This is a genomic window from Anaerotignum faecicola (genome assembly GCA_024460105.1).
In the GTDB taxonomy this organism is placed as follows: domain Bacteria; phylum Bacillota; class Clostridia; order Lachnospirales; family Anaerotignaceae; genus JANFXS01.
This window is the reverse complement of sequence record JANFXS010000002.1, coordinates 57672-115342: the sequence shown is the minus strand read 5'-3', so window position 1 is coordinate 115342 and position 57671 is coordinate 57672. Positions and strand designations below refer to the sequence as shown.

Annotated in this window: 52 protein-coding genes and 2 pseudogenes (2 of these 54 cut by a window edge); 51 read left to right on the top strand and 3 right to left on the bottom strand. The window is 38.6% G+C overall.

All coding sequences use genetic code 11. The features are described from left to right. The 43 genes and pseudogenes from NE664_03165 to NE664_02955 form a co-directional block, all read left to right on the top strand. Positions 1-426: the 3' portion of an ABC transporter substrate-binding protein gene (locus NE664_03165; GenBank protein MCQ4725661.1), read on the top strand. Its footprint begins 6 nt before the window's first position; 426 of the gene's 432 nt are visible here — the last part of the coding sequence; its start codon lies beyond the left edge, outside the window; its stop codon occupies positions 424-426. Between the two features lie 252 nt (positions 427-678). Next, the gene (locus NE664_03160) at positions 679-1848 is read left to right on the top strand and encodes an ABC transporter substrate-binding protein (GenBank protein ID MCQ4725660.1); all 1170 of its coding nucleotides are present in this window, start codon (positions 679-681) and stop codon (positions 1846-1848) included. A 20-nt stretch (positions 1849-1868) separates the two neighbouring features. After that, positions 1869-2867, top strand: a complete 999-nt coding sequence (locus NE664_03155) for an iron ABC transporter permease (GenBank protein ID MCQ4725659.1) — start codon at positions 1869-1871, stop codon at positions 2865-2867. After that, positions 2860-3666: an ABC transporter ATP-binding protein gene (locus NE664_03150; protein MCQ4725658.1), complete on the top strand. Its 807-nt coding sequence runs from the start codon at positions 2860-2862 to the stop codon at positions 3664-3666. Before NE664_03155 ends, NE664_03150 begins: the two co-directional genes overlap by 8 nt. 26 nt (positions 3667-3692) lie before the next feature. Next, entirely contained in the window at positions 3693-4454 is a 762-nt protein-coding gene (locus NE664_03145; GenBank protein ID MCQ4725657.1) for a nitrogenase iron protein NifH, read from the top strand. After that, positions 4438-5724, top strand: coding sequence for a nitrogenase component 1 (locus tag NE664_03140; protein MCQ4725656.1), 1287 nt, complete (start codon positions 4438-4440; stop codon positions 5722-5724). Before NE664_03145 ends, NE664_03140 begins: the two co-directional genes overlap by 17 nt. A gap of 4 nt (positions 5725-5728) precedes the next feature. Continuing rightward, a complete protein-coding gene (locus NE664_03135) occupies positions 5729-6907 on the top strand; it encodes a nitrogenase component 1 (GenBank protein ID MCQ4725655.1) in 1179 nt (392 codons plus the stop codon). A 563-nt stretch (positions 6908-7470) separates the two neighbouring features. Beyond that, on the top strand, positions 7471-8088 hold the full coding sequence (locus NE664_03130; protein MCQ4725654.1) for a TetR/AcrR family transcriptional regulator: 618 nt from the start codon (positions 7471-7473) through the stop codon (positions 8086-8088). A 70-nt stretch (positions 8089-8158) separates the two neighbouring features. Continuing rightward, positions 8159-9937, top strand: a complete 1779-nt coding sequence (locus NE664_03125) for an ABC transporter ATP-binding protein/permease (GenBank protein MCQ4725653.1) — start codon at positions 8159-8161, stop codon at positions 9935-9937. Then, entirely contained in the window at positions 9934-11667 is a 1734-nt protein-coding gene (locus tag NE664_03120) for an ABC transporter ATP-binding protein/permease (protein ID MCQ4725652.1), read from the top strand. Before NE664_03125 ends, NE664_03120 begins: the two co-directional genes overlap by 4 nt. 584 nt (positions 11668-12251) lie before the next feature. Beyond that, positions 12252-12680 carry a sigma-70 family RNA polymerase sigma factor gene (locus tag NE664_03115; GenBank protein ID MCQ4725651.1) on the top strand — a complete coding sequence of 143 codons (429 nt, stop codon included), beginning with the start codon at positions 12252-12254 and terminating at the stop codon, positions 12678-12680. Positions 12681-13332: 652 nt separating this feature from the next. Further along, positions 13333-13677 (top strand): hypothetical protein, encoded by a 345-nt coding sequence (locus NE664_03110; GenBank protein MCQ4725650.1) that lies wholly within the window; start codon positions 13333-13335, stop codon positions 13675-13677. After that, positions 13562-15085, top strand: coding sequence for a recombinase family protein (locus NE664_03105; protein ID MCQ4725649.1), 1524 nt, complete (start codon positions 13562-13564; stop codon positions 15083-15085). The genes NE664_03110 and NE664_03105 overlap by 116 nt, the downstream gene beginning before the upstream one ends. A gap of 49 nt (positions 15086-15134) precedes the next feature. Beyond that, positions 15135-15998 carry a zinc ribbon domain-containing protein gene (locus NE664_03100; GenBank protein ID MCQ4725648.1) on the top strand — a complete coding sequence of 288 codons (864 nt, stop codon included), beginning with the start codon at positions 15135-15137 and terminating at the stop codon, positions 15996-15998. Positions 15999-16017: 19 nt separating this feature from the next. Continuing rightward, the gene (locus tag NE664_03095) at positions 16018-17658 is read left to right on the top strand and encodes a recombinase family protein (protein ID MCQ4725647.1); all 1641 of its coding nucleotides are present in this window, start codon (positions 16018-16020) and stop codon (positions 17656-17658) included. Continuing rightward, entirely contained in the window at positions 17651-19225 is a 1575-nt protein-coding gene (locus tag NE664_03090; GenBank protein MCQ4725646.1) for a recombinase family protein, read from the top strand. Before NE664_03095 ends, NE664_03090 begins: the two co-directional genes overlap by 8 nt. Positions 19226-19326: 101 nt before the next feature. Beyond that, complete coding sequence (locus NE664_03085) at positions 19327-19554, top strand: hypothetical protein (GenBank protein ID MCQ4725645.1); 228 nt, start codon at positions 19327-19329, stop codon at positions 19552-19554. Between the two features lie 12 nt (positions 19555-19566). Next, on the top strand, positions 19567-19770 hold the full coding sequence (locus tag NE664_03080) for a hypothetical protein (protein ID MCQ4725644.1): 204 nt from the start codon (positions 19567-19569) through the stop codon (positions 19768-19770). 24 nt (positions 19771-19794) lie between these two features. Continuing rightward, positions 19795-20175, top strand: coding sequence for a Fic family protein (locus NE664_03075; GenBank protein ID MCQ4725643.1), 381 nt, complete (start codon positions 19795-19797; stop codon positions 20173-20175). A gap of 646 nt (positions 20176-20821) precedes the next feature. Beyond that, positions 20822-21193 carry a DUF3846 domain-containing protein gene (locus NE664_03070; GenBank protein ID MCQ4725642.1) on the top strand — a complete coding sequence of 124 codons (372 nt, stop codon included), beginning with the start codon at positions 20822-20824 and terminating at the stop codon, positions 21191-21193. Between the two features lie 15 nt (positions 21194-21208). Further along, complete coding sequence (locus NE664_03065; GenBank protein ID MCQ4725641.1) at positions 21209-21535, top strand: hypothetical protein; 327 nt, start codon at positions 21209-21211, stop codon at positions 21533-21535. A gap of 9 nt (positions 21536-21544) precedes the next feature. Next, positions 21545-22066, top strand: coding sequence for a hypothetical protein (locus tag NE664_03060; protein ID MCQ4725640.1), 522 nt, complete (start codon positions 21545-21547; stop codon positions 22064-22066). A gap of 244 nt (positions 22067-22310) precedes the next feature. After that, positions 22311-22628, top strand: coding sequence for a hypothetical protein (locus NE664_03055; protein ID MCQ4725639.1), 318 nt, complete (start codon positions 22311-22313; stop codon positions 22626-22628). Positions 22629-22823: 195 nt separating this feature from the next. Then, positions 22824-23201, top strand: a pseudogene (locus NE664_03050) (DUF4268 domain-containing protein). 204 nt (positions 23202-23405) lie between these two features. Then, entirely contained in the window at positions 23406-23600 is a 195-nt protein-coding gene (locus NE664_03045) for a helix-turn-helix domain-containing protein (GenBank protein ID MCQ4725638.1), read from the top strand. Positions 23601-23656: 56 nt separating this feature from the next. Next, the gene (locus NE664_03040; GenBank protein MCQ4725637.1) at positions 23657-23965 is read left to right on the top strand and encodes a type I restriction-modification system subunit M N-terminal domain-containing protein; all 309 of its coding nucleotides are present in this window, start codon (positions 23657-23659) and stop codon (positions 23963-23965) included. 35 nt (positions 23966-24000) lie between these two features. Next, positions 24001-26340, top strand: coding sequence for an SAM-dependent methyltransferase (locus NE664_03035; GenBank protein ID MCQ4725636.1), 2340 nt, complete (start codon positions 24001-24003; stop codon positions 26338-26340). Next, positions 26334-27455: a restriction endonuclease subunit S gene (locus NE664_03030; protein MCQ4725635.1), complete on the top strand. Its 1122-nt coding sequence runs from the start codon at positions 26334-26336 to the stop codon at positions 27453-27455. Before NE664_03035 ends, NE664_03030 begins: the two co-directional genes overlap by 7 nt. Before the next feature lie 37 nt (positions 27456-27492). Further along, positions 27493-30603: an HsdR family type I site-specific deoxyribonuclease gene (locus tag NE664_03025; GenBank protein MCQ4725634.1), complete on the top strand. Its 3111-nt coding sequence runs from the start codon at positions 27493-27495 to the stop codon at positions 30601-30603. Further along, positions 30596-31360, top strand: a complete 765-nt coding sequence (locus NE664_03020) for a M48 family metallopeptidase (protein ID MCQ4725633.1) — start codon at positions 30596-30598, stop codon at positions 31358-31360. Before NE664_03025 ends, NE664_03020 begins: the two co-directional genes overlap by 8 nt. Further along, positions 31326-32909 carry a hypothetical protein gene (locus tag NE664_03015; GenBank protein ID MCQ4725632.1) on the top strand — a complete coding sequence of 528 codons (1584 nt, stop codon included), beginning with the start codon at positions 31326-31328 and terminating at the stop codon, positions 32907-32909. Before NE664_03020 ends, NE664_03015 begins: the two co-directional genes overlap by 35 nt. A 383-nt stretch (positions 32910-33292) precedes the next feature. Next, the gene (locus tag NE664_03010) at positions 33293-33796 is read left to right on the top strand and encodes a sigma-70 family RNA polymerase sigma factor (GenBank protein ID MCQ4725631.1); all 504 of its coding nucleotides are present in this window, start codon (positions 33293-33295) and stop codon (positions 33794-33796) included. Positions 33797-33886: 90 nt separating this feature from the next. Further along, a complete protein-coding gene (locus NE664_03005) occupies positions 33887-34108 on the top strand; it encodes a hypothetical protein (protein ID MCQ4725630.1) in 222 nt (73 codons plus the stop codon). Beyond that, a complete protein-coding gene (locus tag NE664_03000) occupies positions 34086-34436 on the top strand; it encodes an rRNA biogenesis protein rrp5 (protein ID MCQ4725629.1) in 351 nt (116 codons plus the stop codon). Before NE664_03005 ends, NE664_03000 begins: the two co-directional genes overlap by 23 nt. Next, on the top strand, positions 34429-35565 hold the full coding sequence (locus NE664_02995; protein MCQ4725628.1) for a DUF2800 domain-containing protein: 1137 nt from the start codon (positions 34429-34431) through the stop codon (positions 35563-35565). Before NE664_03000 ends, NE664_02995 begins: the two co-directional genes overlap by 8 nt. A gap of 4 nt (positions 35566-35569) precedes the next feature. Further along, on the top strand, positions 35570-36118 hold the full coding sequence (locus tag NE664_02990) for a DUF2815 family protein (protein MCQ4725627.1): 549 nt from the start codon (positions 35570-35572) through the stop codon (positions 36116-36118). A gap of 76 nt (positions 36119-36194) precedes the next feature. Next, positions 36195-36386, top strand: a complete 192-nt coding sequence (locus tag NE664_02985) for a hypothetical protein (GenBank protein MCQ4725626.1) — start codon at positions 36195-36197, stop codon at positions 36384-36386. Between the two features lie 57 nt (positions 36387-36443). Beyond that, positions 36444-38381: pseudogene (locus NE664_02980) on the top strand (DNA polymerase). A 141-nt stretch (positions 38382-38522) separates the two neighbouring features. Then, the gene (locus tag NE664_02975; protein ID MCQ4725625.1) at positions 38523-38876 is read left to right on the top strand and encodes a hypothetical protein; all 354 of its coding nucleotides are present in this window, start codon (positions 38523-38525) and stop codon (positions 38874-38876) included. A gap of 67 nt (positions 38877-38943) precedes the next feature. Beyond that, entirely contained in the window at positions 38944-39489 is a 546-nt protein-coding gene (locus NE664_02970; GenBank protein ID MCQ4725624.1) for a hypothetical protein, read from the top strand. Continuing rightward, complete coding sequence (locus NE664_02965) at positions 39489-40019, top strand: recombinase family protein (protein ID MCQ4725623.1); 531 nt, start codon at positions 39489-39491, stop codon at positions 40017-40019. Before NE664_02970 ends, NE664_02965 begins: the two co-directional genes overlap by 1 nt. Positions 40020-40244: 225 nt before the next feature. Further along, positions 40245-40616 (top strand): hypothetical protein, encoded by a 372-nt coding sequence (locus tag NE664_02960; protein ID MCQ4725622.1) that lies wholly within the window; start codon positions 40245-40247, stop codon positions 40614-40616. A 279-nt stretch (positions 40617-40895) separates the two neighbouring features. After that, positions 40896-42413 (top strand): putative DNA binding domain-containing protein, encoded by a 1518-nt coding sequence (locus tag NE664_02955; GenBank protein MCQ4725621.1) that lies wholly within the window; start codon positions 40896-40898, stop codon positions 42411-42413. A gap of 1724 nt (positions 42414-44137) precedes the next feature. On the opposite strand, the gene NE664_02950 is transcribed toward NE664_02955, so the two are convergent. Beyond that, a complete protein-coding gene (locus tag NE664_02950; protein ID MCQ4725620.1) occupies positions 44138-45313 on the bottom strand; it encodes a PucR family transcriptional regulator ligand-binding domain-containing protein in 1176 nt (391 codons plus the stop codon). 184 nt (positions 45314-45497) lie between these two features. Here NE664_02950 and NE664_02945 point away from each other — a divergent pair, with 184 nt between their 5' ends. From NE664_02945 to NE664_02910, 8 genes are all read left to right on the top strand, one after another. Continuing rightward, complete coding sequence (locus NE664_02945; protein ID MCQ4725619.1) at positions 45498-46691, top strand: M20 family metallopeptidase; 1194 nt, start codon at positions 45498-45500, stop codon at positions 46689-46691. Positions 46692-46723: 32 nt separating this feature from the next. After that, complete coding sequence (locus NE664_02940) at positions 46724-48001, top strand: DUF362 domain-containing protein (GenBank protein ID MCQ4725618.1); 1278 nt, start codon at positions 46724-46726, stop codon at positions 47999-48001. Between the two features lie 284 nt (positions 48002-48285). After that, positions 48286-49467, top strand: coding sequence for a PucR family transcriptional regulator ligand-binding domain-containing protein (locus NE664_02935; protein ID MCQ4725617.1), 1182 nt, complete (start codon positions 48286-48288; stop codon positions 49465-49467). A 140-nt stretch (positions 49468-49607) separates the two neighbouring features. Further along, a complete protein-coding gene (locus tag NE664_02930) occupies positions 49608-50627 on the top strand; it encodes a succinylglutamate desuccinylase/aspartoacylase family protein (GenBank protein ID MCQ4725616.1) in 1020 nt (339 codons plus the stop codon). 331 nt (positions 50628-50958) lie between these two features. Further along, complete coding sequence (locus NE664_02925) at positions 50959-52134, top strand: DUF819 family protein (GenBank protein ID MCQ4725615.1); 1176 nt, start codon at positions 50959-50961, stop codon at positions 52132-52134. 110 nt (positions 52135-52244) lie between these two features. After that, positions 52245-52622 carry a hypothetical protein gene (locus NE664_02920; GenBank protein ID MCQ4725614.1) on the top strand — a complete coding sequence of 126 codons (378 nt, stop codon included), beginning with the start codon at positions 52245-52247 and terminating at the stop codon, positions 52620-52622. Between the two features lie 16 nt (positions 52623-52638). After that, a complete protein-coding gene (locus NE664_02915) occupies positions 52639-53685 on the top strand; it encodes a hypothetical protein (GenBank protein ID MCQ4725613.1) in 1047 nt (348 codons plus the stop codon). 929 nt (positions 53686-54614) lie between these two features. Next, positions 54615-55148, top strand: coding sequence for a methylated-DNA--[protein]-cysteine S-methyltransferase (locus NE664_02910; protein ID MCQ4725612.1), 534 nt, complete (start codon positions 54615-54617; stop codon positions 55146-55148). A gap of 440 nt (positions 55149-55588) precedes the next feature. Here NE664_02910 and NE664_02905 read toward each other — a convergent pair whose 3' ends face one another. Continuing rightward, complete coding sequence (locus NE664_02905; GenBank protein MCQ4725611.1) at positions 55589-56770, bottom strand: CoA transferase; 1182 nt, start codon at positions 56768-56770, stop codon at positions 55589-55591. Positions 56771-56792: 22 nt separating this feature from the next. Then, positions 56793-57671, bottom strand: partial view of a thiolase family protein gene (locus NE664_02900; GenBank protein ID MCQ4725610.1) — the 3' portion only. Its footprint extends 300 nt past the window's final position; the window shows 879 of its 1179 coding nt (coding positions 301-1179); the start codon falls outside the window, past its right edge — the gene reads right to left on this strand; its stop codon occupies positions 56793-56795.

The following is a 57671-nucleotide window of genomic DNA, read 5'->3' as shown; positions in this document are numbered from 1 at the left end:
AAGACCTTTGGGACGGATACAGAAAATGGAAATGCTGCAAAAGCTTTGGAATATGGTGTTCAGGTACAAGAAGAAATCGTTGAGGTTGTAAATAAAATTATCCAAGAGGATAAACCAAATGTGCTTTATTTGTATGGTCACAGTGAAGATGAAATTAGGGCAAGTGGTCAAGACTTTTATGGTGGTTTTTGGATTGAATCTTCTGGAGGAATTAATGTTGCATATGAAATAATTGGTCAATTTGTTGTGAACATAGAACAAATATATAAATGGAATCCGAATGTCATATTAATTACTGCTATGACAGAAACAACAGCAGAAGATATTTTAAATAATTATATAGAAGGTAAGGATTGGAGTCAATTTGAAGCTGTTAAAAACGGAAAAAAGTTTATGTGTTTTCCATTGGTTTCCACATTCAAGTGACACTACTTTGATGGCGAAGTGAATAGCTCAAATACTTCATCCAGATTGGTTTACATATAGTATGTCAGATGAAATTAAACTTTATTATGAAAACTTTTATGGCTATAAATTAACGCAGTAGCAAATAGAAGGGATACTCACTTCAAATCCTTAAACGAGGAAAGGTGCTTTTTGGAGATTAGAAGTGACTGTATATTTTTTATTTGTTAGCTGTGAAATAATAATTATTATTTTAAGATAGGAGAGTGTTCTATGAAGAAAAAAATATTAATGTTACTTACTATTTGTACATTAGGATTAAGTTGTGCAGGGTGTAGTATATCAGATACATCAGAAACTGAAAGTCTAGAAACAACTTCGCAGTCATCTCAAGAAACTGGAGAAAAAGATGATTATATAGAAGTTGTAGATCAAAACAATATGACTGCAAAAGTACCTAAAGATGTATCTAGAGTAATTTTAACAGCATTACCTTTACCAAGTATTTATGCAATTACGGGAGCGCCTATTGAAAACTTAGTAGGAATGCATCCTGGTTCAGCAAGTGCCATAGAAAATTCTGTAATGAAGTCTATGTATCCTGATTTAGTGAATGTACCTAGCAACTTTATAGATGGTCTTGATATAAACATAGAAGAAATGATGAAACTTGACCCGGATGTTGTTATGTATTGGGCTGAATATACAAATCAATATGATGTAATGACAGAAGCTGGAATTACTGCAGTTGGTGTAAAAACGCAGGCTGGAGGAGATGCTCTTAAAACAATGGAAAGTTGGCTTGAAATCATGGGTACTATGTTTGGTACAGACAGCGACAATGGAAATGCCGCAAAAGTTTTGGATTATGGTAAAAAAGTTCAAGATGAAATAGCTGAGGTAGTAAAAACAATACCAGAAGAAGAAAAGCCAAAAGTTCTTTATTTATATAACCATAGCGCAGACGAAATAAGCGTAAGCGGAAATGGATTTTATGGAGGCTTTTGGATTGAATCTGCTGGGGGAGTAAATGCTGCTGCTGAAATACAAGGACATTCTATTGTAAATATGGAGCAAATTTATGAGTGGAATCCAGATATAATCCTTATTACAACATTTACAGAAACAATGCCTGAAGATTTATTAAATAATACTATAGAAGGTCAGGATTGGAGTGAAGTTGCTGCTGTTAAAAACGGAAAAGTTTATAAAGAACCTTTAGGTACATATCGCTGGTTTCCACCTTCAGGTGACGCACCTTTGATGGCAAAATGGATGGCACAGACTCTTCATCCAGATTTATTTACGTATGATATGACGCAGGAAATAATTTCATATTATGACGAGTTTTATCAATATAGCCTTACATTAGAACAAGCAGAGGGAATTCTTAAAGCAAATCCTGAGGCAGCGAAAGGAGCATCTTTTGGCGGTTCAAAATAATTAAAAGGGGTTTTGTATAAATGAAGTTTCAAAAACAAATGAGAATTTGTATGATACTTTTTGTGGTGCTTATATCAACTGTGATTATAGCCCTTTGTGCAGGAAGATACACTATGAATTTAAATGATATATCTAATGCAATTTTTCAAAAAGGGTTAAATTCTCAGATGGATACAGTTGTTTGGAATATTCGCTTACCTCGTATTATTATGTCTGTATTAATAGGTGCCGGATTATCAGTATCCGGCGTCTGTTTACAGGCTATGTTTGGGAATCCGTTGGTAAGTGCTCACACATTAGGCGTATCCTATAGTGCAGGCTTTGGTGCAGCTTTAGGAATCTTGATATTTAATAACTTTTTATATATTCAAGTATTAGCCACAATTATGGGCTTTTTAGGAATGTTTATAACATATCGAATGAGTAGGAAAAATGGTCAAAGTAGTATACTAATGTTGGTACTTTCTGGTGTCATTGTTGGTGCAGTATTTGAGGCATTAACATCCCTTATAAAATTTGTTGCAGATCCAGAACAAAAACTTCCGGCTATAACATATTGGCTTATGGGCAGTATGGCAGGCACTTCATGGTTTGATATTTTGAAAGCAGCACCATTTGTGGTGGTTTCTATAGCTATATTATGGATGTTAAGATGGCGTTTAAATGTTATTTCTTTAAGTGAAGATGAGGCGATTTCTTTGGGAATTAACATTAGGCAAACAAGGATTCTTATAATTATTACAACAACAGTAATTGCTTCTGTGGCAGTTTCTTTTTGTGGTGTAATTGCATTTGTAGGATTAGCTGTGCCGCATTTAATGAGAATGTTATGCGGAAACGACCATAGGGTTTTGTTAACTGCCAATTTTTTAGGCGGAGGGATATTTTTACTGGTTATTGATACTTTGGCAAGAAGTGCTACAGCTACCGAAATACCTCTTTCTATTTTAACTGCAGTAGTAGGTGCGCCTATATTTGCCTTACTTTTGCATAAAACTGGGGGTGTATGGGATGATTAAAGTCGAAAATGTAGCTTTTGCATATGAAAATGATAATTTTCTTTTTAAAAATTTATCTTTTGATGTCCAAAAAGGTGAAACATTATCTATTTTAGGCGCAAACGGAATAGGAAAGACAACATTTTTAAGATGTATGCTTGGGTTTTTAAAAGTAGAAAAAGGCGATATAACCATAGATGGTAAAAATACAAAAAAAATGAGTACCACTGACTTTTGGAAACTTGTAAGTTATGTTCCACAGGCAAAACAACTAATTTTTGGATATAGTGTTTTAAACATGGTTGTTATGGGACGATCTCAATACGTTTCTTTTGGACATGTACCTAATAAAAAGGACTTTGAAATTGCTCAAAATATTCTTGTGGATATGGGAATGGAAGACTTAATGGAACGCTCTTGCAATAAATTGTCTGGAGGTCAACTTCAAATGGTATTAATTGCAAGAGCGTTGGCTAAAGAGCCTAAGGTTCTTATATTGGATGAACCTGAATCAAACCTTGATATGAAAAATCAATTAAAGGTTTTAGATATTTTAGACAAACTATCACATAAACAAAATTTGGCAGTTATTATTAATACGCATTTTCCGGCAAATGCATTAAGATGCAGTGATAAAACATTAATGCTTAAAGCAGGTGGATATTTATTTGGAAATACACAAGAAATAATCACACAGGAGAATATCAAGGAGTTTTTTGATATATCTGCAAAAGTTGTTCATGTTCAAGAAGACCTTAAAAAATATTATGGAATTATTCCTATGGATATTAATGCTGCACAGCAAAAATTAATTGTGTAATAAAGTATGAAAAAGGAGAAATGAATGTGATAAAAATTGCGATTTATGGTAAAGGCGGAATAGGTAAGTCAACTACGACTTCAAATCTTTCAGCAGCTTTTAGCTTAATGGGATATCGCGTGCTTCAAGTTGGATGTGATCCTAAAGCAGATTCTACAAAAAATTTAGCAGGATATAAGATACCTTCAGTACTTGATCAGCTGAGAAGTAAATCAAACGATATATCTAAAGATGATATTGTTTTTTCTGGATATGGTAATACTTTTTGTGTTGAAGCAGGAGGACCAACTCCAGGAATAGGCTGTGCAGGTAGAGGTATTATAACAGCTTTTGAAAAAATGGAAGAGCTTGGGGTTTATGAGACCTATAAACCAGATATTGTGCTTTATGATGTACTTGGTGATGTTGTCTGTGGTGGTTTTGCAATGCCTATTCGTGGAGGATATGCCGACTATGTATTTATAGTTACATCAGGCGAGTCGATGGCTCTTTATGCTGCAAGTAATATTGCTTATGCTATTAAAAATTTTGGTACAAGAAATTATGCTAAGCTTGGTGGCATAATTTTAAATGAAAGAAATGTTGAAAATGAATACGAACTTACTGAAAAAGTTGCCAATGAAATTGAAAGTAATATTGTTGCACAAATCCCTAGAGATGATACTGTTCAAAAGGCAGAAGCGCTTACTAAAACTGTAATAGAAGCTTTTCCAGATTCGCAAATGGCTCAAAGTTATATAAATTTAGCAAAGAAAGTTCTGGAGGTATGTCATGAGCAAAAATTGTGATTGTTTTAACAAAACATTAAGTTATTCATCTCCAGCACATGGTGGTTGGGGTATGGTAAGAGTAGGGATGTCTGTTCCTGAAAGTTTTCAAATATTCTTTTCACCACCAGCTTGCGGGCGTCATGGTGCTGTAAGTGCAGTTTTACATAAATTCAGAAATAGATTAGCATATTATTTTTTAGATGAAAAAGATGTGGTTTCCGGCGGATATGAACAACAAATTTTTGAAGTAGTAGATGTAGTTTTAAAAAGATTAGAAAAAAAACCAAAGGCTATGCTTTTATTTGTAACATGTATAGATGATTTAATGGGAACTGATTTGGAGGCATTGACCTTAAAATTAAAGGAAAGATTTTCATATATAGATTTTGTATTTTGTCATATGAACCCAATAAGAGATGATAGTAAATTGCCACCGGCACAAAATATTCAACATCAGATTTATAGGTTGCTTAAAAAGAAAAACTTTAGTAATGATTCTATTAATTGCATAGGTAATCTTCTGCCGATAGATGAAGAATGTGAAATTTATACTGTACTTAAATATATGGGTATAAACAACGTAAATCACATTATGAAATGTAATAATTACAATGATTTTCAGGATATGGCATATTCAAGATATAACTTTTTAATAGAACCAAATGGTTTGGCTGCTGTAAATATGATGGAAAAAGATTTAGGTATTGTTTATGAGGATATGTGTGTAAGTTTTGATTTAGACATTATTGATAAACAATATAGAAGAATGATAGAGCTTTTTTCAGAAAAGATTAGTGAAAAAAATAGACTTGAGATTAATGCAATATTGTCAGATATGAGGTTACAGGCACAGCAGGAGATTGAAAAAACAAAGCAATTAATTGGTGATTTGCCTATTTATATAGATTTATCAGCTGTTATGCGTCCTTATCAGTTGGCTTGGTTTTTATATAAAAATAAATTTAATATAAAAGGAATTTTCTCTGAAAAACCATCTCAGGCAGAAACTGAAGCTTGGAACAATATTATTAATAATTGTCCTAATATAAAAATTATGACACCGCAAAATCCAAAAACTATGTTACGTAGTGACGAGATAGAGAATGCGTTATCTATAGGTTTTGAAGCAGCATATATTACCCAAAGTAAATATGTTTTGGATTTATTTAATGATGAAGGCATGTTTGGATATTATGGGGTTATAAAACTTATGAAAACGATAAGAAATTGCTATGAAAATCCTGTTGGACTTAAAGAGTTGATTGAAAGCTATGGATTGGTGGTGTAGTTCATTGAAATATTTAAGAATGTATCTTCCTCCTTTTGCACCAGATTACTCAGGTGTATGTTCAACTCTGTTTGAGTTAAGGGGTATTGTCGTAATACATGATGCTGGCGGTTGTACAGGAAATTACACAGGTTATGATGAACCAAGATGGTATGGGTCAAAAAGCGCTATTTTTTGCTCTAAGCTGAGAGAAATGGACGCAGTTTTAGGATTAGATAATGATTTGATTGAAAAAATTAAAAATGCTTGCACACCTGAAACTAAATTTGCTGCCGTTTTAGGTAGCCCTGTACCTATGTTGATTGGAAGTGATATGAATGGAATAGCTACAGAACTGGAAAGTCAGATAAATATACCTTGTATAGGTTTGGATACAAATGGTTTTAATCTGTACAATAAAGGTATCTCTATGGCTGAAAAAGCACTTGCAGAAATTTTTGTTAAAGATACAAATATAAAAGTGCAAAATGGTGTTAATATATTAGGAATGACACCTATTGATTTTGGATTAAATGAAAATGCCAATGACTTAAAAGAAATGCTGAAGCATTGGGGATATAACATAGTTGCATGCTTTAGTATGGGTGTTAAACTTGATGATATTGCAAATGCAGCAAAAGCCAAAGTTAATATTGTGGTTTCTCAAGGTGGTATGGCTCTGGCAAAGATTATGGAAACAAAATACAAAATACCTTATGTTGCCGGTATTCCAATGGGAGATGTTGGTGCAGAAGTTTTCAAAAAAGCTGTTGATAATGCTATTGAAAATAATAAAAGTTTTGTTTTTGGAAAAGATGATTATAAAATACAGACTAAAGATGTAGTTGGAAAAAATATTATTTTTATAGGTGAACAAATTCAAGGCAATTCATGGCGTGGAGCATATAATAAAATTCATCCACATGATAATGTACAGGTTGGATGTATTTTTGGTAAAGATACCAGCATATCCATTGATTATGATTTAGATATTTCTAATGAAAATGATATTATAAATCTTCTTAGTAATGAAGAATATGATATTATAATTGCTGATCCACTTATCAAACAACTTATACCTAAAGAAAAACTAAATAACATTAAGTTTATTTCTTTTCCGCACGTTGCAGTTTCTAGTAAAATTTATTGGGATAATATTCCACTTTTTATTGGTGATAATATGAATAAATATTTATTAGATTGATTGTAATTAGAAAAAAGGTAATAAAAATGTTAGGAAGTATCTGAAAATACTTCAATATTCATTATTTAAAAATCAATATTAATAAAAACAAAAAATGATGATATTACTTATTATTTCAAGTATCAATGCGTGAAACTGTTTAGTTCATTGGTATGTGAAGCTTTTTTTGTAAATATATGGTGAAAGGTTTTCCTATGATAAAATTTAATTTATAGGAGGACCTTTTATTTTTGCGAAAAAGAGAAGAAACTTATATATTATGTACAAATATCAAAAAAGCAAAACGATATTCATAAATTTTAGGAAGAATATGAAACTCTGATAGGCAAAGATGTCCAAGATATTCCAATAGATACTAGAGAGCTGTTAATCTGTTTACACATATTATCAGATCTTTTTATTTTAAATGGGTATTTTAAAGTAAATTTAAGTAAGATGTAGTACCTGTACCATATTAATTAGTTTAAAACGTTTACGTATTTCAAATAATGTACACTTGACAAATAAAATGACTAATTTTATAATATAACTGTGTTATATAACAATGTTATATGGAGGTCAGTATGGCAGAGCAAAGCTTAACAACGTTAGAATGTATTCATCTTGAGGCTAAAAAGGAATTTTCGCAGAAAGGTTATCGTTCTGCATCCTTACGAAATATTCTTAAATCTGTAGGGCTGACAACGGGTGCTTTTTATGGGTATTATAAAAGCAAAGAGGAACTCTTTGAAGCTCTTGTGGGTAAACACTATGATTATTTGATTAATCGTTTTAAAGAAGCCCAGAAGGAATTTGCAAATCTTCCGTATGAACAGCAACCGAAAGTTATGAGCGATATTTCCGGGATGTGTATGTTTGATATGCTACATTATGCCTATCAGAATCTGGAAGAATGTAAATTGCTTCTCTGCTGTTCAGAAGGCACACGATTTGCTAATTTCATTGATGAGATGGTTGAGATTGAGATGAATGGCACGCAGGCGTATAAAAACGTCTTAGCAAAATTAGGTCATCCTTCTCCGCCAATAGATCCAACCTTAGAACATATTTTGATTACGGGGATGTTTCATACGTTTTTTGAATTGATTATTCATGAAATGCCCCTTGTCAATGCAGAAAATTATGTTGAACAGATGAGAGCGTTTTATACAGCTGGTTGGATGAAAATTATGGGGCAGTAGAGCCCTATAATTTATACACATAAGTTAGTTAATGCTAACTTAAAGCATAAAATGTAAAGGAGGAGTTTACTTGAAAAAACAATCTAACTTGTCACGTCTGCTTGAAATTGCAGGAAAATACAAATATTTGACCTATGCTTCATGGATACTATCTGCCATTAGTGCCTTGCTCGCATTGGTTCCATATTATTTTATATGGGCAATGATGAAGGAAATATTGCAGATTGCACCCAATTTTAGTGCCGCTAAGGATGTTACACATAATGGGTGGATGGCGGTATTGTTTGCGGTTATATCGATGCTAATATATATTTCCGGTCTTATGTGCTCTCATTTGGGTGCTTTTCGCATAGCAACAAATCTGCGTTTGCAGACAATGAAACATATCGTAAAACTTCCATTGGGAGCTGTGGAGAGGGTTGGAAGTGGGAAACTTCGAAAGATTGTGAACGAATCCAGCGCTGCAACAGAAACTTATCTTGCACACCAGCTTCCAGATCGAGCAAATGCGATTGCTACACCTTGCGGATTGCTTTTTTTGCTTATGATATTTGATTGGAGGCTTGGTCTTTTAAGTCTTTTACCAGTAGTTCTTGGATTCTCCATTATGATGACTATGACAGGCAAAGAAATGCAGCAAAAAATGAAAGAATATCAAAATGCACTGGATGATATGTCCAATGAAGCAGTTGAGTATGTTCGAGGAATTCCGGTTGTTAAGACTTTTGGTCAAACTATTTATTCATTTCGAAAGTTCAAGGACTCCATTGATCGCTATAAAGTATGGGTTATTGCTTATACAAAGCAGCTTCGTATGCCAATGATGCTTTATACAGCAGCTGTTAATGGGGTATTTGTTTTCCTGATTGCTGGTGCATTATTATTTACGCAGGAGCATACTTCTATGGAATTTCTTCTGAATTTAATCTTTTATATTATTATTACCCCCGTTATATCTGTAACTTTAACACGCATTATGTTCCAAAGTGAAAACGCCATGATTGTGGATGATGCTTTACAAAGAATTGACAGCATTATGACTTTAAAACCTCTGGAGGAAACAAACCATCCGCTACATCCAGAAGATGGATCTGTATCACTGGAAAATGTGCACTTCAGTTATGATGGAAAACAAGAGGCTTTGAAAGGGATTACGCTTTGCATTCCATCTGGACAAAAAGTTGCTTTTGTAGGACCTTCTGGTGGTGGTAAGACTACACTTGCGAATATTATTTCTCGTTTCTTTGACCCTGATTGCGGAAGTGTAAAAATTGGTGGTGTGGATATCCGAGATATTTCCAAAGAAGAGTTAATGAATACGATTTCTTTTGTATTTCAAAACAATCATTTGATAAAAGCTTCTATTTTAGAAAATGTTCGTTTAGGCAAACCAAATGCGACACGACAGGAAGTTATGACAGCACTGAAAAATGCACAATGCCAAGATATTCTGGAAAAATTGCCTAATAGTGTAGATACCATAATTGGCACAAAAGGAATTTATCTTTCTGGTGGAGAACAACAACGAATTGCAATTGCTCGTGTTATGCTAAAAAATACGCCAATTGTTATTTTAGATGAAGCCACAGCATTTACAGATCCTGATAATGAGTTTCGTGTGCAGGCAGCGCTTTCTAAACTCACGCAAGGGAAAACGGTTCTTATGATTGCGCATAGATTATCTTCTGTAGTTGGAGTAGATCAGATTTATGTGATAAAAGATGGGCAAATTGTTGAAAGTGGCTCTAGCTATGAATTGCAAAATAAGGATGGTCTCTTTGCCAAAATGTTGGAAGAATATCAGTCTTCTGTTCAATGGAAGGTACAAAAGGAGGTATTGAAATCGTGATTAAATATTTGCAGAAAAAATATGCTCTTTCTGAAACGGGGGCAAAAGATCTGATAAAAGGATGCATTGCATGTGTTATGCAAAATATTTCTTTCATGTTTCCCGTTGGATTGCTTTATAGCCTTATAAGTGATTTGATCAATGGAGGTGTACCTGAAAATAGGATTTCTTTTTACATCATTGGTTGTGTACTATGCATAGGAATTATTTTGGTAACAACATACTTCCAATACAATGCAACATACTTTGCGACTTATATTGAAAGTGGTATACGCAGGGTTACCTTGGCAGAAAAATTACGAAAGATACCAATGTCCTTTTTTGGAAAAAAAGATTTGGCGGATCTTACTAGTACAATTATGGCAGACTGCACTTTTTTGGAACAGAGTTTTTCGCACTTTATTCCAGAATTGGTTGGATCAATTATTTCTACAGTATTGATTTTGATAAGCTTATTCTTCTACGATTGGCGAATGGCTTTGGCTGCACTTTGGGTAGCACCAGTGGCATTTGCCATTGTAGGGTTTTCTGCTAAAATTCAAGAAGGATTTAATCAAAAGTCTATGGATGCAAAAATGTCCTGTGCAGATGGAATTCAAGAATGCATCGAAACAGTTCAGGACCTGAAAGCTAATAATGCAGAGGAAGAATATTTGAAAGGTCTTGAAAAGAAAATACGCTATGTGGAACATCGCTCTATTTTAAACGAATTTGGGTTAGCTGCATTTGTGGTATCAGCCTCTCTCATTTTAAAACTTGGAATTGTTACCGTAGCTCTTGTTGGATCTATATTGTTAGTGGAAGGCAGTTTGGATGTATTAACATTCTTTTTATTTCTGTTGGTTATTTCCAGAATGTATGATCCATTACAAGGTGCATTGCAGAATTTGGCAGCTGTTATTTCTACCCGTACAAATATTGCACGCATGAATGAAATTTTGGATCATCCAATGCAGCAGGGCGAGACATTACTTTCCAATAAAGGATATGATATTTCCTTTGAACATGTCCAATTTTCGTATAATTCAGGGGAAACTGTCCTGAGGGATGTTACTTTTACGGCAAAGCAAGGAGAAGTAACTGCACTGGTAGGACCCTCTGGAGGAGGAAAAACGACAGTATCTCGTTTGGCAGCTCGTTTTTGGGATGTTACCTCTGGTAAGATTACAGTTGGAGGCATGGATATTTCAAAAGTCGATCCAGAAGCATTATTTTCTTTATACTCAATTGTATTTCAGGAAGTAACATTGTTTAATAATACGATTATGGAAAATATACGTATAGGCAATCAGAATGCCACAGACGCGGAAGTTCTGGTTGCTGCACATCTTGCAAATGTTGATGAGTTCGTTGAAAGATTGCCTGATAAATGGAATACCTATATTGGAGAAAATGGATGTGAACTTTCTGGCGGTGAACGCCAACGAATTTCCATAGCGCGAGCTTTTTTGAAAAATGCACCAATTATTTTGCTGGATGAAGCTACAGCATCTTTGGATGTAGAAAATGAAACCTTGATTCAAACAGCGCTATCGAGACTGATTGAAAATAAGACTGTTTTAGTGATTGCACATAGAATGCGTACAGTGGCAAGTGCTGATAAAATTGTAGTTTTGTCGGGAGGAAAGGTAGCTGAAGAAGGACCACCTGATATGTTAATGAAAGAAAACGGTATTTATGCCCATATGGTAAATAAGCAGAAAGAAAGTCAAAATTGGACACTATTATAATGCTGATTCAAATTCTGTCGGAGAGAAGTGATGAACTACATATAAGAAATGAAAGACCTAATGGCGCCCAACTTTATAAAAAAGCGACATGTGAAAAAGTGATAGGTAATTGGATTTAATGAAAGGTATCAATTAAAAAACGATAGAGTAAAACATAAAAAATGAGCGTGAGGATAATTTACTGACGCTCGTTTTTATTAAAAAACATACAATAGGTTTTAATTATAATATACCTGACTTTAAATAGTAAATTTATCAGCCTTTATAGAATAATACATAAAATAATAAGGAGTGTAATGATATGAAAGAACTTTAAAAGACAACTATTGTAAATTTATCGAGCATTCTAACTTTAGCCAATATTCTTTAATTTGTGTTAATAAAATTCACGAATGTCTTTGCATAGAGTATTATATACAACAAACATTATTTTTTCTTTTAAAGATTACATACCAAATAGTTAAACAAAAAAGCAAATCTCAGTTTGAGGTTTGCTTTTTTTGTTATGTAAACAGGTGCCGTTCACCCCCAACCTCTGATTTAAATTTGCCGCTAAAAAACAAATTTGAATCGGAGGAATGACTATGTGTAAAAAATCTGAAAAGCAATACTTTGTTCAAGTTGGAAACAGGCAGGTGGAAGTAAATCAGGAGGTATATCTGGAAATATATAAAGATTACTTATATGAAAAAAATCAAGAAAGAAAAAGAAGAAGGAACAATATTATAAGTTTTGACGCAATGAACGAAGAAAAAGATGATGTTTATGATTTTGTTCCCGATCCACGTTCCAATACAGAGGAAGAAGCGATACATAAAGTTACAATGCATAAGATAAAAGAGATTTTGAAAGAGATAGATAAAGACAATATTATATTGCTGAAATATCTCCACGAGTATTCAGAAAGTGAAATAGCGTCTGTATTAGGTATTTCCCAAGCCGCAGTAAGCAAAAAAAATACAGAAAGTAATGGAGATTCTCAGGTCTTTCGTATTATAAGACCATGCAAGTGATTTTGAAAATAGGGAGATAAATTTTGTTCAAATAATACATAAAAAATAAATAAATCCAGAATGCAAAATTGTGCAATAGGGCAAAAAGAAAAAAGTTTTGCGATTTTGGTTATAAAAACCCTTCGTAGTGACCTGATATATGAAGGGTTTTTTATTTTCACCTTTCTGTGTTCTTTGAAAACCAAATATCCAGCAACATAAATACGTTACTCTGTTTCGCCCGAAAGGGACAAGCAGTACCATGCAGTGCGCCATGACGATTCGTTACAACAGAACATGAAATAAACATATTCTTGAGAGAGGTTCGTTGGTCTGTAATACATAATCCGAGCGACTTTGCTGTATGGGATTGATCTTTTGGCAGGATCAAATGCCATGACCGGAACAGAGCTACAATGATACTTCTGCCGAGTCCCAGACATCGCAAGGACGGCAGCCCGCATGACGGGGGAGGTGAAAAACCTATGTGTGCAGCCAGGCACAGTTTATATTGCTGCCCGATGCCGGGGAAGTAGTGTCAAATACGGCAAATTTAAGTCAGAACAGTGTGCCGCGATTAAGCGGCACTTGTTTATGACTTTTCATCAGAGAAAGAGTGGCTCTTTGATGAAAGGTCATAAATAGGAAAATAGTCGTTAAGGGGGGAAATTATATGTTAAAAGATCAGATGCAAAATGAAATCAGATACCAACTTTCTAAGGAGTTATTGACGAGAATGTTGTTTCGAAATCTGATTACCGAAGAAGAATACAATCAGATGAACAGTTTGAATCTGCAAACATTCCAGCCAGCAGAAGCCAAACTTTATGAAAAAATAGTAGATGTGTCACTGAAAAACAGGTATCCTTTGCTTGAAAAAAAGTGGGAAAAGGAGGGATACCATGGAAGTAAAACGGATAGATACTGCAGATGCGGAAATAAAGCAGCAAAAAGCGAAAAATGTCTGTGCCTACTGCAGAGTCAGCACCAATATTCCACACCAGAAAGGCTCTTATGAATCCCAGCTGGAGTATTACGAAAACATGTTCCGAAGCAAAGCCGGCTGGAATTTCGCAGGCATTTATGCGGACTATGGTAAAAGCGGAACCAAGGAAAAAGGCAGAACGGATTTTACGCGTATGCTGGAAGATTGTGAAGCAGGAGAGATTGACATCATCTGTACGAAATCTATCTCCAGATTCGCCAGAAACACAGTGGAATGCATACAAGTAGTGAGAAAGCTGAAAGAAATGCACATTGATGTATACTTTGAAAAAGAAAGAATCCATACACTCTCGGAAAAGAGTGAATTGTTGCTTTCCATCTATTCATCTGTAGCACAGGCGGAATCAGAAAGCATTTCCTCAAACCAAAAATGGAGCATACAAAAACGGTTTCTGAATGGTACCTACATACTGCCAAATCCAGCATATGGCTACTATACCAATGAAAACGGATTATTGGAGATGGATCAAAAACGAGCAGTTGTTGTGAGATATATATTTGATGAATATTTGGATGGAAAAGGGGTATGGCTCATTGCCAAAAGCCTGAATGCCCAGAAAATCCCTACCAGAACAGGCAAGAAAAATTGGATACCAGTTACAGTTTATACCATTCTGAAAAACAGTATCTACACAGGGGACTTGCTTCTTCAAAAGACATACAGCGAAGATACGGTACCATTCGTCAGAAGAAAAAACCATGGGGAGTATCGTCAGGTACTGATTGAAAATGACCACGAACCAATCATAACACATGAAGAATACGAAGCTGTTCAGAGAATGCTGAAACAAAAATCCAACAGAACAAGGGAAAATCAAGAAGAACATCCAGAAGAGATATCGGAATTTAAAGGAAAAGTCATCTGTGGTATCTGCGGTTCTTCATACAATCGTCAGGCGAAAAAAGACAGAACAGGCAAAAGCAATATCACTTGGAGCTGTGCCAGACGCATACAAACAAAAGACTTGTGTGAAAATGATATTATCAAGGAAAGTCAGTTGGAGCAAGCCTTCAGAGCTATGTGGAATAAGCTGTCAAATCACTGTGATGAGATACTGGTACCATTGGTGAACGAACTGGAGCAGTTACAGGAAACGCCTATGATCCAGGAACAGCTGGAACGATTAGAAAAACAAATACAGGAACAAAAAAAGCAGAGGGAGATTCTCAACCACTTGGCAAGTGGAGAGATGATCGACTCTGCTTTTTATATGGAACAGCAAAGTGTCATTGAGAAAAGGCTGACGGAATGCCAAAGGGCAAAGGAACAGTGTCTTCGTAAATCAAGACAGAGAAAAGAACTGAAACAGACCAAAGAACTGATCAAATGGCTCAAAAAAGGACCACAGTATCTGGAGGTATATGACAAGACATTATTCCAAGCAATCGTAAAAAAATTATTGTCAATCCAAACGAACTGATCTTCCAGCTGAAAAATGGATTAAAACTGACAGAAAGAAGGAAAAAAGCATGAGCAGAAAAGCAACAGTTTATGGCTATCAGTTTGCAGAAGGCATCTTACAAATAGACGAAGAACGGAGCAGAATGGTACAGGAAATTTTTAGGGTATACAACAGTGGCATTCAGGTATCCAGATTAAAAGACCATATTGAAGGACTGGAAATCAACCGAGTTAGACTCAGTGATATGCTTAGTGATAGAAGGTATTTGGGAAACGAAAACTTTCCACAGATCATTGATCAGGAATTGTTTGAAACCGTACAGCAAAGAAAAAAAGAACGACGCAAAGCCATAGGCAAGGAACAGCCCTATATCTACCATAAAGAGCAATTTCTGCTGGGAGATAAAATGAAATGCGGAGAATGTGGCAGTGCATATCACTGCTACAAGCATGGAGAGTTGCGGAGATGGGACTGTAGCAAACGTCTGGTAAAAGGCAAAGTTGCTTGTAGAAATCAGCGTATACAGGAAGAACAGGTCAAGGAACTGTTTATGCAGGTAGTAGGGAATTTGGGAAAACATCCAGAACAAATCCGGAAAATCACTGTGTACGGAAGCAAAAAAAATATCCGCTTACAGGCAGCAGAGCATGAAATAGAGCTTCTGAAAAATGATAGCGACCATAACATAGATGAATTGCTGAAGCTGATATACAAAATAGCATCCTTGCAGTACGAAGATGCAGATGATGGTAGAGCAGCATACTACACACAGAAAATAGAAGACTTGATTCAGCAGCACAAAGAGCAGCCGGAAGAAAAAACATTCGATAAAGATTTATTCGATGCCATCATTGAAGCCATTACCATATACAAAGACGGCAGAGTGGTATTCACACTGAAAAACGGAGCAACGATGACGGAAACACTATGATAAAGAAAGGGTGCTTATTATGAGTATTACATATGAACGAAAAGTCCAAGTCATTCCACCAAAGATCAATATTCATACAGCGAAGAAACAGGAAGTAAAACGAATCCATGTTGCCGCATACTGCAGAGTCAGCACCGCACAGGAAGACCAAGAAACCAGCTATGAAGCACAGGTGGCATACTTCACCAAGCTAATTACAGAAAACCCCAGTTGGCAGTTAGCAGGGATTTATGCCGATGACGGTATTTCTGGAACAGATATGAAAAAAAGGGATAACTTCAATGCCATGATGGAAAGATGCCTGCAAAAGAACGGAGATATCGACCTGATTCTGACAAAATCCATCAGTCGATTTGCCAGAAATACAGTTGACTGCCTGTCCTGTATCAGAAAGCTGAAAGAACGAAATATCGCTATCTACTTTGAGAAAGAGCATATCAATACACTGGAATCCACAGGAGAGCTGCTGATCACCATACTCAGCAGCCAAGCTCAGGAAGAAAGCAGAAATATCAGTGAAAATGTGAAATGGGGCTTAAAACGAAAGTATGAAAAGGGAGAGGTGCTGGTTAGAAGAATGTTTGGATATGGCAAAGACGCAGATGGACAGCTGTATATTATCCCAGAAGAAGCAGAAACCGTCCGTTTGATTTATGGCAAGTATCTGGAGGGAGAAAGTTTAAACAGTATTGCCCGATTACTGAAAGAAAAAGGTATCAAAACTATCAGAGGTAATACCCAATGGAATGTGAATTCAATCCGTACTGTCCTGATTAATGAAAAGTACATCGGTGATGCCATGGCACAAAAGACATTTACAACAGATTATCTGACCAAAGCACGAAAAGAGAATCAAGGGGAACTTCAAAAATATTATGTGGAAAATGCTCATGAAGCAATTATTCCAAGAGAGGTATTCTATAAAGTTCAGGAAGAGATGCACCAGCGAGCAAATATATATAAGAGATCAAGCAAACAGGAAACAGAATCAAAGGGAAAGCATAGTGGAAAATACGCCTTATCCAAGATTACCATTTGCAAAGAGTGCGGCTGTGAGTACCGCAGACAAATCTGGTCTAAGTACGGAGAAAAGAAAGCAGTATGGAGATGTGAAAACAGGCTGAGAAATGGGACAAGATACTGCAAGGAATCCCCGACTATAGAAGAAAGCATATTACATAGGGCTGTGTTACAAGCCATCAATCAAGTGCTGGAAAACAAGGGTGACTTTGTCCATATATTCAGAAAAAATGTAGTCACAGCACTGACGCATGGTACAGAGGATTCCGAATATGCCAAAGAAAAGAAAAAACTGCAGAAAGCCATGGCAGAACTGATACAGCAGCAAGCCCAGAAGAACGGCGATGAAACCGCCTTTGAGGAACGTTGTCAGGCGATTACAGCACAGATAGAAGTATTGGAAATGAAGCAGATCAAAGCAGCCAGCAGAGGCGAAAATGGCAGGAAGATGGAAGATATCGAGAATTTTCTGGACAAAACAAACTGTATACTGACAGAATACGATGATAAACTGGTACGTCAGCTGATTCAGAATATCAACGTAGTAAATGCTTCAAAAATTGAGGTCGTCTTTAAGTCAGGAATTACAGTTGAGGCATCTCTGCGCCAAGAGAATGAGATAGGTGAAGCCTGTGTGTGAAAGAAAAGTGACAATGATACCCTCAACAATCAACAGAAGGGGAAAGAAAAGAGAGGAAAAGGAAATTCTTAATGTGGCAGCATACTGCAGGGTAAGTACTTCACAGGAAGAACAAGAAAACAGCTACGAGTCACATGTTGCTTATTATACAAAGCTGATTACTGATACTCCGGAATGGAATCTTGTTACAATATATGCGGATGATGGTATTTCTGGAACAGACATGAAAAAAAGAGATAATTTCAACCTAATGATGGAAAGATGCCTGTACAAAGAAAAAGATATTGATTTGATACTGACAAAATCCATCAGCCGATTTGCTAGGAATACTGTGGACTGTCTGTCCTGTATTCGAAGACTGAAGGAAAGAAACATCGCAATCTATTTCGAGAAAGAACATATCAACACATTGGAAGCAACGGGAGAACTTCTAATTACTATACTTAGTAGCCAGGCACAGGAAGAAAGCCGAAACATCAGCGAAAATGTAAAGTGGTGGCTGAAACGAAAATATGAGAATGGAGAGGTTCTTATAAAAAGGACCTTTGGGTATGAAAAAGGGATAGACAAGCATCTTCATATCATACCAGAAGAAGCAGAATTTGTTCGAATGATATATAAAAAATATTTGGAAGGACAGAGTCTAAATGAAATTGCCAACTTGCTCACCAAAATGAAGGTAAAGACTATACGTGGAAATACTAAATGGAGTGGTTCCTCTATTCGTGTTATACTAACGAATGAGAAGTATATTGGTGATGCAGTTGCACAAAAAACATTTACGGTAGATTACTTGCTAAAAGATAGACGAAAGAATAAAGGAGAATTACCTCAGTATTATGTGCAGGACATCCATGAGCCAATCATTTCTAAAGAATTATATTATCTGGTACAGCAGGAAATGAAAAGAAGGTCATGCCTGAAGAAAAAAAGTATGGTAGGAAGTACGGAAGAATTAGAAGGAAAATATTCTGAAAAATTTGCACTATCTAAAATCTTGATTTGTGGGGAATGTGGCAGCGAGTATCGCAGACAGATCAGAAAAAAGAATGGAAAAGAAAAAGCGGTCTGGCGTTGCGAGAACAGGCTGCAAAATGGAATCAAATACTGTCACTATTCCCCAACTCTTGAAGAAGAACTGCTTCATGGAATTATATTAAAAGCTATAAATCGTATGGCAGTTCAAATACAGATAGGAGTAAGTGAAACAAAGGGAATATTTGAGATACAAACAGAAGTGATATCGAAGCAGGTACAGAAAGAAAATCCGAATCTGACTGCCTTTGAATCTATTTATAGAAAGATTGTTGACAATTTAGAAGATTATGAAAAAATGGAAATACATATTGTAGAGGAACAACTAGGACAAGATAAAATAAGATATATGGAAATTCAGGATATTATAGGCAAAAGAACTTATTTCCTAAACGAATATAATGAGCAGTTGGTCAGAAAACTGATTCGAAAAATTAATGTGATCAATGCTTTTCAGATAGAAGTTGTATTTAAAATCGGGATTATTATTGTAGAAACTTGGAACGAAAATGATAAACAGGAAAACTTTTAGAAAACAAAGATTGTATAGAAATAGTATTTAGAAAGCTGTTTTTGATTTTTTGTATGGATATGTGATAAAATAATAGAAACGGATAGAAGGGAAGTGTGTTCATGGCATATACAATTGAAAAGAAATATTCTATCAAAGAAACAACAAAAGTTGGTCGTGAAAAAATCGTGAATGATGCTTTAGCGATTGCCACATTGGATGCAGCAGCTCCAACAGAAAGAACAATGAATTTAGTACAGGAATATATTGATGGAAAAAAAGAAATTTCTGAGATCTTAAAGGAAACCATTGCTTATTATCGAGAGCAAGCAAAATATTGCAATGATTAAGGCGGTGGAGATATGAAGGACTATTATTTATATGATGATGTCCCTGTATTAAGAAATTTGCTGAATATCAAAGATGAAAAATTGTTGGAGGAAGCAGAAAGTAATATTACATATGTAAAGTTGCTTGACATTGATGATAAGATTTGTGGCGATGTGTTTGATTATCAGCGTATTAAGGACATTCATGCTTATATTTTTGGGGATTTATATGAATAGGCAGGAAAAGAACGAGGTATCAATATTGTAAAAGGTGAGAGAGTATTAGGTGGTGATACTGTCAGGTATGCTGATACAAATAGCATCGAAACCGAGATGGAGGCAGCGCTAAAGGAGCTGAATCAAGTCAAGTGGGAAGTGTTAGATATCTCTGAAACAGCGGAGTTGTTCTCTAAATTGATTGCAAAAATATGGCAAATACATCCTTTCCGAGAGGGTAATACTCGTACTATCATCACATTTGCTACACAGTTTGCTGAAAAACATGGTTTTCGTATGAATAAAGCATTATTAAAAGACAACTCAGAATATGTGAGAGATGCACTAGTCAAAGCATCAGATGGTATGTACTCAGAATATGAGTATCTCATTCGAATTATCCAAGACGCGATATTAAAAGGTTAATATCTATAATAATATAGTGAAAAGAACAAAATCTGGAATGGCAAGAGTAATCCACATTCCAGATTTTTTTGTTTCCACTATTTTTAAGAGAAGCAGCATTTTTTAGAAAAATACCCCTACACCAAGGGGCAACCAGCTTCATCAGGCATACTTTTTGTTCAGTCATGATGGGATGAGTGATCAAAATAGATGACATAGCCGCAAAGGCAGTAAAATCAAGGCTTCCAGCGGTTTTTGAGGGCGATTTTTAAAGCCCCAAAAAATCCAATTTTATAGATGACATAGCGTTTTTGGAGTTAAAAAACGATTTTCGGGCAGTGAGATGAAAAAAATCTCACTGCCTTTTTCAGTTTTCAGAACTTAACGAAAAAGCGATTTTCAAAATTACAACCCTTTTTTGAAAAAAATTTAAAAAAGTTTTTGAAAAGTGTGAAAATTATGATGAAAAATGTCGCAAAAGTATAAAAAATAAATTTGTATAAGCAAACTGAATATTAAACGATGGAAAAGATATTTGAATTAAGGCAGTGGATGAAAAAAACATCACACTGCCTTTTTTGTTCCCTTAATTCGACAAAATGGGGTTTTTCAAAATTACAACCCTTTTTTGAAAAAAATTAAAAAATTTTTTAAGGAGGTGAGAACCATGAAGGAAGATGTCATAAAAGTATTAAAAGTAAAGCCACATGAACATCCTGAAGTCTATATGCTGAAAAATACATTGGAAGCTATGCAAGAAGCAGTTGGAGGATATATTGACATCTTAGGATTAGATGACAATGTATGTATCCTATTAAATGATGAGGGGAAATTGATTGGCTTAGAAGGCAACAGGAGAATTGGCAGCGATATCATCGTTGGCGATTTTTTTGTTTGTGGCAGTGATGAGGAAGGAAACCTGACATCATTGAGTGAGGAGGAGTTGGACACATACACAAAAATTTTTTATGAACCTCAGGAGTTTACAAAAGAAGAAATAGAAGAAACGACAGTAATTGAATTTTACACATTTGAATAAGGAGGATGTACAGTTATGAAAAATATGAAGACAGAACCAAGTGAAAAAACAATTATTTACAGAACCCCAGGTGATCCTATTGAAATCACAGATGAAATGCTGGAGAATGCAGAGATCAATCCTAATGAATTGGTAGATATCATTCTTCAAAAGGGATGCATCATTATAAAGCCAACAAGTGTGCTTGGCAGATTACCAGAGGATCTGCTTTTGCTTTATGAAGAACTTGGATTTTCAAGAGAAATGGTAGAGCTTATTTTTACAAAATATGCTGAAGAAGCAGACGGTTTTGATGCTTTGGTTGAACAAATTAAAAAAGAAAAAAATGTGGCATTGTGGTAAGGTGAGAAAATGCGAAAAATAACAGACTTAAGAGGAATCAAAGATACCGCCAAAGTATTCCTGCACATGAATATAGAAGAAACAAAGTTTTCGCCGTTGGTCATCAAGCATCCGTTCACGGATTCAGCGATGGTTTGTCTGTCGCAGACTGACGGCGAAATTGCTTTTACCAATATTATGGAAGATACAAAGGCATTTACCCTATGGAAAGAACAAGTGAAAAAGCAGATCGATACTGCGGAAGATGTGTTTGGGGTATACCACCTCGTACCGGAAAGAAATCCGGCGGCGAAGCCGTTTTTGCGAAGCAAAAATACTGACCTCATGACAAAATCTTATCTGCTTGCTTTTTTAAAATATACGGAATCATACTTGTCCAGAGAGGATTTTTCCAAAATGCTTGCAGACATCTGGATTCGGACAGAAGCACCTAATCTTGATCCAAACTTCAAGCAGAAAGAACTGCTGGATCTGTTCCGTAAATCAAAACATGTGGAGTGTGTAGTATTGATGTCAAAAGTACAGAAGTAAATACCGAAAAAGGCTTGAAAATAAAGCATTTCCGAGCAAAGGTCATATTGGTTTGACAACTGCGAAACGGAAGATTTAACACCCGGCTTATGACGAAAATGATAGGTTGAGTTGACAGGTTGAAAATGAGCAAAGTCGAGTGGATAAGATGATTTTGCTGATTGTTGAGTTGATAGAATAGTTAATTGCACGGCAAGGAGGAAGAGAGTTGATTAATTTAGGAAAACTGAAAGAAATAAAAGATTTGCGAAAGGTATGGCCACATGAGGCATTGGACTTCACTCCGTGGCTTGCGGAAGAGGATAATCTTTCTCTGCTTGCCGATGCAGTCGGACTTGAGATTACAGTAGATGAAACGGAGTCTTCTGTCGGAGATTTCAATGTAGACATTTATGCAACTGAAACCGGAACGGACAGAAAAATCATCATAGAGAATCAGCTTGAAGATACAAACCATGACCACCTTGGTAAGTTGATTACATATGCGTCCGGTAAATCGGCTGACATCATTATCTGGGTAGTAAAAAGAGCCCGTGAGGAACATCGCTCTGCCGTAGAATAGCTGAACAACCACACCGATGAAAGTATCGCATTCTTCATGGTAGAAATCAAACTGTACCAAATCGGCAGTTCTGATATTGCCGTGAAATTTGAAGTGGTAGAAAAGCCCAATGACTGGACAAAGGAAATCAAACGAAATACAAGCAATTCTCCTACACTGCAGGCACGATATGATTAGTGGGTAACCTTTAATGACTACGCATTCCAGAACAATGCTTTTGCAAAGGCATTCAATAAGAGAAAAGCAAGCACTGACCATTGGATGACATTCAGTGTTGGTTCGTCAGCCTGTCACATTAGTATGTCGCAGATAAGGAAGTATAACCACGCTCTTGTAGAGTGGTATATTTCTGATGACAAAGAACTGTACCACAAGTTTTACTCTAACAAGGCTTACATCGAAAGCGAGATGGGTGTTCAGCTTGAGTGGAATGAGTTACCGGAGAAAAAGGCAAGCCGTATCTTGACGTATAAAACCGTCGACTTTGATAACAAGGATACTTGGTCAGAGCAGTTCGATTGGATGATGGATATGGCAATTAAAATGAAGAAGGCATTCAAGAAATACTTATAAACAATTAAATATTGAGATAGCTTGAAAGCATAACATTCCGAGAGCTGGAGGTATTCTTCTGGCTCTCGGATTTTTTATTAGGGATTTTGTTTAAAGCATCATCAAATATCAAGAAACATCATATAACCTATTGAAAATAGATGGAAATGGTGGTATAATATAAAAAGAGTTTTGTAACCATCAACATTTGACGAGGTGAAAACAGTGAATGAGATGATGAATGACAAATGGATAGGCATTGAAGAAGCAGCAGAATATTTGGGCGTTAAGCCTATTACCGTTAGAGACTGGATTAAAAAAGATACAGGTATTCCTGCCCATAAAATCGGAAAGAAGTGGAAATTCAAATTCTCCGAATTAGATGCATGGGTAAAAAGCGGAAAGAGTGCTATCGAATGATAGCGTATGTTTTAAAGAATAACTTACTAGAATGGAGATAAAAGAGGGCTATGGCTGTGAAGAAATCCGAATTGTATTCAATGCTCTGGGAGGCTTGTAATAAGCTGAGGGGCGGTGTGGAGCCGTCACGTTATAAAGACTACGTGTTGGTTCTGCTGTTTTTCAAATATGTATCTGACAGATATAAGGGACAGCCTTTCGCTGAATTTACCATCAGCAAGGGCGCATCTTTTGAAGATTTGATTGCGGCAAAAGGCAAGAGCGATGTAGGCGAACGTGTGGATAAGATTATCCAGAAATTCCTTGAGGACAACCGTCTGCAGGGTTCCCTTCCTGATGTCAGCTTTAATAACCAGAAGAATTAGGTTCCGGTAAAGAACTCGTAGATAAGGTTTCCGGCTTGATTGCCATATTCCAGAATCCTGCGATTGACTTTAAAAATAACCGTGCAAGTGGCGATGATATTATCGGTGATGCCTATGAGTATTTCATGATGAAATTCGCACAGGAATCCGGTAAGAGCAAGGGACAGTTCTATACACCGAGTGAGGTGTCCCGTATTATTGCTCGTTTGATTGGCATTGGCAATATTAAGGAGATGCCGACAAAGAAATGGACATTGTATGACCCGGCCGCAGGAAGTGGCAGCCTTCTTATTAGGTCTGCTGATGAGGCACCTGTGGACGAAAACGGTGATTCCATTGTGACTATCTTCGGACAGGAAAAGTATCCTGATACCGCAGGTTTGGCAAAGATGAACTTCATCTTGCACAACAAGGGTACTGGCGAAATCAAGAGCGGCAATACGCTGTCCACACCGCAGTACAAAGATGAGTTTGATGAACTGAAAAAATTTGACTTCATCGTGATGAATCCGCCCTTCTCCGATAAATCTTGGACGGATGGAATTAAGCCGAGTGAGGATAAATATAAGAGATTTGATGGGTATAGCATTCCGCCTGAAAAGAATGGCGACTATGCCTGGTTCTTGCACGTCTTGAAATCGTTGGACACCAAAGGTAAAGCAGGTATTGTTATGCCTCACGGCGTTTTATTCAGAGGCAATGCCGAGGAAACTATCCGTATTGAAATCTTGAAGAAAAGATATATCAAGGGCGTTGTAAGTCTGCCGCCAAACCTGTTTTATGGTACAGGAATTCCCGCTTGCATTATCATCATCGATAAGGAAGATGCGGAAACAAGAGAAGGTATTTTCCTGATTGATGCCAGCCGTGGCTTTAAGAAGGATGGTAGCAAGAATAGACTTCGTGAACAGGATATTGAGAAAATTGTTCAGACCTTCATCAATCAAGACATTATTCCGGGATACTCTCGTTTTGTGAAATACAGCGATGTGTTGGATGAAAACGGAGGCAATCTGAACATTCCGAGATACATCCCGAAAATTGATGATACGCTTCCACAGAATATTGCTGCCCACTTAAAGGGTGGTATTCCGGGAACAGATGTTGATTCGCTTAAGAAACTGTGGTCTATCGCACCTGATCTCAAGCAAGAGATTTTTACTTGCATTGATGAAGTGCATAATATTTATAGGCTCGCCCTTGCATCTGGTGAGATTGAAGGTGTTATCAGCCAGGACAAGAGCATCCTTGATGAAAAGCAACATGAAACAGAAGATATTTTTGAGCAGTGGAAGACGGAAGTTAAGTATATTCTCCTTGGCATTGATGCAGATACCAATCCGAAGGAACTTATTCGTGCGATTGCAGCAATGCTTCGTGTGGCGTATGAACAGGCAAGACTGCTTGACAATTATGATGTTTATGATTGCCTGCTGAATTACTGGAACGCAAAGTTACAGGATGATGTGTATGCTATCAAAGCAGGCGGTTATGCGGTTGCAAGAGAAATTGATTACGAATATGCGAAGAAAAAGCAGAAGGATGAAAGCGGAGAAACTGTAGAGGTTGATGATACTACCAAGGTGAAATCTTTTGAAGGTGCGCTAATTCCAAAGGAAATTATGGAGGCTGTTTTTTTTGCAGAGGAACTTGCAGAACTTACTGCACTGATGGAGAAGTCGGCTGCTCTTGAGGCGGAACTGGATGAAATGCGTGAAGAAGAGTCCGGCGATGACGGTCTTTTGAAAGATGTGCTGAACGAAAAGGGCGATGGTATTCCAAAGGCAAATCTGAATAAACGCATTAAGGAATTGGATGCCAAGAAGACCTCTGTCATCATGGATGCTATGGTTCAGCTTGTGACTCTGTTTGACGACGGCAAGACTTATGAGATGGAGGCTCTTATTCAAGAAGTGCCTGAATTGGGCGAGTTTGACATTCGCAATAAGAATGGTACTTTTGGTAAGGCGAAACTGAAAGCGGCATTGAAAATTGCTGCTGAGACTGCTGTGGTGCCGGAAATCTACGCAGACGAATATGCGGCGTTGACACTTTACGCACAGAAGTACGCTGAAATGGATGCCGTGGACAAGGCATATAAAGCAGCCCGTAAGGCACTCGATGAAAAACTGGTAACAAAATATGCGGAACTGACCGATGAAGAAATCAAGCATCTTCTCTTTGATATGAAGTGGATGGCAAAATTGTCGTTGGATGTATGTGATGAAATCGAGCAGGTTCTGAATACGCTTTCTTCCAAGGTGCTTTTAATTGCAAAGCGTTATGAACACACCCTTGGTGAGATTGAGGACAGAACTGCGAAATCAAGAGCCGCAGTAGTATCGGCTCTGGAAAGGATGGGATACAAATGGTAACTTATCCTACTGATTGGGCATCAAAGCAATTGAGAGATATTGGATACATTCAAATGTGTCGCCGTATTTTTCAAAACCAAACTAAAACATATGGTGCGATTCCATTTTATAAAATTAGTACATTTGGTGGCAAAGCCGATGCTTATATTTCGCAAGAATTGTATGAAAAATATAAGCTGTTATATCCTTATCCTGAAAAAGGCGATATTCTAATTTCCGCAGCTGGAACTATTGGAAAGACTGTTATTTTCGACGGAAAGGATTCCTATTTTCAAGATTCAAATATTGTTTGGTTGAAAGTGGATAAGGATGCAATCGATAGAAAGTTTTTGTGGTGGTTTTATCGTTCTTTTCCGTGGAATGCACTGGAAGGGACAACTATTCAGAGACTTTACAACAGTATCATATTAGATACCGAAATACATTTACCGGAGAAGCCCGAGCAAGAAGAAATTGCTCGTACTCTTTCTCAGTTTGACACCTATATCGATGACCTTGCAGAACTGATTGAGAAGAAAAAGGGCATCCGTGATGGTGCTATCAATGATTTGCTTAGTGGGAAAACGAGATTGAACGGTTTTAATAAGTCATGGAAAGAAACTACTTTAGGAGCTGAGTTTGATGTTATTATGGGTTCTTCTCCAAACTCTTCTTCGTATAATTCAGCAAAGCTTGGTGTACCACTTGTACAGGGCAATGCAGATATTGAAAATAGAGTTACTGCACCTAAACGATATACGTCCATGCCAACAAAAATATGTGAGATTGGAGACACTATTTTAACAGTAAGAGCACCTGTTGGGGCAGCGAGTAGGGCAAATCAAAAGGTTTGCCTTGGAAGAGGTGTCTGTGCTATCAGTGGACAGCATAAAGATTTTATCTTTTATCTTATGCGTTACCATGAAAGTGCATGGGAAGCGGTAGAGCAAGGAAGTACATTTACTGCAGTAAGTGGAAAAGAGGTAAGAAAGTTTGAAATTAGGATTCCAGAAGAAGGAAGCGAACAAGAAGCTATTGCTGCAGTATTGACAGCAATGGATGAAGAAATTCGAGATTTAGAGATAGAACGAGAAAAATTATTCAAATCAGAGAGGGTGCAATGGATGACCTGCTGACATGTCGCGTCCGTTTGACTAAGTAAGGAGGCGCAAGATGGCAACTGTAGATGCAGAGAAAAAATTACAGAAAAGAGTTCTGCACTGGTTGGTGGATGACCTCGGCTATACTTACCTTGGCAACCTGGAGGATATCGATAATACTCCTGTCAAGGAAGATTTGCTGAAAGCTAATCTCAAAAAGCGCGGATACAGTGATGACCAGATAAAAACTGCCATCAGCGAACTTTTGAGTAAGGTTAATAACCAGGTTGATACTCTTTATCAAATCAACCGCAGTGTGTATTCACTGCTTCGTTATGGGCGCCAGGGTGCCAAAGATGCAAATGGGCGTCGTCAGACGGTACATTATATCAATTGGGACGATATCGGCAGCAATGATTTTTATGTTGCAGAGGAAGTATCTGTCCTGCGTTTCGATAAGGTGACGAGAAAACGTCCCGATGTGGTACTATACATCAACGGTATCGCCCTTGGTGTGTTTGAACTGAAGAGTTCCTATGTCAGCGCCGGAAAAGGTATCCGCCAGATGCTGCAGAATCAGAAGCGAGAAAACATTCTGAATTTCTTTAGTACGGCGCAGTTCCTGTTTGCAGGCAACGAAGCAGAAGGCCTTTTCTATGGCACAACCGATACGCCTGAAAAGTATTATCTGAAATGGAAGGAAGATAAGAAAGCAACTGACAAATTGTCTGCTGATGTGAAACTCCTGCAGGTCAAGGAAGTTAATCGTTTGAGAGACGGTGTGATTTCCCTTTGTCATAAGGAACGCTTTTTGTCTCTTATCCATGATTTTGTGATTTACGATGCAGGCATTAAAAAGGTTACAAGACACAATCAGTACTTTGCTAATATCGCTGCAAGAAAGCGTATTCTTGGAAATGAGGGCGGTATCATCTGGAACACCCAGGGCTCCGGTAAGTCTCTCATTATGGTATGGCTTACAAAGTGGATTATCGAAAACGTCAATGACAGCCGTGTTGTAATCATCACAGACCGTGATGAATTGGATGACCAGATTGAGAGCCTGTTTATTGATGTATACGAAAAGGTTCGCAGAGCCAAAAGCTGTGCTGACCTGCGTTCCATTTTGGATAAAAACGAAGATGCTATCGTATGTTCGCTGATTCACAAATACGGACATAACGCCGGAAATCAATCCGATATCGACCAGTACAGAAAAGAACTGCTGAAAGACCTGCCGAAGGACTTCAGTGCAAAGGGAAATATTGTGGCATTCATTGATGAGTGTCATCGTACCAATTCCGGTAAGTTGCACGAGGCTGTAAAAGTGCTGATGCCGAATGCTGTCTTGATTGGTTTTACGGGCACTCCCCTTCTGAAAACTGACAAGCAGACGAGCCTGGAAACTTTCGGTACATATATCCACACCTACAAATTTGATGAAGGCGTAGAGGATGGTGTAGTTCTTGACCTTCGTTATGAGGCAAGAGACGTTGATCAGGATTTATCCAGCCAGGATAAGGTGGATTTGTGGTTTGAAAATAAAACGTACGGATTGACCGAACGTGCAAAACAGCAGCTGAAGCAAAGTTGGACATCTATCAACAAACTGTACAGTTCCAAGCAGCGTCTGGAGAAAATTGCATCCGATATTGTTTTTGATATGAGCCTTAAGCCGAGACTTAAGGAAGACCGTGGCACAGCTATGCTTGTGGCAAACAGTATTTATGAAGCCTGCCGTTATTGGGAAATCTTCATGAGCATGGGATTTACCAAGTGTGCTGTTGTTACTTCTTATGAACCTACCACACAGAGTGTCAGAACGGCAACGACTGACCCTAATCAAGCAAGCGAAGACGAGTACAAAAAGGCCATCTATGAGCGTATGCTTGGTGGCAAGAAACTCACAGAATTTGAAAAGGAAGCAAAGGAACGATTCAAGCATGAGCCGGCACAGATGAAATTGCTTATTGTGGTTGATAAACTGCTGACTGGCTTTGACGCTCCAAGTGCAACCTATCTATACATTGACAAATCCATGCGTGACCATGACCTGTTCCAGGCTATTTGCCGTGTTAATAGACCGGATGGCGAAGACAAGGATTATGGATACATTGTGGATTATATGGATTTGTTCCGTAATGTGCAACTTGCTGTTGCGGATTACACAACAGAGGCTTTCGATGGCTACGATAAGGAAGATGTCGAAGGACTCATTAAAAACCGCTATGATGAAGCAAAATCCGAATTGGAAGGAACACTTACTTCTCTTGAAGCGTTAATTGAAAATGTTCCTATGCCACAAGATGATACCGATTACATTGAATACTTTTGCGGTGACGATAGCGAAAGTGATGAGAAAACTGCAAGAAGAGATACATTGTATGCGTTGACGGCGGCACTTTCTCGTTCTTTTGCAAACTGCTGTGACAGGTTGGTTTCAGATTACGGATATACAAAGGAAGATGTAAACCACTTGCGTGGTGAGATTTCCGGCTATAACAAAATAAAAGAAATGATTAAGCTGGCAAGTTGTGATTACATTGACCTTAAGCCTTATGAGGCTGATATGCGTTATATTTTGGATACTTATATTCGTGCAGAGGACACAAAGGTAGTAAGTGAACTCGGAAATATGTCTCTTGTGGAACTTCTTCTTCAAGGAAAAACTACAACTCCTGCAGATCTGGTCAAGGACCTGCCTGGTGATAATGAGGCAAAGGCAGAGACAATTGACAATAACCTGCAGCACGAAATCGTTAAGAAGATGAGTTCCAATAGCGTATATTACGGCAAGCTGTCTGAAATGTTGAAAAAAATCATCATGCAACGAAAGATTGAAGCCATGAGTTATGAAGAATATCTCCGACAGGTTGTCGAATTGGCAGAAGCTATCCTCCATCCTGAAACCAGTGGCAGTTATCCAGATGAGGTAAAAGATAGTGCCGCAAGACGTGCGTTGTATGACTATTTTGAGCAAAATGTCGAGTTGACGATTGATGTCGATGGAGCAATCCGAGTATCAATTCAACCGGAATGGAAAAGAAATTTCCAAAAGCAGCAGCGTATAAGACTTGCTATTTATAAAAAATTATTGCTTCATAGCTATAGCGAAGACAAAGCAACCGAAGAAACCAACAATGTCTTCGATATTGCACAAAGGCAGGAAGAATACGATGCGTAAAGAAGAAATGGAAATCGGTGGGTTGACAATTGAAGTAATCAGAAAGAGTAATCTCAAAAATCTGTACATCAGAGTCAACCCGCCGGAAGGTGATGTAACCGTAAGTTCTCCGAGTGAACTTAAAGATGAGGATATCAGATTATTTGTTCTTAAGAAGTTACCGGAGATAACGAAAGTAAGGGACAGAATGTTGACGCAGGAGCGTCAAAGTAAGCGTGAATATGTGTCAGGAGAGTCTCATTATTTGTGGGGGAAACCATACCGCTTACAAGTTGTTTACGAAGGTAAACAGCAAAAAATTGTAAAAACACCAACTAAAATTGTGATGACCGTGCCGGAAGGCACAACCACAGATGCAAAAGAAAAAATATTCATTGAGTGGTACAGACAGGAATTAAAACGTGTGATGGATACTGTTGTAGCAGGTTGTGAGAAAAAAATGGATGTTCATGCAAGTGAAATTCGTATTAAGAACATGAGAACTCGTTGGGGAACTTGCAATATTGACAAACGCAGGATATGGATTAATTTGCAGCTTGCAAAGAAGCCCGTAGAGTGCCTTGAATATGTAGTAGTTCACGAGTTAGTACATCTATTAGAAAAAAATCATACTCATAGATTTCATGCCCTTGTAGAACAGTATTATCCAACATGGCGTGAAGCAAAGAAATTGTTAGCAACTATGCCACTCGATTACATGGAAAAAGGAGATTCGGATATAGATGACGAAGAAGCTGACATCGAGCGATATCTTTGATATCAACAAGAAAACAGGAGCCTTGATTCTCGGTAAAAATCGCTTGGATGATTATGCAACTAAATATTTGACGAAACATTGCAAAGAGGCTCTCCTAACTCCGATGCCACTTCCCGTCGAAAAAATCCTTGAAGATGCAAAACTTACGGTTAAAGAAGTGTCTCTTTCGAGAAATCTTGATGTGTTCGGCTGTTGTCTGCTTTTAGATGGAGAAGTTGATGTGTACGATGTTGATAACGGTTCGTCACGTTCTGTAACTTACCCGGCAGGAACGATATTGATTGACCCTGCCTCCGAGGCAGTATATGGTGAGGGTGCAAAACGAAATACTCTCATACATGAGGCTTTACATTGGGAGAAGGACAAGGCTTACTTCGAGATTTTAGCATTAAAGAATGCTGCTGCATCAGAAAAACTATATCCAATTATGTGCCGACAGTCTGAAACTTTTTTCGAACCCCCAGAAGGAAAAAAGACAAAGGAAAATGAAGTGAAGTGGTTGGAGTGGCAGGCACATAGATTGGCACCAAGAGTTCTGATGCCTTTTGGAATGTTCAAACAAAAGGCACTGGAGTTAATAGCCAGTTATAACGCCCCACAAAATGATATCTTTCCATCCTGCGATATCCTTATTGAGGATTTGAGTGCATTTTTTATAGTATCTCGTGTTTCGGTCAAGTACCGTTTGATTGAGGTTGGACTGCTTGACAAACTGCGTGATTTTAATGATTTTGATGCCGTGTTTGCGGAGATAACCGAAAGCAAAGAACTGGTAGCATTAACCCCACTTGAAGCGTATCAGCTTTTAGCTGAGGACTCATCATTAAGAGAGTGGGTTCGCGGAGGAAGATTTGTCTATGCTGATGGTTACTTTGTTCTTGCGGAACAGCAATATGTATTGGTAAAAGAAGGCGAGCTTCACTTAACTACGAAAGCTAAAAAGAAGTTAGCCCAATGTGTTATTAATATCCGCGAACATAAGTACACGGAATATAGAAATGCGTCGAAAGATTTGCTTGGCTTTTCTGTGCTACATCGTGTCGAGGGCATTGACCAGCGTATATTGACATTTCATCCGAAATTCCAAGCAAATTTTAAATATGAAGAAGACGAGGTTTATGCTTCGTTTTATGAAAAGATTTCAGCGTATGATGAACAAGAAGAAATCGAACTGGTTAAAATGTTAGCAGACCCAACCTGTAGCCTCTGTCAGTGTCTTTGGTATCTGATGGAGAATCGAAAGTGGACGTATCCTGCAACTTTTAATGAAAAAACTGAGTTGCATCCAAACTATCATGGGAAAATAAAAAACAACTCCTATAACAATATGGGAACCGATGTCCTTATGGCGATTTGCGTAGGTCTCAAATTAAATTTACGTATTATCGAAAAACTATTTGATAAGTCTAATAATAAGCTGAATTATTACCAAGACCCTGATAAGACTTATATTCGAATTTTAGAAATGGCGCCTGGTATTTCATTACAGGACTTTAACAGCATCTGCGAAAAAGCAAGTGTAAAACAGTTAGGAAGCACAATAAAATAATTTCGATAACTCACTGAGTTGGCTTTGGACCCCGAAAGGGGTTCTTTTTTTATGCCCAAAACAGAAAACACTGATATCATGGGCATTTCTCGACCAACTCACCGAGTTGGTCATGAAAAATTTTAAAGAATTATAATGTTTCTGACAATCAACGAAAGGAGATTGTCAGAAACATTATTCCAATGCCCGAAGTGGTCGACCTTAAGGCGGCGGGATACATCAAGAGTCAAATTCACGGTATAGCCGTGGACTGACCGCAGATGTACCCACCGTGCTTTGTCATGCCCATTTTCGGTATCAGAGTCGGTGTGTACCATCACATCGGCTCTTTTTGTGTCCCTGCCGCCACCCAATCGGGCGGAAAAGAAAGGCAGGGACTTTATATGAGAAAGTTCAAAACAGCGGCGAAGAACCGCACCAATTACATTTATTACACAGCAGAAGGAAAGCCGATTGTCATTACTCCTGGGATGGTTGGCGAAGATGGCAAGGCAGTAACCGAAAGCCTCATTACTATGCTCCATGATTGGGATGACGATGATGTGGATGCAGAACGCCATGAGGAATATCATTGTCCGGTTCACTATGACGGCTACCACGATGGGGACGGTGACGATGCGGATGACCGCAACCCGTATTTTGAAGATGAAACCTACAATCCTTTGCAGCAGATTCTGACCTCCATCGCAAACGAGGAGCGTTCTCTTCAGATTGAAAAGCTGAAGGTTGCTTTATCACAGCTTACGGACAAGCAGAAGGATACCGTGGTTAAGAAGTTTTATCGAGGCATGACCAATGTGGATATTGCAGCAGAAGAAGGTGTTACTGAAGCGGCTATCCGTAACCGCTTAACGAAGATTTATGCGGCATTGAAAAAGAAAATCTAAAAATTTTCATTTGAGGGGGTTCGATTCCCCCTCATTTTTCGCTTATGGACAGAGGGGTGAGAAAAACTCCTCGGAAAGGAGCCAAGTGCAATGGGAATTAAACACAAGGTATGTATCAACATTGCAAAACCCGGCGGCACACCTTCTCCGGTAGTCCGAAGCGGAACGATGCAGATTCGCAAGAGAATACTTGATTTTCTCTTCGGTCAGCAGGTCAGCGTTCTGGTTCTCTCTCCAGGCGATTCGGTGCAGACCGTCGAGATTCACGAACTGAAAGGAGGCGAGAACCATGACAAACGCAAACAAATTTAATCTGCTCCTTGATGTGGTGAAGCTGATGCACTCGTTGGCAGACGGACTGGAGGCTGTGGCTTACGCATTTGCCGACAGCCAGGAAATCTTCGTAGAAGCCAAGGCAGTGTCGAAGCCTGTCGAAACAGGACAACCCGCAAAACAGATAGCAGAAAAAGTGCCTACTTTGGCAGATGTCCGTGCCGTGCTTGCGGTTAAGACGCAGAACGGTATGACAGCCGAGGTAAAGGGTCTGATTACCAAGTACGGCGGCAGCAAGCTGTCGGATGTGGACCCGAAGCATTACGCAGACCTCATTAAGGATGCGGAGGTGCTTGGAAATGGGTAATCACGCACTTCTTTCTCCTTCCAGTTCCCACAGGTGGTTATCGTGTACACCGAGTGCAGTCCTGGAAACGGAGTTTGAAAACAAGAGCAGTAACGCTGCCGAAGAAGGTACCGCCTTTCATGCACTGTGCGAACACAAGCTGAAGAAGGCGCTCCGCAGACGCAGTAAAAGACCCGTTTCCGCATTTAACACCGATGAGATGGAAGAACACTCTGACGGCTATGTGGAGTTTGTATTAGAACAGCTTGAAAAAGCAAAGCAGACCTGCCCTGACCCCTTGGTGCTGATTGAGCAGAAGGTTGACCTCTCCGATTATGTTCCAGGCGCATACGGAACGGCGGATTGCCTCATCGTCTCGGATAACAGTCTCCACATTATCGATATGAAATACGGACTTGGTGTACTCGTTGACGCAGAGGAAAATTCGCAGCTGAAGTGTTACGGTATCGCAGCACTCAGTACCTATGAAAGCCTGTATGACATCAAGGAAGTTTCCCTTTCGATTTTCCAACCCCGCAGGGAGAATGTTCAGACATGGACGGTATCCGTGGAGGATTTGAAAGATTGGGCGGAAAACGAACTGAAACCCAAGGCACAGATGGCTGCCAAGGGCGAAGGCGAATATTGCCCCGGAGAGTGGTGTCAGTTCCGCCGTGCAGCGGTCAAGTGCCGTGCAAGGGCAGCAGAAAAACTCCGTATTGCAGAGGAAGAATTCAAGCTACCACCTTTACTTACTGATGAAGAGGTTGAATCCATTCTTCCAATGTTACCGGATATCACCAAGTGGGCAAACGAAATCAGTGCCTATGCCCTGGAGGCGGCACTAAACCACGGTAAAGAGTGGAGCGGGTTTAAGGTTGTAGAAGGTCGTTCTAACCGTAAGTTCTCGGATGAGGATGCGGTGGCGACAGCAGCCAAGGAACACGGTTACACGGACATTTACCGTCAGAGTCTTATCACGCTGACAGAAATGCAGAAGCTGATGGGCAAGAAAAAATTCGAGGAAATCCTGGGCGACCTCGTTATCAAACCACCCGGAAAGCCTACCCTCGTTCCCCTTTCGGATAAGAGGCAGGCAATGAATGTATCAGACGCAAAAAACGAATTCAATGAAATTATGGAGGATTAAAATTATGGCAAACGTAAACAGAACTAAGGTTATCACTGGCAAGAACACTCGTCTTTCTTACTTCCACGGTTGGGAGCCTGTCAGCATCAATGGCGGCGCAGAGAAATATTCCGTATCCGTGCTGATTCCGAAGGACGACACTGAAACCATCAACGCTATCAACGCTGCTGTGGATGCTGCGATTGAGGAAGGCATCGCCAAGTTCGGCGGCAAGAAGCCTAACAAGGGTGCTATCAAGTTGCCTCTTCGTGACGGCGATGTTGAAAGAGATGACGAGGCTTACAAGGGTCATTACTTTGTAAATGCCAACAGCACTACGGCTCCTCAAATTGTGGACAAGGCTGTAAAGCCTATCCTTGACCGTGATGAGGTCTACTCCGGTTGTTATGCGAGAGTGTCTTTGAACTTCTATGCATTCAACTCTAACGGAAATCGTGGCGTTGCCTGCGGTCTCGGCAATATCCAGAAAATCCGTGACGGTGAGTATCTTGGCGGCCGTACTTCCGCAACCGATGATTTCACCACTGTTGAGGATGACGATTTCTTGGCATAAGTGTACCCCCCGGCAGGCGGTGTGAAATACCACCGTCTGCCTCAAACGAAAATTACGAAATACGAGGTAAAACGATATGAACGAATTATACGAATTTATGAAACAGGTCGATGTGATTGTGCTTTTCTGCCTGCTCTACGGTCTTGCCATCAATGGCATCGTGTGGACGGTATGTGAGGTTATCCGCTTTATTGTAAAGAAGGTCAAAGCCTTCCGTGAAAAGCGTAAGCAGAAAAAGGCTGCACAGAATGATGATGTGACCGAGTAAACATGACGAGCGGCGGAGGATATTCTTCTGCCGCCTTTTCATAGAAAGGAATGTGCTATGAAAACATTGAGTATTGATATTGAAACCTTCTCCTCGGTCAATCTGCAAAAATGTGGAGTTTACAAATATGCAGAGAGCGAGGATTTTGAAATATTGCTGTTTGGCTATGCCGTGGACGGCGGAGCGGTGCAGGTGGTCGACCTTGCCTGTGGGGAGAAAATCCCGGCAGAGATTATTGAGGCACTGACCGATGATGCTGTTATAAAAACTGCTTTTAATGCTGCTTTTGAGAGGGTGTGTCTATCCAGGTACTTATCGGATTTAGGTGTAAGCCTTGACCCGTTCCATGACAATCATCCGCTGTCGCAGGAGTGCGCCCGTTACTTAAATACAGCAAGCTGGCACTGTACCATGATTTGGTCGGCAACCCTGGGTCTGCCTCTTTCCCTTGAAGGTGTCGGTGTGGTTCTTGGACTGGAAAAGCAGAAGCTGACCGAGGGTAAATCCTTAATCAAATATTTCTGCGTTCCCTGTGCGCCGACCAAGGTAAACTGAGGTCGCACAAGAAATCTGCCGCAGTATGATATGGAAAAATGGCAGCAGTTTAAGGCATACAACCTCCGTGACGTGGAAACGGAGATGGGCATACAGGCAAAGTTGTCCCGTTTTCCTGTGCCGGATAAAATTTGGAGCGAATACCATGTGAGCGAAGAAATCAATGACCGTGGCATTGGTGTGGATATGGTGCTTGTGAAAGAGGCAATCGAAATCGACAGCATAAGCCGTGACCATCTAACCTCCAAAATGCAGGATATGACAAATCTCGACAATCCCAACTCCGTGCAGCAGATGAAGATGTGGCTGTCGGATAACGGTATGGAGATGGAGAGCCTTGGCAAAAAGGAAGTGGCGGAGGCAATCAAAACGGCGCCACAGGATATTACCGATGTTCTTTCCTTACGTCAACAGCTTGCCAAGAGTAGCGTGAAAAAATATACAGCGATGGAAAATGCCGTGTGCAGGGATAACCGTGCAAGAGGTATGTTTCAATTCTACGGAGCCAACCGAATCGGAAGATTTGCGGGAAGGCTGATTCAGTTACAGAACCTGCCTCAAAACCACATGGAAGATCTGGCAGAGGCTCGTGGTCTTGTGCGTAGCGGAAATTATGATGCTCTGGAACTTTTATATGAAGATATCCCCGACACCCTGTCACAGCTTATCCGCATGGCTTTTGTGCCACAAAATGACAGAAAATTTATCGTAGCCGACTTTTCTGCTATTGAGGCGAGAGTTCTTGCGTGGCTTGCGGGAGAAGAGAGGCGTCTTCGTGTATTTGAGGAAGGCAAAGACATTTATTGCAGCAGTGCCAGTCAGATGTTTGGTGTTCCGGTGGAAAAACACGGTGTGAACGGACACCTCCGTCAAAAAGGCAAAATCGCAGAACTTGCCCTCGGTTACGGTGGTTCGGTTGGTGCCTTAAAAGCGATGGGTGCCCTTGAGATGAGCCTTACGGAGGATGAACTTCAGCCTCTTGTATCTGCATGGAGAAATGCCAATCCGATGATAACCAGGCTGTGGTGGGATATCGACCGTGCCGTGAAGACCAGCGTGAAAGAAAAAAGCATAACAGAAACTCATGGCATTGTAGTTCACTATCAGAGTGGCTTTCTGTTTCTGACCCTTCCGTCTGGCAGACAGCTTGCTTATGTGAAACCACGTATGGGAGAAAATCAGTTTGGAGGCGCGGCAGTGACCTATGAAGGTGTGGGTGCAACAAAGAAGTGGGAGCGTTTGGAAAGCTACGGTTCTAAATTCACGGAAAATGTGGTACAGGCAATCGCAAAGGATATTCTGATGTTTGCCATTCAGACCTTGAGCCACTGCGATATCGTTGCCCACGTTCACGATGAAATCATCATCGAGTGCGACCGCAGGGTTTTCCTCTATGTCGTTTGTGAGCAGGTGGGCAGGACTCAGCCTTGGGCGAAGTGACTACTTCTTCGTGCAGACGGGTACGAATGCGATTTTTATAAAAAAGATTAAAATTAGGGGGTTCGATTTCATCGGATTCTTCGCTTGTAGGCAGAGGGATACAAGTCCTTCTGCCTATTAAATTTTTAAGGAGGATTCGATATGGACGAATTCAGAAAGTACAAACCAATGGTGTATGTGTGCAGCCCTTATTCTGGGGACACGCAGTTCAACACCGCACAGGCAAAAAAATATAGCCGTTTTGCCTACAAACAGGGTGCAATCCCTATGACACCACATCTTCTTTATACGCGGTTTATGTGTGATGAGAACCCTGCGGAACGCAGTGATGCGATGCATTTCAATTATGTGCTGCTTGGCAATTGCTCGGAACTTTGGGTGTTCGGCAGCAGAGTGTCCGATGGTATGGCACACGAAATCGGTATCGCAAAGAAGAGAAAGTTGACCATCCGTTGGTTCAACGAAAGCTGTGAGGAGGTGTCCGTTGATGAGTGAATTTAAAGCAGTACGGACCGAGTATAAGGGATATTTGTTCCGTTCCCGCCTGGAGGCTCGTTGAGCAGTGTTCTTTGATACCCTTGGTATCCCGTGGGAGTATGAGCTGGAAGGCATTGTCTTAAGTGACGTCACACATTATCTGCCGGACTTCTATCTGCCGGACTTCCATTGTTTCTTTGAAGTAAAGAGAAAAGGCATCCGTGGTACGGCAGAGGGTGATGCTGCCATTGCTAAAATCAGTGACGGTCAGAACCATGACAGTTGGGCAGGTATCATCTGCTTTGGCGACCCTATGGATGATGATTTGTATATCTTCTGCCAGGAAACAGATGACGGCGGCGGTGGTTGCTATGAAAACGAAGTAACCATCGGTCTGCATCCAGATACCCACAAGCCGTGCCTCTTTGCCTATAACGACAGACGCGAGAGATGTTTCTTTACTCATTTTGGTGAGGATATGGACGATGAAATTATCCCTATGCTTACCAATGAATATGGCAAGTACAGATATAAGGATTTCGTGAACGGCCACGTGATGTATGCCCGCAAGGTGGCAAGACAGGCACGTTTTGAATATGGGCAGACACCGAAGGTAAGGAGGGACAGATAATGAGAAGTTTATCTCTTGCATACGGCAACAGCCACCAGGCAAAGACCTGGGTCAATAAAACCATTCTGTTCGATGAACTGAAGGAACGCCTCAAAGTCACCATCCGAACTCTGGAGTCGGCGGAAGAATACGCAAATATGAATAAGGCACAGCGTGATCTGGCAAAAGACCATGGTGGCTTTGTGGGCAGAGTTCTTAAAGAGGGTATCAAAACTATCAGGGGCAACACCCGATGGAATGTGAATTCAATTCGTACTATCTTGATTAACGAAAAGTACATCGGTGATGCTATGGCACAAAAGACATTTACAATAGATTATCTGACTAAAACACGAAAAGAGAATCAGGGGGAACTTCAAAAGTATTATGTAGAAAATGCCCATGAGGAAATTATTCCAAGAGAGGTATTCTATAAAGTCCGGGAAGAACTGCACCAACGAGCCAATATATATAAGAAATCCAGTAAACAGGAAACCGAATCAAAGGGCAAGCATAGTGGAAAATACGCCTTATCCAAGATTACCCTCTGAAAAGAGTGCGGCTGTGAGTACCGCAGATAAATCTGGTCTAAATATGGAGAAAAGAAAGCGGTATGGAGATGCGAAAATAGGCTGAGAAATGGGACAAGATGCTGCAAAGATTCGCCAACCATAGAGGAAAGCATATTACATAGGGCAGTTTTACACGCCATCAATCAAGTGCTGGAAAACAAAGGTGACTTTGTCCTGACATTCAGAAAAAATGTAGTCACAGCCATGACACATGGTACAGAGGATTCGGAATATGCTGAAGAAAAGAAAAAACTGCAGAAAGCCATGGCAGAACTGATACAGCAGCAAGCCCAGCAGAACGGCGATAAAACCGCCTTTGAGGAACGCTATCAGGCGATCCCAGCACAGATAGAAACGTTGGAAATGAAGCAGATCAAAGCAGCTAGCAGAGGCGAGAAGAGCAGAAAGATGGAAGATATCGAGGACTTTCTGAACAAAACAAACTGCATACTGACAGAATATGGCGATAAGCTGGTGCGCCGGCTAATTCAGAATATTCATATAGTAAATGCAAGGAAGATAGAAGTAGCATTCAATTCAGGATTTACAGTTGAGGAGATGCTTACAGAATATTAAATACATGATGATGAAAAAATTAGTAGCTGTTTATGAGTTAAAAACAACTACCAGCAATTGTATCAATTTTTTGATTTTACAGAGGGTTATGTGGTAAAATAATAAATATAGATTAAGATAGAGTGTATTTATGGCATATACAGTAGAAAAGCAATATTAAAAAATACCTATGGAAGTTAGATAAGCTTTCTGCAAAGTTTTTCTATTTTCTATTGTCTTTCTAGTAGAAGTTTGAAGTATTTAAAATAAGATCTAAATTTGTGATTAGGGAGAAGTGCGATGAAAGAAATTTTACAAACCAATAATGTTGAAAAACTAAAAGACCTGTTGGTTAATATGCATGAGAAATACTATATTGAATTGAAAAGAGCTACTGAATTACCAAACTCATTCTGGGAAAGTTATTCATCTTTTTCAAATACAAGTGGTGGTTGGATAATTTTGGGGGTATCAGAAGGTAATCCGAAAAATGAAATCGTTGGTGTTGGAAATGTAGAGAAAACATTAACTAGTTTATGGGATCAACTTTCAAACGGTAACAAAGTAAGTTATAGAAATATTAATAATGAAGATGTAAATACATATACTATTGATGGAAAAACTGTAATAATAATATATGTAAAGGAAGCTCCCGAAAATATGAAACCTGTTTTTATAAGTGGCAAATTAGAAAATTCTTGGATTCGTACCGGGGATGGGGACAGGAAAGTTAGCAAAGAAGAACTGTTTTCTTTAGTCAGGAATGCACAGCCAGGGCATGATAGTTTGCCCGCAGAAAACTTCACTATAGAAGATATAGATATAGATTCTCTTATTACTTATAAAGAAAGGGTAAATAAGCGATTCCCTAAAAAAAAATACATTGAAATGGATAATATCGATTTTTTAATGGAAATTGGAGGATGTTATAAAGATCGAATTTCAGGGGATTTAAAAATAAGAAAGGGAACGGTATTATTTTTAGGGAAATATAACTCTATTAAAGAACTTTGTCCTCATTACCATTTAGACTTTTTTAATCGCAGGGGTAATAATGAAAGATGGATAGATCGTGTTTCAGATGATGAGCCGAGTGATTACGAAATGAATATATATAATTTTTATAATATTGTGTACGAAAAAATGAAGGTGATTTTAAGAGAATCTTTTAAACTTGATGAAAATCAACAGAGAGTACCAGTATCTGATTTTGATGAGACGATTAGAGAATGCCTTGTCAATTGTTTAGCACACGCAGACTATATTCAAGGTTTTCCGTCAACAAAAATTGATGTATATGATGGTTGGTTTGTTTTTTCAAACCCAGGAAAAATGTTAGTAACAAAAGAACAGTTTTTGATGGGTGGAGATTCTAGACCAAGAAATGAAATAATAATGAAATTATTTAGATTATTAGGCGTATCAGAAAGACAAGGTTTTGGTGGACCTTTAATTTACAAAACAGCTATAAAAAATGAATATAAACGACCAGAGGTTTTTACAAATATTGAAAAAACTGAAATAAAAGTATGGAATATTGATTTAGTTGATTCATACCCGAATTTGTCAACCGAAGAAAAAAGCGTTTTAAAATTTATTGCTAAAAGCAATGAAGCACATTCGGTTACTTCAATTAAAGCCGCATTGGGTTATACCGACTATCGTGTTAGAAATGCAATTTCTGTATTAGAACAAAAGAAATTAATTGCTAAAGTAGGTAAAGGTCCTTCAACAAAATATACGATTTGTATTGAAAGTACAGAATTTTTAACACAATTACAAATGGTAATGGATATATTAAAAAAGCGCATTCTTTAGTATTATCATTTCGCTATCTTTTGAATATCTTTTGAAAAGGCTATAGTTTTTAAAAGATAAGTGAATTTTTCTATAAAACAGTGGCATTTAGAGTACTATAGTATCTTTTGAATATCTTTTGAAATTTAATTAGTTTTCAAAAGATACCTGTTTTGTATGAGATTATAGTATAAAAAGATATGTCAATCCATAAACTATGGCTCTTTGATGTTGCGTTTGGATGATATCACGTTGATGGGGGGTGAGATTTTTTCTGTAAATATATTATGAAAAGGTTCTTTTATGATAAAACATTATTCATAGAAGAACCTTTTATTTGGATGCTTTAACTTAACAAATCCCCTAGTTTTACTAGGGGTAAATAAAATACTTTGGTATATTATTTTGAATGATAATTACTATGGATTTACTAATTATTAAATGAATGATATACAATATTAATTAACATAATGTATTCTCAATTATAGTACCTGCTTATAGGTTGCAGTGTAAATAAATGTGATGATATTTTTTTCGATGCCCCTTTAAGGGGGCACGCAATACTCCTTCTAGGGGGGCAAACAACTAGTTTACTATAGTGGTTTTGATTATAACTTTAGCAGAATGTAAATAAAACCATAGCAAAAATGTCGGATGCATGCCAGAAAAAGGATAAAGTTTTCAAGTCATTATAAAAGGTTATATTGTAGATACAGATGTCCTGAAAGCGTTAATTTAATTTTATATATGATCTTAGACAGAAAAATGCTTTGGATATATTATATATAATAGTTTCAATGTCCACAAAATAATGTGATTAAAAAAACTTGGAGATGTAGAACTATAGACTGAATTTGTATAAGATATTTATGGAAAAGTTACATTCAGTTTACAAGTCATACATGGTGAAAACAGCGTTAACGGCATAATAACGGTGTTAAAGCCTTCTACGGCGCTTCGGCGCGCCTGCATACTTTTTCATTGATATTAAATTATTGGAGCTTTTCTCAATTCTTCGACTCCGTGTGGAGAAATTTTTTGTTATTCAAGACACAAGTAAGCAGGCTTTCCCATAGGCAAAAGTGCAACCCGTGTGAGAGTTGTGGCGTGGAGCGTTCCCCAAAGAGAGATTTGAGAGTTCAGTCAAGTGTTTTCAACGCAAAAGAACAGAAAAATTTGCCATGTTGAGCATGTATGCCATTGTAAATTTAAGCTGGTAAGCAGTAATAAATCATTAGCGCCTGTATTTATAGTAATATGTTTGCTTAGCTGTTTTAACGGAATGCTGTATAGACAGTTTTTCGGCAACACCGAAGGAAAAAGGGGAAAAACTTATGTATACAAAAATCTTGAATTCACAGAAAATATGGCAATCTTAGGAGAAAAATCTGAAATGGTTTAATATATCTGTTTCTGTTATTCCAAAAAACAAGAAAGACGCATTAATAAATTAAAATCATCCTTGCGTTATGATGCGTTGGATTGTCGGAACCGTTAGAAATTTTGCGCGCAATCTTACAAGCATATGCGCTTTGTGTGTACTGTGGCGGCTAACATTGTATAGGCAGGACTCGTAATCTTTGAAACCGGCAGCATGCCTGTTTTAACGGAGCAGGCAGATGACGTTTGCAGCGGCGGCAATTTATTAAAAGAGGGCTAGACATATTTTTAAGATTAAAATGACAATGAAAATTCTCATTGTCATTTTTTATATATTGTATGAGTTTTTTGTACAAAGAAAAAATTTACAGACAATATAGTTTTTCTATTTTAATTGCAATAAGGAATATAAGTTTTCCTTCCAAAGTAAGCGGATTTATATCCGTAAGTTCATAAACTTTTTTCAGGCGGTTAGAAACAGTATTCCTATGCACAAAGAATTTTTTTGCAACGGCCAGTAAATTTCCGTCGGTTTCGATATACGCTCTAAGATATTCATAAAGAGTAGTGGAATTTTGGGCGTCGTAGTCAATTAGTATTCCTATTGAACTTTTGTAAAACTCTTTCAGCATATTAATGTCATTGGATGTTGAGATAAGTTTGTATATTCCGGCTTTATCATAATATAAAATTTCATTGCCGGTACTTTCGGCAACGTTTAGCATCGGCAGAAGCTTTTTAAAGTTTTGCGAAAGATTAAATATATTTCCGTTTAAACTGCCGACACATGTATAAACCTTATAATCTGCCAGCTTGATTATAAGGTTTTCATTAAGAGTTTTTATAAAATTGTTGACAAAGTTTCCGCCGTTATGTATTAACGTTAAAACAACCGTTTCATTATAAATAAATACGGCTGTTTTAAGCTCTTCGCTTTTGGCTGCGATATGATCTAAACTTACAACTATTGTCCTAAGGCATATGTCAAGCAGGTCGGGATTGTATGATCGCAGGACAGGTTTAATTACCACTGGGCAAAAAAATTGTTCTGACGAAATATTATAGCCGTTAAGGTTTTTAATTTTGGATTTAATATTGTTTGGATTTAATATTATTGATTTAATAAAATCGGAAAGGCTTTTTCTTTCGCTCCCTGTATAAATTAATATGCGCGATATGTCTTTTACAATGTCTACCATCATTATGTCCAAAGGAATTGTATAAAGGGGAAGGCCCGCTTCATTGCAGTAAAATATTACTTCCTTAGGTATTTTATCAATATATTTTCCGATTTTTATTATCAAAGCAGAGGTTTTTTTGGATTGAAGTATTTTTACTATATCTAAAATATTGTCGGGATTTTTTATGTTTATAAATGAAGTGAGTATCATTTTGTTCTCATGCACAAATCTTCCGGAAAAGTCCTCGACAACTGATACCCAGCTGATATTTTCCTTATATATCCCTTTTTCTCCCGCAATAAGAGTTATATTATAGTTTGAAGGAAGTTTTTTTATAATTTGTTCAACAGTTATACCCATATCTGCACCTCCGTATCTAATATTATAACGTATAGCTGAATTTATTAAAATAAAAAACAATATTTTATGTGCATATGCATAAAGAATAATGGGAGTTTGTTTGTTTTTGAATTATGTTGGCAGTGATAAAATACTTTATATAAAAGATGTGCCGATAATTTGCATATTTAAGGGGTGATTGTTTGTGACAGACGCCGAGAGAGTTATTGACTACATTGAGAAAAACCGCAGTGAGATTGTAAGGATTGCAAGCGGGCTTATAAGTATTCCTTCCGTTTCAGGAAGGGACGACTCAAATGAGCAGTATAATAAAGAAGCCGATTATCTTATTGAAGAATTTGCAAAGTTTGGTATAAAGGCTGAAAAATATTCCCTTGCGCCGGGCGGATGCAATCTTGTCGCTTCATATAAAGGCAAAGGGGGCGGACGGACGCTTGCGCTTGGCGGGCATTATGACGTTGTGGCAGCCGATGAAAAAACTTGGGAAACCGAAGGCGGATTTATACCTACTATAAGGGACGGAAAGCTTATCGGACGCGGAGCGGCTGACATGAAAGGCGGCCTTGCCGCGTGCTTTATGGCTTTAAAAGCCGTTAAGGAATGCGATATTGAACTTGCCGGGGAAATGCAGTTTATTGCTACGGTTGATGAAGAAATAGGCGGGCCTTACGGTATGGATTATCTTGTAAATGCCGGAATTGTAAACCCAGATTTTTTCATAAATGCCGAACAGACCGAAATGAAAATAATAATTGCGTACAAGGGATGCGCGTGGTTTGAAGTTAAGGTATACGGGGTAACGGCACATGGAAGCAAGCCTCAGCTGGGGATTAACGCTGTTGTAAATGCCGCAAAGCTTATAAACAAAATCAATGAAGAAGGAGTGCCGTTTAATAGAGACGAATTTCTCGGCGACGGTTCATTATGCATAGGAAATATCCACGGCGGCAACGCTGTAAATGTTGTTGCAGATTTATGTACGTTTAATATAGACGGGCGTTTTGTTCCCGGGCAGGATTACAACGACGTGCTTGCAAGAATAAGGAAAATGATTGAAGAGCTTGAAGAAGAGGACAAAAATTTTAAAGCCGAAGTAAATTTTTGCAGCCGCACGACAAATGCCGTCCGTATAGATGAAAAAAGCGATCTTGTGAAAGCCCTTGTTGAAAATTCAAAGAAAATAACCGGCAAACCATCGCCGCTGGGCGGATTTATCGCCGCGGGGGACAACTGCTTATTCCATCAAAAAGGCGTTCCGGCGCTGATGTACGGACCGGGTACGCTTGATTGTATACATAAAGCGAACGAATGGGTTTATATTGACGAGCTTGTTGAAGCGGCAAAAATTTATGCTCTTGCCGCAATGAGCATATGCTGAATAAAAATTGAAATTTGAAAAGGGGAACCGTTATGTCTGGAATAACACATTTAGTTGAGAATGAAAAGATACCTCGTTTTGTAAGGGTTAAGCAGTATTTTCCCCACAATGAATTGTCCGAGGAAGAAATAAAGGATGTTATCGCCGAAAATTTTTCAAAGAAAGAATTTAAGGATAAAATCAAAGCCGGGCAGAGGATCTGCATAACAAGCGGAAGCCGCGGAGTATCGAATATTGTTGTTATAACTAAAGCTGTTGTTGACGAGGTTAAAAAGTTGGGAGCGGAACCGTTTGTAATACCCGCTATGGGAAGCCACGGAGGAGCGACGGCCCAGGGGCAGAAAGGTATCTTGGAGGGATATGGAATAACGGAAGAAACCGTAGGCTGCCCTATAATTTCATCAATGGAAACGGTCAAAATCGGAAGAGCCGAAGAAATAGACGTTGATGTGCAAATCGACAAAAACGCTTATGAAGCCGACGGCATAATCGTTATTAACAGAATTAAAGCGCACACAGGATTTAAGGGGAAATATGAAAGCGGTTTAATGAAAATGATGACTGTCGGGCTCGGAAAGCAGGCAGGCGCGTATGTAGCGCATTCGGCAGGCGACGATGCGATGCCTGAAAGGCTTTTCTATATAGGCTCGGAAATCATAAAAAAAGCAAATATACTAATGGGTATAGGGTTGATGGAAAATGCCTTTGATAAAACATATAAGATAGCGTTCCTTCAGCCAAATGATATTCCGTCTGAAGAACCCGCGCTTCTTAACGAGGCAAAAGCCGCCATGGGCAAAATATTCCTTGAAGGCTGCGACGTGCTTATTCTTGAAAAGATTGGAAAAAATTACAGCGGCGGAGGAATGGACCCTAATGTTGTGGGGCGCTCAAGGCTTCCGATAGGGATTAAATCGGAAAGGATGGGAATTTTTGAACTTAGCGAGGAATCGCATGGAAATGCAACAGGAATGGGAAGGGCCGATGTTGCCACAATGAAATTTTTCAGGCAGATTTCATTTGACGACACATATCCGAATGCAGTAACGGATCATGACAGTTCGGTTTACAAGATTCCTCTTATTGCCGAAAATGAAAAGGAATGTATTCAAACTTCTATGGCGATATGTTTGAATATGGATAAAAATAATCCTAAAATAATTATATTAAAGAATTCGCTTGAAATTGAAGATATACTTATTTCGGAAAGCCTTATTCCCGAAGCGAAACAAAGGGAGCAGCTTACGATTATCGGAGAGCCGTTTGAACTTGAGTTTGATAAAGACGGAAACCTCATAACCCAGATTTGATAGAATTTTGAACTGACTTTAAAACAATATTTTATTTCCAAAAACACAGGTATTAAAGCCTGTGTTTTTATTTTTGAAAGGATTATATATGTATGGAATGTATATGGATGAGTATATACATAATAGTTTATGCGTTTATATATTAATTAAGGAAGAAAGGCAAACGATATTAAAATCAATAATATTATGTGTTTATATGTTAAGTGATTATTTAAATATTTCAGTATTTCATTTATAATAATATTAGTACCGTTCATATTTGGATGAAAGGAGAGGAGTGTTTTATGTCGCTTACCGTGGAAAAAATTATGAATTTGCTGCCGTCTTCCTATAGAATAAGGCTTGTTGCCGGGAAGGGAGGCCTGTGCAGGAGCGATATAAACTGGGTAAGCCTGGTTGAAGACTATGATACTGAAAAATTTAGAAATATTAATCAGATTGTAATCACGGCAGGTATAAATATGAAGTGCGAAGAGGAATTGGCAGAATATGTAAAGAATCTTCATGAGGCGCGCACAGCGGCGCTGATACTTAATGTCGGTAAATATATAAAAAAAGTAGACGACGAAATAATCAATTTTTGCAATAAAGTAGATCTTCCGCTTTATACAATGCCGTGGGATGTGCTTATGAGCGATCTTGTCAGGGATATATCAAAAATACTTATTTTGAATGAAAAAAATAAAAAAAGTATATTTGAACTTATTCAAAGTATAGTGTTTAACACAGGCAATATTAATAAACATATAAACGAACTTTGTATGTATGGATTTTCGGAGGAAATGTATTACTGTCCAATAATAATAAAATCGCAGCATGACGGAATTGAAACAATTCCCGATATGGCGCTTAAAAGCCTTAAAACGGTGTTTGAGAATTCAATCTCAAAAATAAGAGACGCCAAAATGATTATGTTCACATATAACAGGAAAATTGCCGTTGTGGTTGCATACTACAACAAAGGAGACGTCGAAAAATATGTTGACGATATATCGAAAAATATTGGGGCAGGAGGATTCTTTAATCACAGAATAACCCTGTTTGTGGGAAAACAGAATGATATGCTTAACAGGCTTTCGGTAAATTTCAAAAGGCTTAATCAATTTCTTAATTTCAGCTCCAAGAAAGATTTCGATGTTGTGTACTATGACAAAATGGGAATATATAAGCTTATTGCCGATGTAGGCGATACTGAGCTTTTAAAAGAGTTTTATGACGACTCCATTGGCAAGCTTAAAAAATATGACAGGGAAAACAGCTTAAATTTTACGGAATATCTTAAAAGCTATATTGAATATGACGGCAGTGTAATTGCCGTGGCGAAAAATTTTTATGTACATAGAAACACCGTAAATAACTATCTTAAAAAAATTGAAGAAATAACAGGTATAAATCCCCTTACGGTTGAGGGAAAATTTATTTTCCTGATGGCGATGAAAATTGAAAGGCTTTTTGATATTCAGTAAAACCAATGTGCAGGCGCACATTATTTCAGTGACAAAATATAGTTTAAAATGTGCCTTATATAATTTATTATTTAGTTATGAGCAAAGTTAAAGTTTTGAAATTAAAACTTTAAAAATAAATTTAAAAAGGAGCTGTTTTTATGGTGGAGTATGAAACATTTGACTATGAAGAACTCGTAAAACATCGCGGAACAAAAAAACGCGGATTTTTAGACATTGGTACAAAGCCTGACGGCTCGATGATGCGGATACCTTATGTTATTGCCGTTGGAATAGAAGAAGGGCCTACGCTCCTTATGGACGGCGGTATACACGGAGATGAAGTTGAAGGGGCGGAAGCCATAGCCCATGTATTCGACGGGATCGATCCTATGAAATTAAAAGGGGTATATTTAGGCGTGCCACATCTTAACCTTGAAGGATTTAATATCGGAAAGCGGGTGGCAAGTTCCATCGACTACGCTGCCACTGATATGAATCGTGTTTTTCCGGGCGATGAGGTTCATGGAAAAGTAAGCGCATACATAATATCAAAGTATGTTAAACATTTTGTTGAACATGCGAATTACTGGGTAACTTTCCACAGCGGAGGGAATACGCTTTATATTGAACCTATAGCATGCTATACAAATCCTGAAAAAGACGACGTTTTCGGCGACCTTACGCTTAATATGGCAAAGTGTTTTATGACAAAATATTTATGGCTCTGCAATCCCGGCGGGGGAAAAGAGGGAAGCCGCGCTACAATGAGGGATTTGTCCGAAGCTATGAAGATTGCATATATATGCCTTGAAATGGGCGGAAACGCGGCAATTTTTAAGGAAAGGGAAAAAATATACAATATGTGCCATAACGGCATTATAAATCTTATGAATTTTATTAAAATGACGGACGGCCCTGTTCCGCAATTCAGGCAGGATACGGTTTCTGTGGACGTTGACTATCTTCATGTAACAAACGGGGGTATCTACCACCCGGAAAAATATATATTTGATAAAGTTGATAAAGGGGAACGGCTTGGATATGTGACAAACATATTCGGAGACGTTATTGACGAACTGTTTGCCCCGTATGACGGAACGGTTGTAGGAACATGGACGCCTCCTGTTATTCAGCCGCGTGAATGGGGATGCCTCTTTGGGAAATTTATGGAAATTTAATAATGACAACACCTGTTATAAATATAATTTCTCCCGATTATATTTATAATAGCCCCCTATATATTCTTTAGGGAAGCCCCTGAATAAGGGGCTTTTTCTCTGGCTTTTAAAATTTCGGGTTACAAACAATTTGGCTTAAAAAGAAATTTTTATGTGCAAATGAACAAGAAAATATGGATATATGTTTATATATTATGTGCAAATAATAAGTTAAAATATAGTCAACAATAAAACATATTTACAAATATTTATAAAGGAGGGCAGAATGATGTTCGGCATGTATATAGGTTGTTCCTGATTTTTATGAGGGGTTAAAGGGGTGGAATAAATTATGATTACGTCAGCAATGGGTTTTTATGCATTTATATTCGCGTCAATGGCAGTCATATTTATGATCTGCAAGAAGTACGAAAAAAGCAAGGTTGTACAGGTTTTGCCGCCAATTATATGGATATTCCTTTTTATGGCGTTTTGCGCGACATTCAGAGTTTACGACACTTCGGCCGAGGGTATACAAAGTGCGCAAAACTTTATGTATGAAAATTTCCTTCCTATGATGCTTATTATGTTTATGCTTACATGCGACATAAGAAAAGTTATTAAGTTAGGACCGCGTATGATTATGGCGTTCCTTCTTTCATCGCTTTCGATAATGGCAGGTTTCACGGTAGCATATTTAATATGCAAAGGGTTCCTTCCCGAAAGGGCCTGGGCAAGTATTGCGGCTACGACAGGTTCGTTTATAGGCGAAACGATTAATATGGTGGCTGTAGCCGGCGTATTTGGCGTTGAAGGCATGGATTATGCTTACAGTGTAATGATGGTTACGTTTGCGTTTACTATTTTCATGTCGGTTATGATGGCGCTTATTCCGAAAAAAGACAAATGGAATAAATTTATGAAAGCCAATACAGACGGCTTGGATGAAATTGCCCGAAGGATTTCCGAAGAAACAGATCCGAATGTTAATAACTGCGATATGCTCGATTATTTAAAGCTTTTTGCTATAGCAATGTGCGGTACCTGGGCAATAAATTCTTTAATTCCTTATTTGCCGCCCGTAACATTCCTTAATGCAACGGGATGGAGAGTTGTATTGTCTTCTATTATCGGTATTATATTGGGCGTTACTCCTGTTCGGAAGCTTCATGGGGCGACGGAATGTGCAAATGTTTTTCTTTACGCATGTATGTGTGTGACGGCGTCGTACTCAGACCTTATGCAGTGTAAACAGGCTCCCGGATTTCTTGTAGTATGCATAATCATGCTTATAGTTATGTTTGCGCTTTGGATATTTTTTTCCAAAATATTCAAATTTGATTTGTTTACCGCGGAAGTTGCTATTACGGCAAACATTGGAGGAACTTCATCCGCGCCGCTTATTGCTGCGACACATAACCCTAACTGGATTTCGTTCGGTATACTCCTCGGTTTTTTCGGCGACATTGTAGGAACCGGGCTTGCCATAGCTTTCGGTAATTTTCTTCAGTATCTGTCAATGTTGTAACGGAACGTAATAGAATAAAATTTGTCCCCTAATTGTATAGTTTTAATAAACTAAACTATATATATAATATAAAAATATAAAATGTAAAATGTAAAAGGAGAGTGTTAGAGATGAAATTTATGCATACAAGATTGCCGGACTTTTACTCAAAAGTTAAAGACGCTGCAAAAAAGCTCCGCCCGGAAACGGAAGTTGCAATAAGCGGGCTTGAAAACGTTAAGACTGCTAAACTGGCTTCTTTAAGATGCGGACGCGTAGAAGATGAAATTATCGATATAACGGAAGACAAAGATATTAAAAAAGTAGAAGTTGTTCTTACTCCTGATAACCCTGAAACATTATATACTGTTGTTATAAAGGGCATTACGGAAGACGGAACATGCAAGAAGGTTATTCTTGAAAATATGATGCTTTCGGCGCCTACGGTTGAAACCCATCTTTTTGGGGTTGAAGAGATTATAGATCGCCGCAGCAACATGAAAAGATAAAAAGGAGGACGACGCTGTGAAACTTAAATACCGTATTATCCCACAGGGGGCTGCGAATGGCGTAGTTCCGTTAAACTGGATTTTTATTGAAAGAAAAGATGTTAAAGCATGCGGGCTGACAGACTTAGAAGCTTGCAAAGCAGTCGGCAAAGCTCTCGGGGACGACTGTGCGGCTGTAAATATTATGGATATGGATGACGCAATTACCGTAACAAGCGACGGCATTGTTGCGCCGGGCGCTGTTGTTGGCGTAGCTTCTGTAGACCATGGCATGATTAATCAAAATTACGGTTTCCTTCCAATTAGCCCTATACCGTATTCGGATAAGATGATTGAAGAAGAACCGCACATGAAACAGTGGCTTATGGATGAATATAAAGGGAAAACTCTTTATAGAGGGCCAAGCAGGGAAGACCGCGGCAACAGAGGACCGAATAATGAAAATATGACAATGTCGGGCCGTATTGCAAACAACAACTGCGGTTCGGAAGTTATGAATATGGTTGAGATGACAGAAATTCTTGCTCCGTTCTTTGGCCAGGTTGAGCTTATGAAAGGCGGCGAAGTTATAATCGGAGTTGCAGGTCCGGAAGTGTCTGTCGGAATAGGAATGGTTGTAAGCGAGCGTCATGGAAGAATTTTTGGAGGAGATAATCTCGGTTCATATAAAGCCGGAATGTCGGCGCATAACTCCGGAGTGTATGCAAAGACTGTAAAGAGCGATTATCCTGCTATTTGTTCAACAAAGTCTGTTCTTGCGGAGTATTCTCTGCGTGCCCTTGACATCGGACTTGTGCCGGGACGCCATATAGGATGCTCGCCTGCGCTTTTATGCCTTGCTAAAGCTTATGGAAAGCCGATTGATTTTGATAATATTACACGACGCGCTTGGATTGAACTTGAAAGCGTTGGTTTATCAAGGGAAAAACTTGAGGAACCTGCTCCTGTTTTAACAAGGGATGAAGTAATTGCACATGCGGATGAAATTATTCCGGGCATGCCTAATGCGGTAAAATATAAAGTATCTGATATTATTGAAATTAGATACACAGATATTGATTAAAATATACATATTGAACGTTAAAGGGGACTTTTGCATCGCAAAAGTCCCCTTAATATTAAAAAAGACAATAATTTTTTAAATCGTTTTAGGTTACAGCGGAATATTTATGATTTTTCTTATATAAAAAGCAGTTTCGGTTTTACAAGAGCGCGCGCGGTTTTAACGCACGTTAGCGGTGCAATAGCTGTGTTAAAGCCGCTTGACGTAAGAGCCGATGCGTTTTCACACTTTTGTCCCGCTCTTACACTTCTGGAGCCTGTTGAAACCGGCCTCACAAGGAAAATTTTTTGCAGTTCAAGGCGTATACACGCCGGCACGGCGGAGCCTGCGGCAGGCGTGTGCAGTATGGAAATACGGAAAATCTTTCTTAGTGGGACGTGCGCGCCCTTGTAAGCGGAAACTATCGGAAGATTAGATAATAATTGATAAGTTTGTGGTAGTATGTACATATTTATTATGATAAAATTGTAATATATCAAATCAGCAGGATAAAAGAAGCGAAAGTGAGCGGAGTTTTTTGGACAAGTAAGATATTATAATAGGCAGAGATAAGAAAATACCTCAACGAATAAGATTATATTATGAAAAACAGAAGATTATGAAATAGAAAAGGTATTTTAACTGTTTGAATAATTAGTTACAGCAAAAGCTGGGATTGTTTTTAAAAGTTGGAGAATGAAAAGAACTTAAAGAGTATAACGCAATTTATATGACAGTCAAAACATTGAATGGGATTTATATTAGACAAAATAAGAAAAATTTTGCGCCGCGTTGGTATGTTGATGAACATTGTCAAAGTCTTCGAGGAATTATTGCAATGTGATTTTGAAGATTATACAGTTATAATTATTTATTATTTTGGGGTTATAGGCAGATGCTGAGATGATGTGTATAATTAAATGCGGCTTGGAACAGGGGGGAAGAAAAGCATGCAGTATATCAGTAACTATAAGTCTTTTATCGGCGATATATTATTGTCAGCGGATGACGTAGGTTTAACGGGATTATGGTTTGAGGGACAAAAATATTTTGCGCTGCATTTGGACAGGGAGTGCGAAGAAAAAGAAATACCTTTGTTTGAAAAAGTTAAGCATTGGCTGGATATTTACTTCTCGGGAAAAGAACCGGATTTTGATATTCCCCTGCATTTTACAGGAACGGTTTTTCAAAATGAAGTATGGAAGATACTTTGTTCTATTCCATATGGCCATACTATGACTTATGGCGAAATTGCAAAAAAATTTGCTTTGGAAAGAGGGAGTGGGCACATGTCGGCTCAAGCAGTCGGAGGGGCGGTTGGACATAATAAAATTTCGATAATTGTACCGTGTCATCGTGTTGTCGGGACAAACGGCAGTCTTACGGGATATGCAGGCGGAGTAGACAAAAAGATAAAGCTGCTGAACTTGGAAAAGGCAGATACAAGTTCTTTTTTTATTCCTAAGAAAGGAACGGCGTTGTGAAGCCGAAAAATTATCAATATAAGGTCTTGACTTTTAAAGATAAAAATTAAAAGCTTTTGCTTTGATATTAAGTAAGTTTCAGTTTATAAGGGAACGCATGCCGCGTAAGGAAAAGTTTTCTGCATTTTCGTGTTGCATATACTACGTCGGCACATATGCGCCTTGAACTGCGAAAAATTTTTCAATTATGAGGCCCGTGTGTGTTCTTGTAAACTGAAGATAAATGACAATGAAACCTTTATAATATATTTTTGAACAACGGACAGCCGCCAATTTAACGGCGGCTGTTTAACTGTATATCTGTTCCGGTTTCAGAGCTTGCGTTTTTTGAATTTGTACTTTCCTGCCAAGCGTAACAAATCCAATATACATAAAAATTGAATTTTCATGCCGTATATGTTTTTGTAAACGGGTTTATATTTGATAAACGTTTATTAACGTTATATAACGCCTTTTTCTTTAAGCCCAATAATATCGTTTTGAGAATATCCAAGGGCGCTAAGTATTATATCGTTATCCTCTCCTAAAGAAGGGGCGGCCTTAATCAATTTATCTTCCTCATAGGACATTTTAATTGGCGTGCCTGTAACTACAACTTTCCCCATTCCCGGCTGATCAACTTCCCAAAGCATATTGCGCGCTTTTGTCTGAGGGTTATTTGCAAGCTGTTCCATGTTTTGGATATTGCCGAAAGGTATTCCGGCGTTCACTAAAATATTTTCAAGCTCGCTTTCAGATTTCTCAGACGTCCACGCTTCAAGCTCCGGTTTTAAAGCCCCATAGTTATTACACCGATTTACGTTTGTAGAAAACCTTTCGTCCTCTAAAAGATCCGGTCGTCCTATCAAACCGCAAAGCTTTTCAAACATAGCGTCCGTACCGCACGCAATGACGCACATGCCGTTTTTTGTCCTGAACGAATCGAATGGCGCTATTGCCTGGTCGTTATTTCCGCTTCTTGAATTAATTTCGCCGTTAATTGTGTAATCTATAAGGAAATGATCCAGAACCGATATCATTGTATCAACCATGGCAACGTCAATATGGCATCCTTCTCCTGTTTTTTCCCTTCGATAAAGGGCAATAAGTATGCCTATGCATAACATTGCCCCAGTATAGCTGTCGGCTATTGCCGGGCCTATTTTTGTGGGTTCCCCGTCGGCCGGCCCCGTAACGTCCATGATGCCGCCCATCGCTTGGGCGACTATATCATAACATGGGCGTTCGGCAAGAGGCCCGTTTATTCCAAAGCCCGTAATATTGGCATAAATAATTCCGGGATTAATTTTTTTCATTTCCTCATAAGAAAAACCAAGACGATCCATAACTCCAAGCTTGTAATTTTCAACAATTACATCGGCATCCGCAAGAAGTTTCCTTAGTATTTCTTTTCCGTCCTCCTGCTTTAGGTCGAGAGTCATGCCTTTTTTATTTCTGTTAAGCATTACATGAAATCCGCTTTCGCCGTTTTTAATCGGTTTCCATGTGCGCACTTGATCTCCAGCGCCGGGCCTTTCGATTTTAATTACTTCCGCACCGTGATCCGCCAGATTTTGTGTGGCAAACGGTCCGGCATAGGCCTGGCTCAAATCTATGATTTTAATTCCTTCTAATGGTCTCATAAACCGCTCCTTAAATAAAATATTATAATCTGCAGTTTTCAACAAGCATGGCTATTCCCTGCCCGCCGCCAATACACATAGTAATAAGCCCGGTTTTTCCGCCTCTGTCGCGGAGCTCGTCTAAAGCCTTAATTGTAAGTATTGCGCCTGTTCCTCCCATTGGATGACCGAGAGCTATTGCGCCTCCGTTAACATTAACAATATCCATATCAAAGCCAAGCTCGCGGCAGCAGGGAACCGCCTGTGCAGCAAATGCTTCATTAATTTCAATAATATCAATATCTTTTATAGTTTTGCCGGCTTTTTTAAGGACTTTAGGAGTCGCGGACATCGGCCCCGTTCCCATGTAATGCGGATGTACGCCCGCAACAGCATAGCCCGTTATTTTTCCTATGGGTTTAAGCCCCAGCCTAGTTGAAATTTCCTTTTCCATAATCACCAAAGCCGCCGCGCCGTCGCACAATGGCGAACTGTTTCCGGCAGTTACAAGATCTCCCCTATAAGCCACAGGCTTAAGTTTTCCGAGAGATTCCATAGTTGTTTCAGGCCTAATGGTTTCGTCCTTTTTAATTTTTATAGTATTTCCTTTTCTTTGCGGGACTTCTATTTCTATAATGCTTTCGTTAAAAAAACCCCTGTTCCATGCCGCTTCTGCAAGTTCGTGGGATCTAAGTGCAAATTCGTCGCACTCTGTTCTCGACATGTTATATTTTTCACCGACATTCTGGGCGGTATCAACCATAGGACATTCGCCTATTTCATCGGTAACGCTTGGCGGATCATAAAACATTTCGGGGCACGGTACCTGGAAAGCTTTTTTGGGTTTTGCCATAATCCACGGTCTTGTCGAATCGCTCTCAACCCCGCCGGCAACAACGACGTTATAAAAACCGGACTGTAT

Bases quoted from the DNA above. Each gene is read 5' to 3' on its own strand.
- NE664_03160 (MCQ4725660.1), top strand. From the start codon at position 679: ATGAAGAAAAAAATATTAATGTTACTTACTATTTGTACATTAGGATTA.
- NE664_03155 (MCQ4725659.1), top strand. From the start codon at position 1,869: ATGAAGTTTCAAAAACAAATGAGAATTTGTATGATACTTTTTGTGGTG.
- NE664_03150 (MCQ4725658.1), top strand. From the start codon at position 2,860: ATGATTAAAGTCGAAAATGTAGCTTTTGCATATGAAAATGATAATTTT.
- NE664_03140 (MCQ4725656.1), top strand. From the start codon at position 4,438: ATGAGCAAAAATTGTGATTGTTTTAACAAAACATTAAGTTATTCATCT.
- NE664_03130 (MCQ4725654.1), top strand. From the start codon at position 7,471: ATGGCAGAGCAAAGCTTAACAACGTTAGAATGTATTCATCTTGAGGCT.
- NE664_03115 (MCQ4725651.1), top strand. From the start codon at position 12,252: ATGTGTAAAAAATCTGAAAAGCAATACTTTGTTCAAGTTGGAAACAGG.
- NE664_03110 (MCQ4725650.1), top strand. From the start codon at position 13,333: ATGTTAAAAGATCAGATGCAAAATGAAATCAGATACCAACTTTCTAAG.
- NE664_03105 (MCQ4725649.1), top strand. From the start codon at position 13,562: ATGGAAGTAAAACGGATAGATACTGCAGATGCGGAAATAAAGCAGCAA.
- NE664_03100 (MCQ4725648.1), top strand. From the start codon at position 15,135: ATGAGCAGAAAAGCAACAGTTTATGGCTATCAGTTTGCAGAAGGCATC.
- NE664_03095 (MCQ4725647.1), top strand. From the start codon at position 16,018: ATGAGTATTACATATGAACGAAAAGTCCAAGTCATTCCACCAAAGATC.
- NE664_03085 (MCQ4725645.1), top strand. From the start codon at position 19,327: ATGGCATATACAATTGAAAAGAAATATTCTATCAAAGAAACAACAAAA.
- NE664_03080 (MCQ4725644.1), top strand. From the start codon at position 19,567: ATGAAGGACTATTATTTATATGATGATGTCCCTGTATTAAGAAATTTG.
- NE664_03070 (MCQ4725642.1), top strand. From the start codon at position 20,822: ATGAAGGAAGATGTCATAAAAGTATTAAAAGTAAAGCCACATGAACAT.
- NE664_03065 (MCQ4725641.1), top strand. From the start codon at position 21,209: ATGAAAAATATGAAGACAGAACCAAGTGAAAAAACAATTATTTACAGA.
- NE664_03060 (MCQ4725640.1), top strand. From the start codon at position 21,545: ATGCGAAAAATAACAGACTTAAGAGGAATCAAAGATACCGCCAAAGTA.
- NE664_03030 (MCQ4725635.1), top strand. From the start codon at position 26,334: ATGGTAACTTATCCTACTGATTGGGCATCAAAGCAATTGAGAGATATT.
- NE664_03025 (MCQ4725634.1), top strand. From the start codon at position 27,493: ATGGCAACTGTAGATGCAGAGAAAAAATTACAGAAAAGAGTTCTGCAC.
- NE664_03020 (MCQ4725633.1), top strand. From the start codon at position 30,596: ATGCGTAAAGAAGAAATGGAAATCGGTGGGTTGACAATTGAAGTAATC.
- NE664_03015 (MCQ4725632.1), top strand. From the start codon at position 31,326: ATGACGAAGAAGCTGACATCGAGCGATATCTTTGATATCAACAAGAAA.
- NE664_03010 (MCQ4725631.1), top strand. From the start codon at position 33,293: ATGAGAAAGTTCAAAACAGCGGCGAAGAACCGCACCAATTACATTTAT.
- NE664_03005 (MCQ4725630.1), top strand. From the start codon at position 33,887: ATGGGAATTAAACACAAGGTATGTATCAACATTGCAAAACCCGGCGGC.
- NE664_03000 (MCQ4725629.1), top strand. From the start codon at position 34,086: ATGACAAACGCAAACAAATTTAATCTGCTCCTTGATGTGGTGAAGCTG.
- NE664_02995 (MCQ4725628.1), top strand. From the start codon at position 34,429: ATGGGTAATCACGCACTTCTTTCTCCTTCCAGTTCCCACAGGTGGTTA.
- NE664_02990 (MCQ4725627.1), top strand. From the start codon at position 35,570: ATGGCAAACGTAAACAGAACTAAGGTTATCACTGGCAAGAACACTCGT.
- NE664_02985 (MCQ4725626.1), top strand. From the start codon at position 36,195: ATGAACGAATTATACGAATTTATGAAACAGGTCGATGTGATTGTGCTT.
- NE664_02975 (MCQ4725625.1), top strand. From the start codon at position 38,523: ATGGACGAATTCAGAAAGTACAAACCAATGGTGTATGTGTGCAGCCCT.
- NE664_02965 (MCQ4725623.1), top strand. From the start codon at position 39,489: ATGAGAAGTTTATCTCTTGCATACGGCAACAGCCACCAGGCAAAGACC.
- NE664_02960 (MCQ4725622.1), top strand. From the start codon at position 40,245: ATGACACATGGTACAGAGGATTCGGAATATGCTGAAGAAAAGAAAAAA.
- NE664_02955 (MCQ4725621.1), top strand. From the start codon at position 40,896: ATGAAAGAAATTTTACAAACCAATAATGTTGAAAAACTAAAAGACCTG.
- NE664_02950 (MCQ4725620.1), bottom strand. From the start codon at position 45,313: ATGGGTATAACTGTTGAACAAATTATAAAAAAACTTCCTTCAAACTAT.
- NE664_02940 (MCQ4725618.1), top strand. From the start codon at position 46,724: ATGTCTGGAATAACACATTTAGTTGAGAATGAAAAGATACCTCGTTTT.
- NE664_02935 (MCQ4725617.1), top strand. From the start codon at position 48,286: ATGTCGCTTACCGTGGAAAAAATTATGAATTTGCTGCCGTCTTCCTAT.
- NE664_02930 (MCQ4725616.1), top strand. From the start codon at position 49,608: ATGGTGGAGTATGAAACATTTGACTATGAAGAACTCGTAAAACATCGC.
- NE664_02925 (MCQ4725615.1), top strand. From the start codon at position 50,959: ATGATTACGTCAGCAATGGGTTTTTATGCATTTATATTCGCGTCAATG.
- NE664_02920 (MCQ4725614.1), top strand. From the start codon at position 52,245: ATGAAATTTATGCATACAAGATTGCCGGACTTTTACTCAAAAGTTAAA.
- NE664_02910 (MCQ4725612.1), top strand. From the start codon at position 54,615: ATGCAGTATATCAGTAACTATAAGTCTTTTATCGGCGATATATTATTG.
- NE664_02905 (MCQ4725611.1), bottom strand. From the start codon at position 56,770: ATGAGACCATTAGAAGGAATTAAAATCATAGATTTGAGCCAGGCCTAT.